51 protein-coding genes, 8 tRNA genes and 2 pseudogenes (1 of these 61 running past the window's edge) are annotated in these 57,671 nt (G+C 40.6%); 27 read left to right on the forward strand and 34 right to left on the reverse strand.

What is annotated here, in order from left to right:
- Positions 1-377 precede the first annotated feature (377 nt).
- Entirely contained in the window at positions 378-2,009 is a 1,632-nt protein-coding gene (locus P20439_RS14390) for a response regulator (RefSeq protein WP_008115221.1), read from the forward strand.
- Between the two features lie 124 nt (positions 2,010-2,133).
- Here P20439_RS14390 and msrB read toward each other — a convergent pair whose 3' ends face one another.
- The 8 genes and pseudogenes from msrB to P20439_RS14430 form a co-directional block, all read right to left on the reverse strand.
- The gene (msrB, locus tag P20439_RS14395; protein WP_008115220.1) at positions 2,134-2,574 is read right to left on the reverse strand and encodes a peptide-methionine (R)-S-oxide reductase MsrB; all 441 of its coding nucleotides are present in this window, start codon (positions 2,572-2,574) and stop codon (positions 2,134-2,136) included.
- A gap of 82 nt (positions 2,575-2,656) precedes the next feature.
- A pseudogene (locus P20439_RS14400) lies at positions 2,657-3,096 on the reverse strand (hypothetical protein).
- Between the two features lie 8 nt (positions 3,097-3,104).
- Complete coding sequence (locus P20439_RS14405; protein ID WP_008115216.1) at positions 3,105-3,605, reverse strand: DUF2919 domain-containing protein; 501 nt, start codon at positions 3,603-3,605, stop codon at positions 3,105-3,107.
- Positions 3,602-3,946, reverse strand: coding sequence for a DUF3392 family protein (locus tag P20439_RS14410; RefSeq protein WP_008115215.1), 345 nt, complete (start codon positions 3,944-3,946; stop codon positions 3,602-3,604). Before P20439_RS14410 ends, P20439_RS14405 begins: the two co-directional genes overlap by 4 nt.
- Complete coding sequence (gene ligA, locus P20439_RS14415) at positions 3,939-5,960, reverse strand: NAD-dependent DNA ligase LigA (RefSeq protein WP_036934284.1); 2,022 nt, start codon at positions 5,958-5,960, stop codon at positions 3,939-3,941. Before ligA ends, P20439_RS14410 begins: the two co-directional genes overlap by 8 nt.
- A 77-nt stretch (positions 5,961-6,037) precedes the next feature.
- A complete protein-coding gene (gene zipA, locus P20439_RS14420) occupies positions 6,038-6,802 on the reverse strand; it encodes a cell division protein ZipA (protein ID WP_008467949.1) in 765 nt (254 codons plus the stop codon).
- 73 nt (positions 6,803-6,875) lie between these two features.
- The gene (locus P20439_RS14425) at positions 6,876-10,277 is read right to left on the reverse strand and encodes a chromosome segregation SMC family protein (RefSeq protein WP_008115209.1); all 3,402 of its coding nucleotides are present in this window, start codon (positions 10,275-10,277) and stop codon (positions 6,876-6,878) included.
- 68 nt (positions 10,278-10,345) lie between these two features.
- Positions 10,346-11,077 carry an RNA methyltransferase gene (locus tag P20439_RS14430; protein WP_008115207.1) on the reverse strand — a complete coding sequence of 244 codons (732 nt, stop codon included), beginning with the start codon at positions 11,075-11,077 and terminating at the stop codon, positions 10,346-10,348.
- Positions 11,078-11,251: 174 nt separating this feature from the next.
- Between P20439_RS14430 and P20439_RS14435 the strand changes: the two genes are divergently transcribed.
- From P20439_RS14435 to P20439_RS14445, 3 genes are read left to right on the forward strand one after another with little or no spacing between them, the layout of a single operon-like run.
- Positions 11,252-12,340, forward strand: coding sequence for a YjgN family protein (locus P20439_RS14435; protein WP_008115205.1), 1,089 nt, complete (start codon positions 11,252-11,254; stop codon positions 12,338-12,340).
- Entirely contained in the window at positions 12,340-13,380 is a 1,041-nt protein-coding gene (locus P20439_RS14440) for a M48 family metallopeptidase (protein WP_008115204.1), read from the forward strand. The genes P20439_RS14435 and P20439_RS14440 overlap by 1 nt, the downstream gene beginning before the upstream one ends.
- Positions 13,377-13,667: a hypothetical protein gene (locus P20439_RS14445; protein WP_008115202.1), complete on the forward strand. Its 291-nt coding sequence runs from the start codon at positions 13,377-13,379 to the stop codon at positions 13,665-13,667. Before P20439_RS14440 ends, P20439_RS14445 begins: the two co-directional genes overlap by 4 nt.
- 64 nt (positions 13,668-13,731) lie before the next feature.
- Here P20439_RS14445 and speB read toward each other — a convergent pair whose 3' ends face one another.
- The 5 genes from speB to P20439_RS14470 all read right to left on the reverse strand — a co-directional run bounded on the left by speB (position 13,732) and on the right by P20439_RS14470 (position 21,571).
- Positions 13,732-14,655, reverse strand: coding sequence for an agmatinase (gene speB / locus P20439_RS14450; RefSeq protein ID WP_008115201.1), 924 nt, complete (start codon positions 14,653-14,655; stop codon positions 13,732-13,734).
- A 3-nt stretch (positions 14,656-14,658) separates the two neighbouring features.
- Complete coding sequence (gene speA / locus P20439_RS14455; RefSeq protein WP_008467952.1) at positions 14,659-16,572, reverse strand: biosynthetic arginine decarboxylase; 1,914 nt, start codon at positions 16,570-16,572, stop codon at positions 14,659-14,661.
- 144 nt (positions 16,573-16,716) lie between these two features.
- Positions 16,717-17,175 (reverse strand): GNAT family N-acetyltransferase, encoded by a 459-nt coding sequence (locus P20439_RS14460; protein WP_008467955.1) that lies wholly within the window; start codon positions 17,173-17,175, stop codon positions 16,717-16,719.
- Between the two features lie 185 nt (positions 17,176-17,360).
- Positions 17,361-18,920 (reverse strand): BCCT family transporter, encoded by a 1,560-nt coding sequence (locus P20439_RS14465; RefSeq protein WP_008115194.1) that lies wholly within the window; start codon positions 18,918-18,920, stop codon positions 17,361-17,363.
- Positions 18,921-19,324: 404 nt separating this feature from the next.
- Positions 19,325-21,571 carry a bifunctional diguanylate cyclase/phosphodiesterase gene (locus P20439_RS14470; RefSeq protein ID WP_008467957.1) on the reverse strand — a complete coding sequence of 749 codons (2,247 nt, stop codon included), beginning with the start codon at positions 21,569-21,571 and terminating at the stop codon, positions 19,325-19,327.
- Between the two features lie 317 nt (positions 21,572-21,888).
- Here P20439_RS14470 and cysZ point away from each other — a divergent pair, with 317 nt between their 5' ends.
- Positions 21,889-22,599, forward strand: a complete 711-nt coding sequence (gene cysZ / locus P20439_RS14475) for a sulfate transporter CysZ (protein WP_370587363.1) — start codon at positions 21,889-21,891, stop codon at positions 22,597-22,599.
- Between the two features lie 42 nt (positions 22,600-22,641).
- Here the strand turns inward: cysZ and rlmM are convergent, their stop codons facing one another.
- From rlmM to hemA, 12 genes are all read right to left on the reverse strand, one after another.
- Positions 22,642-23,727 carry a 23S rRNA (cytidine(2498)-2'-O)-methyltransferase RlmM gene (gene rlmM, locus P20439_RS14480; protein ID WP_008115188.1) on the reverse strand — a complete coding sequence of 362 codons (1,086 nt, stop codon included), beginning with the start codon at positions 23,725-23,727 and terminating at the stop codon, positions 22,642-22,644.
- A gap of 17 nt (positions 23,728-23,744) precedes the next feature.
- On the reverse strand, positions 23,745-24,113 hold the full coding sequence (locus tag P20439_RS14485) for a DUF423 domain-containing protein (protein ID WP_008115187.1): 369 nt from the start codon (positions 24,111-24,113) through the stop codon (positions 23,745-23,747).
- Positions 24,106-24,762 (reverse strand): alpha/beta family hydrolase, encoded by a 657-nt coding sequence (locus P20439_RS14490; RefSeq protein ID WP_008115186.1) that lies wholly within the window; start codon positions 24,760-24,762, stop codon positions 24,106-24,108. The genes P20439_RS14485 and P20439_RS14490 overlap by 8 nt, the downstream gene beginning before the upstream one ends.
- The gene (locus tag P20439_RS14495) at positions 24,762-25,658 is read right to left on the reverse strand and encodes a transcriptional regulator GcvA (protein WP_008115185.1); all 897 of its coding nucleotides are present in this window, start codon (positions 25,656-25,658) and stop codon (positions 24,762-24,764) included. Before P20439_RS14495 ends, P20439_RS14490 begins: the two co-directional genes overlap by 1 nt.
- A 119-nt stretch (positions 25,659-25,777) precedes the next feature.
- Complete coding sequence (gene kdsA, locus P20439_RS18750; protein WP_008115184.1) at positions 25,778-26,632, reverse strand: 3-deoxy-8-phosphooctulonate synthase; 855 nt, start codon at positions 26,630-26,632, stop codon at positions 25,778-25,780.
- Positions 26,633-26,641: 9 nt separating this feature from the next.
- On the reverse strand, positions 26,642-27,895 hold the full coding sequence (locus tag P20439_RS18755; protein ID WP_008115183.1) for a DUF819 domain-containing protein: 1,254 nt from the start codon (positions 27,893-27,895) through the stop codon (positions 26,642-26,644).
- Positions 27,896-27,915: 20 nt separating this feature from the next.
- Positions 27,916-28,743 (reverse strand): tetratricopeptide repeat protein, encoded by an 828-nt coding sequence (locus tag P20439_RS14510; RefSeq protein WP_008115182.1) that lies wholly within the window; start codon positions 28,741-28,743, stop codon positions 27,916-27,918.
- A gap of 129 nt (positions 28,744-28,872) precedes the next feature.
- Positions 28,873-29,247: a SirB2 family protein gene (locus P20439_RS14515; RefSeq protein WP_008115181.1), complete on the reverse strand. Its 375-nt coding sequence runs from the start codon at positions 29,245-29,247 to the stop codon at positions 28,873-28,875.
- Between the two features lie 18 nt (positions 29,248-29,265).
- The gene (locus tag P20439_RS14520) at positions 29,266-30,819 is read right to left on the reverse strand and encodes a DUF3369 domain-containing protein (RefSeq protein ID WP_008467960.1); all 1,554 of its coding nucleotides are present in this window, start codon (positions 30,817-30,819) and stop codon (positions 29,266-29,268) included.
- Between the two features lie 55 nt (positions 30,820-30,874).
- Complete coding sequence (gene prmC, locus P20439_RS14525; protein ID WP_008115178.1) at positions 30,875-31,714, reverse strand: peptide chain release factor N(5)-glutamine methyltransferase; 840 nt, start codon at positions 31,712-31,714, stop codon at positions 30,875-30,877.
- Between the two features lie 2 nt (positions 31,715-31,716).
- Positions 31,717-32,802 carry a peptide chain release factor 1 gene (gene prfA / locus P20439_RS14530; protein WP_008115176.1) on the reverse strand — a complete coding sequence of 362 codons (1,086 nt, stop codon included), beginning with the start codon at positions 32,800-32,802 and terminating at the stop codon, positions 31,717-31,719.
- 7 nt (positions 32,803-32,809) lie between these two features.
- A complete protein-coding gene (gene hemA, locus P20439_RS14535; RefSeq protein WP_175611419.1) occupies positions 32,810-34,066 on the reverse strand; it encodes a glutamyl-tRNA reductase in 1,257 nt (418 codons plus the stop codon).
- A gap of 83 nt (positions 34,067-34,149) precedes the next feature.
- Here hemA and lolB point away from each other — a divergent pair, with 83 nt between their 5' ends.
- From lolB to P20439_RS14605, 14 genes are all read left to right on the forward strand, one after another.
- Positions 34,150-34,737 carry a lipoprotein insertase outer membrane protein LolB gene (gene lolB, locus P20439_RS14540; protein WP_008467963.1) on the forward strand — a complete coding sequence of 196 codons (588 nt, stop codon included), beginning with the start codon at positions 34,150-34,152 and terminating at the stop codon, positions 34,735-34,737.
- A 2-nt stretch (positions 34,738-34,739) separates the two neighbouring features.
- Positions 34,740-35,597 carry a 4-(cytidine 5'-diphospho)-2-C-methyl-D-erythritol kinase gene (ispE, locus tag P20439_RS14545; RefSeq protein WP_008467964.1) on the forward strand — a complete coding sequence of 286 codons (858 nt, stop codon included), beginning with the start codon at positions 34,740-34,742 and terminating at the stop codon, positions 35,595-35,597.
- An 86-nt stretch (positions 35,598-35,683) separates the two neighbouring features.
- Complete coding sequence (locus tag P20439_RS14550; RefSeq protein WP_008115168.1) at positions 35,684-36,631, forward strand: ribose-phosphate pyrophosphokinase; 948 nt, start codon at positions 35,684-35,686, stop codon at positions 36,629-36,631.
- A 149-nt stretch (positions 36,632-36,780) separates the two neighbouring features.
- Positions 36,781-37,395, forward strand: coding sequence for a 50S ribosomal protein L25/general stress protein Ctc (locus P20439_RS14555; protein WP_008467966.1), 615 nt, complete (start codon positions 36,781-36,783; stop codon positions 37,393-37,395).
- Positions 37,396-37,413: 18 nt separating this feature from the next.
- On the forward strand, positions 37,414-37,998 hold the full coding sequence (gene pth / locus P20439_RS14560) for an aminoacyl-tRNA hydrolase (RefSeq protein ID WP_008467968.1): 585 nt from the start codon (positions 37,414-37,416) through the stop codon (positions 37,996-37,998).
- 53 nt (positions 37,999-38,051) lie between these two features.
- Positions 38,052-39,143: a redox-regulated ATPase YchF gene (gene ychF / locus P20439_RS14565; RefSeq protein ID WP_008467970.1), complete on the forward strand. Its 1,092-nt coding sequence runs from the start codon at positions 38,052-38,054 to the stop codon at positions 39,141-39,143.
- Positions 39,144-39,464: 321 nt separating this feature from the next.
- Positions 39,465-39,541 (forward strand) — tRNA-Met (locus P20439_RS14570).
- Positions 39,542-39,610: 69 nt separating this feature from the next.
- Positions 39,611-39,695 (forward strand) — tRNA-Leu (locus tag P20439_RS14575).
- 38 nt (positions 39,696-39,733) lie between these two features.
- Positions 39,734-39,808 (forward strand) — tRNA-Gln (locus tag P20439_RS14580).
- A 5-nt stretch (positions 39,809-39,813) separates the two neighbouring features.
- A tRNA-Met gene (locus P20439_RS14585) sits at positions 39,814-39,890 on the forward strand.
- Positions 39,891-40,065: 175 nt separating this feature from the next.
- Positions 40,066-40,150 (forward strand) — tRNA-Leu (locus P20439_RS14590).
- Positions 40,151-40,190: 40 nt separating this feature from the next.
- Positions 40,191-40,265: transfer RNA gene (locus P20439_RS14595), tRNA-Gln, on the forward strand.
- A gap of 39 nt (positions 40,266-40,304) precedes the next feature.
- A tRNA-Leu gene (locus P20439_RS14600) sits at positions 40,305-40,389 on the forward strand.
- Between the two features lie 39 nt (positions 40,390-40,428).
- Positions 40,429-40,503 (forward strand) — tRNA-Gln (locus P20439_RS14605).
- Between the two features lie 314 nt (positions 40,504-40,817).
- On the opposite strand, the gene P20439_RS14610 is transcribed toward P20439_RS14605, so the two are convergent.
- Positions 40,818-41,999, reverse strand: a complete 1,182-nt coding sequence (locus P20439_RS14610) for an FAD-dependent oxidoreductase (protein WP_008467973.1) — start codon at positions 41,997-41,999, stop codon at positions 40,818-40,820.
- Positions 42,000-42,256: 257 nt separating this feature from the next.
- Between P20439_RS14610 and miaB the strand changes: the two genes are divergently transcribed.
- The 5 genes from miaB to lnt are packed head-to-tail and all read left to right on the forward strand — an operon-like array spanning position 42,257 to position 47,716.
- Positions 42,257-43,702: a tRNA (N6-isopentenyl adenosine(37)-C2)-methylthiotransferase MiaB gene (gene miaB, locus P20439_RS14615; RefSeq protein ID WP_008467975.1), complete on the forward strand. Its 1,446-nt coding sequence runs from the start codon at positions 42,257-42,259 to the stop codon at positions 43,700-43,702.
- 54 nt (positions 43,703-43,756) lie between these two features.
- The gene (locus P20439_RS14620; protein WP_008467977.1) at positions 43,757-44,815 is read left to right on the forward strand and encodes a PhoH family protein; all 1,059 of its coding nucleotides are present in this window, start codon (positions 43,757-43,759) and stop codon (positions 44,813-44,815) included.
- Between the two features lie 4 nt (positions 44,816-44,819).
- Positions 44,820-45,278 (forward strand): rRNA maturation RNase YbeY, encoded by a 459-nt coding sequence (gene ybeY / locus P20439_RS14625; RefSeq protein WP_008467979.1) that lies wholly within the window; start codon positions 44,820-44,822, stop codon positions 45,276-45,278.
- 22 nt (positions 45,279-45,300) lie between these two features.
- Complete coding sequence (gene corC, locus P20439_RS14630; protein ID WP_036934272.1) at positions 45,301-46,185, forward strand: CNNM family magnesium/cobalt transport protein CorC; 885 nt, start codon at positions 45,301-45,303, stop codon at positions 46,183-46,185.
- Positions 46,166-47,716 carry an apolipoprotein N-acyltransferase gene (lnt, locus tag P20439_RS14635; protein WP_008467981.1) on the forward strand — a complete coding sequence of 517 codons (1,551 nt, stop codon included), beginning with the start codon at positions 46,166-46,168 and terminating at the stop codon, positions 47,714-47,716. Before corC ends, lnt begins: the two co-directional genes overlap by 20 nt.
- 77 nt (positions 47,717-47,793) lie before the next feature.
- Here lnt and P20439_RS14640 read toward each other — a convergent pair.
- The 4 genes and pseudogenes from P20439_RS14640 to P20439_RS14655 all read right to left on the reverse strand — a co-directional run bounded on the left by P20439_RS14640 (position 47,794) and on the right by P20439_RS14655 (position 49,799).
- A pseudogene (locus P20439_RS14640) lies at positions 47,794-48,137 on the reverse strand (2OG-Fe(II) oxygenase).
- Between the two features lie 34 nt (positions 48,138-48,171).
- Positions 48,172-48,624: a hypothetical protein gene (locus P20439_RS14645; protein ID WP_008467984.1), complete on the reverse strand. Its 453-nt coding sequence runs from the start codon at positions 48,622-48,624 to the stop codon at positions 48,172-48,174.
- Positions 48,625-48,641: 17 nt separating this feature from the next.
- Positions 48,642-49,220 carry a hypothetical protein gene (locus P20439_RS14650; RefSeq protein ID WP_008467987.1) on the reverse strand — a complete coding sequence of 193 codons (579 nt, stop codon included), beginning with the start codon at positions 49,218-49,220 and terminating at the stop codon, positions 48,642-48,644.
- A 3-nt stretch (positions 49,221-49,223) separates the two neighbouring features.
- Complete coding sequence (locus P20439_RS14655; protein ID WP_008467989.1) at positions 49,224-49,799, reverse strand: hypothetical protein; 576 nt, start codon at positions 49,797-49,799, stop codon at positions 49,224-49,226.
- Between the two features lie 147 nt (positions 49,800-49,946).
- Between P20439_RS14655 and P20439_RS14660 the strand changes: the two genes are divergently transcribed.
- Positions 49,947-50,471, forward strand: coding sequence for a CIA30 family protein (locus P20439_RS14660; protein ID WP_008467991.1), 525 nt, complete (start codon positions 49,947-49,949; stop codon positions 50,469-50,471).
- Between the two features lie 56 nt (positions 50,472-50,527).
- Here P20439_RS14660 and P20439_RS14665 read toward each other — a convergent pair whose 3' ends face one another.
- From P20439_RS14665 to P20439_RS14680, 4 genes are all read right to left on the reverse strand, one after another.
- Positions 50,528-51,040 (reverse strand): hypothetical protein, encoded by a 513-nt coding sequence (locus tag P20439_RS14665; protein ID WP_008467993.1) that lies wholly within the window; start codon positions 51,038-51,040, stop codon positions 50,528-50,530.
- 139 nt (positions 51,041-51,179) lie between these two features.
- The gene (locus P20439_RS14670) at positions 51,180-51,656 is read right to left on the reverse strand and encodes an FKBP-type peptidyl-prolyl cis-trans isomerase (protein WP_008467995.1); all 477 of its coding nucleotides are present in this window, start codon (positions 51,654-51,656) and stop codon (positions 51,180-51,182) included.
- A complete protein-coding gene (locus tag P20439_RS14675) occupies positions 51,653-54,079 on the reverse strand; it encodes a Lon protease family protein (RefSeq protein WP_008467997.1) in 2,427 nt (808 codons plus the stop codon). The genes P20439_RS14670 and P20439_RS14675 overlap by 4 nt, the downstream gene beginning before the upstream one ends.
- Before the next feature lie 79 nt (positions 54,080-54,158).
- A complete protein-coding gene (locus P20439_RS14680; protein WP_008467999.1) occupies positions 54,159-54,617 on the reverse strand; it encodes a hypothetical protein in 459 nt (152 codons plus the stop codon).
- A 185-nt stretch (positions 54,618-54,802) separates the two neighbouring features.
- On the opposite strand from P20439_RS14680, the gene leuS reads away from it, so the two are divergent.
- Both leuS and lptE read left to right on the forward strand, forming a co-directional pair.
- Positions 54,803-57,391, forward strand: coding sequence for a leucine--tRNA ligase (gene leuS / locus P20439_RS14685; protein WP_008468001.1), 2,589 nt, complete (start codon positions 54,803-54,805; stop codon positions 57,389-57,391).
- A 1-nt stretch (position 57,392) separates the two neighbouring features.
- A protein-coding gene (gene lptE, locus P20439_RS14690; RefSeq protein WP_008109462.1) for an LPS assembly lipoprotein LptE crosses the window boundary here: on the forward strand, positions 57,393-57,671 show its 5' portion. Its footprint extends 213 nt past the window's final position; the window shows 279 of its 492 coding nt (coding positions 1-279); the start codon lies at positions 57,393-57,395; the stop codon falls past the right edge of the window.

The following is a 57,671-nucleotide window of genomic DNA, read 5'->3' on the forward strand; positions in this document are numbered from 1 at the left end:
TCTAAATCCTCCAGTACCACCTTACATTTTAATATTCATTATCCTCCACTTTTTTAGTTCAAGTTCAGTATTAATTACCATTTAGAAATTCGTTACCAAGTAATTATTCGGTTTCAAAAAATCAGTATTCCAATCACATACCAAAAATTTATCTTTCGAGTTTTATTATCTCCAAAATCATTTTGTTTAAACTTACTTTATTACGCGTGCTATTCATTTACTTTAAATGGGTTTTTAGCTCTTTTAAGGTAAAAATATAAACCTTTAGAATTAATTTGCTTAATAAGCTCTCATCTTCGAGGCGAATCTTTAAATTACCTTGTAAGCGTCTAAACTGTTGATTATAGTCTGTGTTAAATTCAATTACGCTTAAGCCAATGTCTAAAAATATTTTCAATGAAGCAAAAATACTGATTGTAGAAGAGCAGCCACTTGCTCAAAGCTACATGAAACAGTCGCTCGAAAAAATTGGCTTTGGACATATGCGTTTTGCAGATCATGCTCTAGCGGCAAAAGAACAATGCTTACATGAAGAATTTGACTTGGTAATTTGCTCTTTTAATCTAAGCAAACGCCAAGATGGCTACCAGCTTTATGAAGAATTACGCGCTAAAGCATTAATAAAACACTCTACTGGGTTTATTTTTACATCTGCGGAAACTAGCGGAGAGTTAGTTCACAGTGTATTAGAACTTCAACCCGATGACTTTTTAGTAAAACCCTTCTCTGTACAAGAGTTAAGAGTGCGCATAGAGCGTATTCTCAAACGTAAAAGCGACTTAAAAGCTATATACACTTTAATTGATGACGACAACCAATCTAAAGCACTAAAACAAATTAATGCCCAACTTGAAAAAAGTAATAAATACAGCCCTATTCTACTTAGATTAAAAGGTAATATTTTACTGGCGTTAAAGCAAAACCAAGAAGCGAAAGACTTTTTTAAATCAGTTTTGAATATTCAAAAGTTTGCGTGGGCAAAAGTAGGATTAGTAGAAGCTTTAATCGCTAACAATGAGCATATTTTAGCTCAGCGTATGCTTAAAACAATGCTTGAACGTAATGAAACTCGACTTATAGCCTTAGACTTATTAGGCCGTTTAGAGATAAAACTAAACCAATTTGATTTAGCACAAGACTTTTTAAGTCAAGCGGCACATATTGCCCCGCGTAACATAGATCGTCAAAAATCATTGAACAGCGTATCGCTCATTAATAGAGATTATGAAACCAGCTACTTAACTCAAAAAGATATTGCCACTTACGCTAAGTACTCTATGCATGATAGCCCAGATATTTATTTAAATGCCGCTCGTGCTGGGATTGATTTTGCATTGACCACAGATCAAACTGACCAAATAAACAGGATATCTCGTCAAACAAATAAATATATCAATGAACTAAAAACACAGTTTCCAACCAGCAACGCACAAACCCAAATTGATGTACTTAATGCGCGCCTTTATTATTTAAAAGATGAACATAAAAAAGCGAAACAGCTCATTGAGCAGCTTGATGACAACGATACTCAGATACGTTCAGTAGATGGTGCCCTTGATAAAGCAAAAGCACTACATGAACTAGGATTTCACCAAAAGGCGCAAGCCCTGTTTAGCCATATTATTGATCATTGCGAGCGCCACCCAAGTAGAAGCGACGCTACCTACTTGCGTTATATACAACAACAGCAAAGTGAAAGACGTGATATTAAAATGGGGCCGAAAGAACTTAATAATCATGCTGTTAAACAGTTTGAGCGTGGCCAATTGAATGTTGCCTTAGAAGCATTTAGCCAAGCCTTTAGAGTCATGCCACACAATCCAAGTATTGCGCTTAACTTGTTACAATGTTTGGTCGATAAATCAAAAAAACATGGTGATTCTTTCAATAGTGTATTAGCTCAAAAGTGCTTTAAACTATTAAAAAAATCACCCTTAGCAGAAGAGCAATCAGAGCGGTTCGATAAACTACTTCAGATTGCTAAAGAAATGAAACTAGAGATTAGTTAGAGCCTGTTTGGCATTAATGCTACGTTATCGCCTATTTATGGGGAGTAACCACACCACATAGGCGCTGCCTTGCCTAAATCCCAAACAAACCGCTGCAAATTTAACCTTGAAAGGTCAACAGACCCTAGAGCTTTTTCATTGCCAGTGCGTTTACACAGTAGCGTAAACCAGTAGGAAGTGGCCCATCAGGGAAAATATGCCCTAAATGCGCATCACACACATTACAAACAACTTCAACTCGCTCCATGCCATGACTATTATCCATGACATAACCAATCGCTTCCTCAGTTGCCGGTTGGGTAAATGAAGGCCAGCCGGTGCCACTATCAAACTTTTCATCTGCATCAAATAGTAAGTTGTCACAACAAACACACACATACTTACCTGGCTCTAACAAGGTACAACTACTCGAACTATTTGGTCGTTCAGTTCCCTTTTTACGGGTCACATAATATTGCTCTTCGTTTAACAGTTCGCGCCATTGCTGATCTGTTTTAACCACTTTTCGAACCGGTGTTGGATTACCATGGTTGGCAAAATTAACAATATCGTTCCACTTCAACATAACAACCTCATTACGTTATTAATTTAACTAGCAATCATTTACTTGTAGTCTGGTACGCCTGTGGCTAATACCACGATCAACGCTATCTAAAGACTATAGTGTGCTTTTCTGTTGCTGTAAGTATACGGCTTACATAGGCATGCAATTGGGCTTGACTGCCAGGAATGCTCACGCTTAATTGTCTGTCATTATTACTGTGCACTATTAGTTCATCGTTTCTTATTTCTATCGACTCAATATTACTGATGACTAACCAATGCGGGCCATTTTTTTTATCAAACAGCCCTGTTAAACTAAAAACAAATAAGTGCTGCGCATCGCGTTGAATAAAATTACGCAGCGGATTGCGCATTTTAAACAACGGCGTTAATCGGTAACAACACGAACAAAACACCACAACCCACATTACTAACCCAGCTTTAAACCAAAGGAATTCGCCTAAAGAAAAAAATAGCCACACGCTATAATTACGAGCCCTATTAAAGCGACTACTTGTGCTATTTTTTTATTAATACTGTGCATAATCTCGCTTACTTTTTATCGGTTGCTTTTTCTGTCGGCTCAGGCCAATCACTAAAAAAAACACTTAAATAACGACTTTTTGCCAAATACCACAACACCCATAATACAATCACCATTTGCACAGCTAAAAATAGTGAGAAGCGATAATGGCTGTGGGCAGCTTGAATACTCAACCACGACAAATCAATTAACGCACATACAATGAGTGGCCAACGCATATACCGCCAAATACACGCCAAGCGTTGTGTTGCTTGATGCGAGTCTCTTGGTCTGCGTAAACAAAATAAAATAGTAGGTACAATCGCTACTGCACCGATCGCTATAGCAATAAAAAAATCATTTTTTGATCTAAAAAACAATGACATTAAATCAAGCTCAGGTCGACGACTCAACGCGGCTATCACCCAAATAAAATAGGCACGCAATAGTACTAAAATACTCAAGTGGAATGCTAATGGCGTACGATAGCTACCATATTTATCCCAGTATTCAGGCCCATATCGACTCACAACTGATTTTTCCTATCGGCAATAGTGCCCAAAATAAAAAATGCCACTAATAAGGTAAGCGCTAACCACTTAGTGCCAAAAAACAATAAAGCTTTAGTTAGCAGTGGGCTTAACCACACCACTAACAAGCCAAAGCCAAACGCAGTTATCAACACAAAACACGCCACCCTAATAATAAAGTGGCGCCTAGCTACCACCCCTTTGGTTAACTTTAAAATGTCATCAGCATAAAGCGACACTAAGCACACCATTAAAAGCAGTGATAAATGCGGCAAATAGCCCTGTAACCATTGGCCTAGGTCAATTAACAAGGTATTAAGTATATTTGTAAAACTAGCCATTATGAGTCTCTAACAAAGTAATTAAATCATCCTCTGTCAGTATTTCTATACCAAGCTCTTGCGCTTTGGTGAGCTTAGAGCCGGCTTTTTCGCCCGCCACTAAGGCATCTGTTTTTGCTGAAACACTGCCAGAAACCTTGGCGCCTAATTTTTGTAGGCGCGCTTTTGCATCATTACGATTAAGCGTATTAAGCGTCCCAGTTAGCACATAAGTTAAACCCGCTAGCGGCTGTTCTTGCTCTGATGGCGCTGTTAACTGTGGCCAGTTTACTCCTTGCGCTATTAATTCGTTTACCACTGTCAGGTTATGCTCTTCAGTAAAAAAGCCGCGAACATGCTTCGCCACTATTTCACCTACATCGCTTACTTCTATTAGTTGTTCAATGCTGGCATCAATCACGTTTTCAAGCGTTAAAAAGTGATTAGCCAAATTCTGAGCTGTGGCCTCACCGACCTCACGAATACCCAGTGAATATAAAAACTTTGCTAAGGTAGTGGTTTTAGCATCATCAAGCGCCGCAACTAAGTTTTTTGCTGATTTTGGTCCCATTCGTTCAAGTGATTCAAAATGTCCCTGCTTTAAAATAAATAAATCAGCAGGGGTTTTGATCAGCTCTCGGTCAACTAATTGATCAACAATTTTGTCGCCTAAGCCGTCAATATCTAAAGCCTTACGTGAGGCAAAATGTTTAATCGCTTGTTTGCGCTGTGCTTGACATACCAAGCCGCCTGTACAACGTGCAACAGCTTCACCTTCAACCCGCTCAACGTGCGAGTCACAAATTGGGCACATAGTTGGAAACACAATCTCTTTTGCATCGCTTGGGCGTTGTTCAAGCACTACTTGGGTAATTTGTGGGATCACATCCCCAGCGCGACGAATAATCACAGTGTCGCCCACTTTTACGCCTAAACGGGCAATTTCATCAGCATTATGCAGCGTTGCATTCGATACCGTAACACCACCAACAAATACCGGCTCTAGTCGCGCAACAGGGGTAATAGCCCCAGTACGCCCTACTTGAAACTCTACATCTAGCAAGTGTGTTATTTCTTCTTGCGCCGGAAACTTATAAGCAATAGCCCAGCGCGGCGCACGTGCAACAAAGCCCAGGCGCTCCTGTAGGGCTTTTTTATTTACTTTTATTACCACGCCATCTATTTCATACTTTAGCTCGCTACGGCGCGTTAAAATGTCGTTATAATAGGCAAGCGCGGCCTTTGGGCCTTCAACTAATTTTGTTTCTGGGCACAGTGGTAATCCCCAGTCGGTAAGCTTGGCAAGTTGCTGGTAATGATCTTCAGGTAATGTGCCATCGGCGACCAATCCGGTGCTGTAGGCATAAAACATTAGTGGCCGTTTTGCGGTAATTTTTGAGTCGAGCTGACGTAAACTGCCCGCTGCCGCATTACGTGGATTTACAAAAACTTTGTCACCGCGCTTTTCTGCTTCGGCATTAAGCTTGTCAAACCCAGCGCTATCCATAAACACTTCGCCGCGCACTTCAAGCTCACGCGGGTAATCATCACCGCGTAGCTTTAATGGCACATTACGAATGGTTTTTACATTTTGGGTAATATTTTCGCCAGTAAAACCATCGCCACGGGTAGCTGCTTGCACTAATACCCCATCACGATAAATAATCGATACCGCTAAACCATCCAGTTTAGGCTCACAGCAAAATGTAAGCTCATCTGTGCTCATTAAACGCTCTTTAATACGACGATTAAAACCGCTAAATTCGTCTTCACCAAAGGCGTTATCTAGCGATAACATAGGCACTTGGTGTGCTACTTGCTCAAACTTGGCAAGCGCCGCCCCACCTACTTTTTGCGTAGGTGAATCGGCTGTTAAAAACTCAGGGTGGTGGGTTTCTAATTCACTCAGTGTCCGTAACAAGCGATCATATTCGGCATCGGGTATGCTGGGCGTATCAAGCACATAGTAACTGTAATTGTGTTGCTCAAGCGTGGTACGAAGATGATTAATTTGTTCACTAATGCTGCTTGCCATGTAGACCTCAAAAAACATAAAAAAAGCCACTTTGACGTGAACGCCCAGTGGCTTACAAAATTTAACTTATGCGTATATTACGCAGAAAATGCGCGAACCTGCTCAACATATTGACGAATACGCTCTACCGTCATTTCGTTTCGCTCAGCATCCAAGATTTCAGCTCCAAATTCATCTGCTAGCTTCTTAGCGGCGCTGTGCAGCATATTAAACGCAGCAAGGCCATCGCCATCACATGGTAGAGTCATAAATAAACTAACGCCTGCGGTGCTGAACTGTTCCATATTATCAATATCGAACGTGCCAGGGTTATACATATTTACCAGTCTAAATAACACCGGCCCTTGGCCTGCAGGGTCTAGATGGCGATTAAAAAAGCCTTCTTCTGAATATTTAAAACCTAGCGTGTTAACTGCTGGCAGTAATTTACTGCCTTGCATGGTCAGTCCTTCTGGCATTTGAATATGTACAATTACAAAGTCAGCAATGTCTTTAGGGGCGTCTTGTTGTGTATCAACAGCCTCTTCGGTTACGACTTCAAGGTCATCTTCAATAGCTGTATCAGCTGGGCTAACATCTATTTGTGGCTCATCAGCGCTGAAGTTTAACTCACTCATTTGTGGCTCTTCGCGTTGCGCTAACGTTGGCTCTTGTGGCTCTTGTGGCTCTTGTGGCTCAGTATGCACAGATGAAGGCTGCTGTTCTTGAACAGGTTCAACTCGCTCGCTTGCAGGGAGTTCAGCATTCTCTTTTTTTCTTACTGACCACAAACCGTGTATTAATAAGCCACCAATGACAAACACACTGATCACAATTAAAACCCATCTTAATTCTTCGGCCATCCCCTCACCTTTTATTATTAATATGCCTAACTGCCATCATTTTACCCAAAACAACTAGCAAATGACTATAAAATTATGCATGTGCAAGTTGCACCGCTTGTTCAATATCTACAGCAACCATGCGCGACACGCCGGGCTCTGCCATGGTTACACCCGTTAATCTACCTGCCATTTCCATTGCAATTTTATTATGGCTTATATAAATAAACTGCACAGATTGTGACATTTCTTCAACCAATCGGCAAAAACGAACCACATTAGCATCATCTAATGGGGCATCTACCTCGTCCAGCATACAGAATGGAGCTGGATTGAGCCTGAATATAGAAAACACCAATGATAATGCGCTCAGCGCTTTTTCTCCACCACTTAACAAATGAATTGTCGAATTTTTTTTACCTGGCGGCCTTGCCATTATACTAACACCACTTTCGAGTAAATCGTCACTGGTTAATTCTAAGTAAGCACTGCCGCCGCCAAATACTTTTGGAAAAAGCTGGCCAAAATCGTGGTTTACCTGATCAAACGTGGATTTAAAGCGCGTTTTTGTTTCACGATCTATTTTATGAATAGCGCCTTCTAAAGCTGTTAATGCTTGGGTTAAATCATCCAGCTGATTATTTAAATAATCACTTCTTTGCTTAGCTTGTTCAAATTCATCAATGGCTGCAAGGTTAACGGCTCCTAATTGCTCTAGCTGATTACTTACTCCAGCAAGTTGATTTTGCGCCGCATTTAATGACAACTCTGCAGGAAGCTCTGCTAATACCTGTTTTAAATTTTGATTAAGCTCACTAAGTGGCTCTAGTACCGCTTGCGCTTTTATTAGTAAGCTTTGCTCTTCAATGCTCAGTTTTTGGTGTTGCTCTTGTAGTGCCACCAGCTCAGCTTGTGACGTTTTTAAACTCGCTTGTTTGTTTTGTAATTCTTGTTTTGCTTGAGCTAACTGCTGTTGAATATCCACAAGGGTTTGTTCGCCTTGTTGGTGCTGTACTAATAATTGTTCAATACTTAGTGCAAGCTCTTGCTCAGGAATAAGTAACGCCTCAATTTGCTCTATTAGCTCTTGCGTTCCTTCTACAGCCATTGTTAATGCTTGTTCGGCATGGTTCAACTTGGTTTGACTGAGCTGCCACTCACTACGCACTTTTTGCTCATTAAGGTCTGCCTGATGTGCTTGCGTTTTATATTGTTCAGCATTATTCAAAACTTGTTTGTAACGCTCATCACTATTTATTCGTGTGCTATCGGCTTGGTTAAGCTCTTCAGCTAATACCTGTAATTGCTGTGCAAGCTGTTCATTTTTATCGAGCTCTTCGCTCAATAATTCGCTTAACTGCTGTTGTTGCTCTAGCAGAGGCAGACGCTGTTGTTGTAATTTTGTTAGCTGCTGCAGATGTTGATTAGCTTGCGCTTTAAGCATATCGCCACGCGTTGTTGCTACAGCAAGTTGTTGTGCTAATTGATGAATAGTGTCTTTGCGCTCATTTTGCTGAACAGTTAACAATGCAGCCTGCGTTTTATGTTCTTCAAGCGTGGAGTGTGCGTTCGTCAATGCCTGTTGTTGTTGCTCAAGTAAGGTACCTTGCTGCTTAAGCTTTTTGTGCATTAATAATAAAGAATTTTCTGCATTTTTATCGCCACTCACATGCCAATTTCGACCATGTAACGCACCTTGCTTGTCTATCACTGCAATAAAACTGGCATCGTTAAGATGATGTGTTTCACCCTCGGCATCATAGGCAATGTGGTTTAATAACTCGGGGTAGATACCGGCGCTAATAAACGCAGCAATACTATGCCTAGCTACAGACTGCGAAGGCATTTGCCACGTGCTATTTTCTGCTTTACCCGGTGAAATATGAATGTGCTCAAGTGATGACAACGCCTGCTCGACTAAAAACTCATAACCAGGCTGAACAGTTAACTGCTTGAATAAAGTTAAATTTTTATCGCTGTTTTTTTCAAGTCTAAGGGTGGTTTTTAGCCCTGCTATACCGGCTTTTAGTTCATTAACTTGCTGAGATAAATGCTGCCATTGCTGCTGAGCCTCATTGAGGTGTTGCTGCTGTATTGACTGAGTACTTTGACCTTTACTATGAGCAGTTTGCGCGCTCGCTAATTGCTCTGTCAGCGTTTGCCTATGCTGCTGTTGCTCAGTTAATTGCTGCTCTATCTCACTGCGTTTTAACTCATCTATTTGCTCATCAAGCTGCGTTAGCTGTTGCTTAACATAACTGATTTTCTGTTCTGTATGTTTTACTGCATTTGCATGCGCTAGCTGCTGATTATTTAATTGTTGATAGTCTTCTGTTAACGATTGCCACTGTGATGTGTCGGCATTTTTAATCTCCAGCAGCTGATTAACCTCATCGGTAAGCTCTATAACTTGCTCGCTACACATTAAGTGATGCTCAATAGCCTGTTGCAAGCTGTCATCTAACTCTTGGCAGAGACTTTGTTGCTGTGTTTTGACTTCTTCACTTTGATTTTTTTGCTGCTCTAACTTGGCTAAGTTTTGTTTCAGTGACAGCGTTTGTTGCTTAATACTAATTGCCTGCTGTTCACTGCGAGTCAATTCGGTATGCGTATGGTGCTGCTGTTGCTGTGCATCATCGAGTTTATCTTGCTGAGCTTGTACTTGAGCATCAAGGCTTGCCAGAACATCATCATGGCCTGAATGCGCCGTTTTAAAGAAGCTGATTTGTTCATCCAGCTTTTTGATTTGCGCACTTTTATCAAGCTGTTGCTGATGCAGCTTTTGCCATTTTAATACCGCTATTTGCCCCTTTAAGGTGCGTTCTTGGGTTTTAAATTCACGGTATTTTTTAGCATCAACCGACTGAACTGCCAGTTTATCGAGTTGATTTTGTAACTCTTGGCGAACATCTAGCAGCCGTTCGAGGTTTTCTCGGGTGCTTTTTATGCGTGTTTGTGTTTCACGGCGGCGCTCTTTGTATTTAGAGACCCCAGCGGCTTCTTCTAAGAAAACACGCAGCTCTTGCGGTTTGCTCTCTATTAAACGTGAGATCATCCCTTGTTCAATAATAGCGTAGCTTCGCGGCCCAAGACCCGTGCCTAAAAATATGTCGGTAATATCACGTTTTCGGCATTTACTGCCATTTAAAAAGTACAATGACTGACCATCGCGAGTCACCAAACGCTTAATAGCCACTTGGTTACGATCAGCAAAAGTATTAGGTAACTTACCTTGGGTATTATCAAATATTAGTTCAACGGAGGCTTGCGAAATGGGCTTGCGGTTAGTAGAGCCATTAAAAATGACATCAGTCATGGCATCGCCACGTAAATTTTTAGCTGAACTTTCACCAAGCACCCATCGCACCGCATCAATGACATTTGATTTGCCACAGCCATTAGGGCCGACAACACACGTCATTTGATCTGGAAATGGAATTTTAGTGGGCTCTACAAAAGATTTAAAGCCCGCTAATTTTATAGTGCTTAAGCGCATTTTATTGTTATTACCGATTTATTATTGTTTTTTACTATAAGTAACTTAACGCATAAATAGCTAAAAAGTTAAGCTTGGCGTTTAAAATTATCTAAAATAATACCCGTGGCCATTGCTACATTAAGCGACTCTGCACCGCCAAAAGCCGGAATGGTTATTTTGTTGCTCACTAATTTTGCACACTGCTGGCGTATGCCATGTGACTCGCTGCCCATTAATAACACACCTTTCCCAGCAAACTGACAGTGATGAACATTCTCGCCCTCTAAAAATGCACCATAAATTGGTACATTTAAAGATGTTAAATAACTGGATAAATCAACTTGGCTTACCGATACACGTACGAACGAGCCCATTGTGGCGCTAATTGTTTTTGGGTTATACGGATCGGCACTGTCAGTGCTGGCAACAATGTGTTTTATACCGTACCAATCAGCCACGCGAATGATGGTACCTAAATTACCCGGATCAGACACACCATCTAAGGCTAATATTAAGCTGTTTTCATCCGGTAATGTGGTAGTTGGCATATCAACAATTGCAATAGCCGCATTATTACTTACCAAAGTACTTACCTTTGTTAACTGCTCTTCATCTGCTGTAATAAAATGCGTTTGAGGGTATGCGCTTTGGTTATCATCAATAAAACTTTGCGTTGCAAATACATCGGTTACTTTTAATGGGCTATTTAATAACTCCAGTACGTTTTTTTCGCCTTGTACTAAGTATTGATTAAATTGCTTGCGATACTTTTTTTGGCCAAGCTGGCGAATAAGTTTAAGTTGGTTTTTTGAAATCATGACAGCCCCATTAAATTATTTGCACAGTATACCAGAGGTGACTTAAAGTGCAGCCCTATAAACAGTAAAAGCAATAAAAGTAGCCTACTTACAATCAGCTAGCTAATTATAAAGATTGTTTTTATTTTCTAAAAAAGGTAAATTCACAAAAAAACAACATGGATATCTTTTTAAATGGAATCAGTAAACCCAACTTCACCTGAGTCAAATCAAACACCCTCCGCTATTTTTAGTGGTAAAGTACAATTTAGCGGCAAAGGCGGCGAATTTTTTGGTATATGGATTGTTAATATACTACTAAGTATTATTACTCTCGGAATTTATTCTGCCTGGGCAAAAGTACGCACCTACCGTTATTTTTACGGTCATACGCGTATCGACGGCCATAGCTTTGACTATCTAGCGACCCCAATACAAATTTTAAAAGGACGCATTTTAGCGGTCATTGTATTTTTAATTTACACCCTACTTAGCAGCCTAGCACCGACGATAGGTCTTTTGTTTGCTATTGGCTTTTTATTTTTATTGCCATGGATCATTAACCAAGGCATGCGTTTTAATATGCGTATGACCCGCCATCGTAATGTACGCTTTGCTTTTTCAGGTAATTACGGCGATGCATTTATTAACTTTGTTTTATTGCCTATAGCAAGTGTTTTCACATTATACCTATTACTACCGTATGCATTAAAACGAATTGATCAATATATGCATGAAAACATCAGCTATGGAAATAAACCACTTACGGTAAATCTTCAGGGCGAACGCTATTATATTGCTGCACTTATTACCCTAGGAGTCGCAATTGGTGGCTTAGTTATTTTTGGCATCTTTGCTGGCGCAAGTGCCTTAACTATCGATAACTTAAACACACAAAACGTTAGCCTTTCAACAATTGTAGTGCCGCTATTAATTGCTGCGTTATATATTGCATTTTTAACACTGGTAGGCGCTGTTTATCATTCGATTATTCGAAATCATATTTTTAATAACAGCGAATTTACAGAGGTTGCTACCTTTGAGTCGAATTTAAAAGCCATTGACTACGCTATTTTACTATTTACCAATGTACTGGCAATTATGTTTACCTTAGGGCTTGCCTACCCTTGGGCTAAAGTACGTAGAGCAAAGCTGTTAGCATCGGTTACAGAAGTCTCTATTTATAGCGGCGCACTTTCGTTAATTGATGTTGCACAAAATGAGCAATCATCATTTGCTGAAGAAGCTGCCAATGTATTTGATATTGATATTTCACTTACCTAATGAGTAATTATCCTATTTTTGGCTGTTATTATTACCCTAATAGCAGCCAACATATCAAAAGCTATGCACACCTTTCCCATGAGCAAATAACACTTGTTGACTCTGAGAATACGACGTTACTTTCATCAACAATAGACGATTGCCAGCTTGATAGTCCGTTATCTGGCATGGCGTCTGAGTTGAATTTTGCTAACGGTGGGCGATTTATTCCTCAAGATGTAGAATTTAGGTGGCCATTCGCGCTTAAAAAGCATGGACTGAGTGAACGACTCGAAAAAAATAAAATGCTTATTGTTGCATCTGTGCTGCTAATTCCCCTATTGCTTTGGTTAATTTTATCCCGCTTAATACCATCAGTAGCCGTTTATAGCGTTAACTTAGCACCTAGCTCGACAATTGAAACGATGGGGGAGCACACGCTCAGTGTGATAGAAAAAGTCGCATTAGAGCCATCTCAACTTGCTGCTAAAAAGCAAACAGAAATACAGCAGCAATGGCGTTTAATGCTTAACTCGCTCAATTTAGACAGTGCAAAATTTAGACTCTCTTTTTATCAGTCAGATTATTTTTCAGCTAATGCGTTTGCTCTTCCAAATGGTCGTGTTGTTGTAACTGACGAACTTGTTGCACTATTAAAAAATGATCCTGATGCCCTGCGTGCTGTTTTACTTCATGAAATTGGTCATGTTCAGCACCATCACAGCATTCGCCTTGCAGCACAAGCTGCAGCTAGCACCGTTGTATTTGCAGTTATCTTTGGTGACTTAGAAGGTATATTAGAAGTCGTGCTTGGCTCTGGTTCATCTTTTTTACAACAAGCGTTTTCGCGAGATATGGAACAAGAAGCCGATATATATGCGATTAAAAACCTTTTAAAATTAGGCTATTCTAACCACGACTTTGCTGATGCAATTGAAGCACTGGAAAAGAATTTAAAAGCGCGAGAAGGGACCTATGATGAAACTTGGTTAAAGTATTTATCAACGCACCCAAGTTCCCAAGAGCGAATAGAATATGCGAGGCAATATAAACCACAATGACCCCTGAACTGAATTTATTGTTATTAGTTATCATTATGATAACGCTTGGCTACGGATTTATTTATCCGCGCTTTGCAGGCAGCAGCTTTAAAAAAGTATCGGTGCAAGATTTATTTGCAACAGGCATTACGCTATTAATTGCATCTACCCTTTATTACAACTCAGGCGTGCAATTTAGCTGGTTAATATTTGAAGTTAATTGGTTTTGGTTTACTTTTTTAACTTACGTCATAATCGAAATTCCGGTGTTTTTTATTTATGCTAAAAAGCACAATATGCAGTTTTAATCGTCTTTTATTTGCATACAAAAAAAGCGCCAAATCGGCGCTTTTTAATCTACATTAACACATATTAATATTTATGCTTAAGTGCCCACAAATGCAGTAATTCACTGGCAATCGTTGCAGCGGCAATGGCGGTAAGCTCACTTTGGTCGTACGACGGGGATACTTCAACCACATCCATTCCCACCATATTAATGCCTTTAAGTGCGCGTAAGATTTTAAGCACTTTATCAGAGGTTAAACCACCACACACTGGTGTGCCCGTACCTGGTGCAAAGGCGGGGTCTAAACAATCTATATCAAAGGTTAAGTAAACCGGTAAGTCACCCACTCGCTCAATAATCTGAGCTGCAATATCATTCGCATGCAGATCATTGGCTTGCATGGCATCAATCACTGCAAACTCATGCTTGCTTTGATCAAAGTCGGTACGAATGCCTAGCTGAATACTGTGATTAACATCAATTAACCCTTCCATTGGCGCATGATAAAACATGGTGCCGTGATCAAAACGCGAACCGTTACTGTAAGTATCAGTATGCGCATCGAAATGCACTAAAGCCATTTTGCCATGAATTTTTGCATGTGCGCGCAATAGCGGTAAGGTTACGAAATGATCGCCGCCCAAGCCTAATAATGTTTTACCTTGGCGAAGTATTTGCTCTGCCGCCATTTCTAGTTGCGCGGTAAAATATTCAGGGTCGCCTACCGGATAGGTAAAATCGCCAGCATCCGCCACGGTTAAGCGCTCAAACAACGGAAATGTCCACGGGTATTTGGTATCTTCCCACGCTAAATGCACTGACGCTCTGCGAATAGCATCAGGCCCTAAGCGGGCACCAGGGCGCCCTGAAGTAGCCAAATCAAACGGTAAACCCAGTACCACTACATCGGCTTCAATCGAGTTAATGTTTTGTACCATAGGACGACGTAAAAACGTCATCCCATTTGAGTACAATGAGTGGTCAACACAACCAAACAAGCTAGACATTTCTTATAACTCTTCTAAATAAGTGTAGCCATCAAGGCCGCTTTGCAACTCGTCTAAAACGCTTTGCTGTTCATCAGGTGCAATTTTTGCGCTCACTAACTGCGCATATGACTGCTGAAAACCTTCAACATCTAAATGTACATAACGCATCATGTCAGCCACAGTATCACCATGATTAATTTCTGTAATACTAGCAACACCTTGTTCATCCATATTGATAATAGCACTGTGCGTATCACCAAATAAGTTATGCATATCACCTAAAATCTCTTGATAGGCACCTACTAAGAAAAACCCCATCAAATATGGTTTATCTGCTGTGAACTCAGGTACTGGCAATGTACTTTCAATACCTTGACCATCAACATAGTGCTCTAAAGCGCCATCAGAATCACAAGTAATATCCAATAACACAGCCCGTTTTTGTGGAGCTTGCGTTAAACCACTTAATGGCAATACCGGAAACACTTGGTCAATACCCCACGCGTCAGGCAATGACTGAAACAATGAGAAATTGACAAAAAACTTGTCCGCTAAACGCGCATTCAGATCATCTATAATCGGTCGATGAAAACGGTTTTTGTTATCCATTAATTTATTAAGTTCATAACACACGCGTAAGTTTATTTGCTCTGCCCATGCACGCTGAGTTAAATCTAATAATCCCATTGCAAACTGGCTATGCGCTTCAGCTAAATCACCTTGGCTGTCGTGAAAAATCTCAATTAATGCACGGTCATCAGTAAGCACATGCAATTGTTGCCATGAAATCCACATATTTTTAAGTAACTGCGGCGCATCATCAGCTGGCGCTTCTATTTCTTCCGGTGTATACGTTTCGGTGCCAATTACATTGGAAATTAGTACCGCGTGATGCGCTGTTAATGCTCTTCCCGACTCTGAAATAATGGTAGGAAAAGGCTGTTTATACTGCTTACAAATATCACCTATGGTGTACACAATATTATTTGCGTATTCGGCTAAACTATAGTTCATTGAGTTGTGTGATTGACTGCGTGTACCGTCGTAATCAACCGCTAAACCGCCCCCTACATCAAGGCACTCTATGTGTGCACCCAACTTACGTAATTCACAATAAAAACGCGCAGCTTCACTTACACCTAAGCGTACATCACGAATGTTGGCCATTTGCGACCCTAAGTGAAAATGCACAAGCTGTACTAAATCAAGCTGGTCTGTTTCTTTTAAGCGGTTTACTACATACAGCACTTGTGAAGCAGATAACCCAAACTTAGATTTTTCACCGCCACTGGCCTGCCATTTACCTTTGCCTTGCGAGGCTAAACGCACACGAATACCAATACGCGGTTTTACATTAAGTTCTTTGGCTTGGCTAAGCACCATGTCCAGCTCAGACAGTTTCTCAAGTACGATATACACTTTATGGCCCAGCTTTTCGCCAATCAGCGCTAAGCGCACATATTCTTTATCTTTGTAGCCATTACACACAATCACCGCACTGGTTTTTTCAGCCAATGCTAATACGGTTAATAACTCTGGCTTGCTGCCTGCTTCTAAACCTAGCTGTTTTTTTTCTACTTGTGCTTGACTGGCAACAATTTCTTCAACGACTTCGCGCTGTTGATTTACTTTAATCGGATAAACTAATAAATAGTCTTTTGGATACCCATAGCTTTCTATTGCGGTATTAAATGCGCCACATAAGCTATGCACACGATGGTGTAATATTTGTGGAAAACGAACGAGTGCTGGCAAACTTAAGCCTTTTTCTTCAAGCTGCTTAGCAATGTCTGTTAGTGCAATGGTTTGCTGTGGGGCATCAGCCTTTGGCGCAACATACACATCACCTTGATCATTAATACCAAAAAAACCTTGGCTCCAATGACGAACGTTGTAGCTCGTACGAGCTTGTTCTAGTGATGTTGTCTCTTTCATTTATCTTTCTCTTTTATTTATGAATGCCAAACCGGCTAGTTGCCGCGCATTAAAAGAAAAATAGTGATTCATGTCCAACAAGTATTTCTACTCGTAACGAGTTAGGATTGAAATTGATAAATAAAAGCTTCAAACAAAGCAATATTAGCTGAGCGCAAGCTCCATAAATAAGCTATTCGGGTTTTCTGTGTATTCACCAAAAGGGGCACATTGCACAAACCCTAAATTCTCATAAAGATGGATTGATTGTATTTGCTTTGGTCCTGTTTCTAGTTTTATGATTGGGATTTCTTCTTCGCCTGCATAGTGCAATAAAATTTGCATAATACGCCGCGATAAGCCTTTTCCGCGATAGCTAGGTTTTACGTAAAGCCGTCTAATTTCGCCATACCAGCTACCATCAAATTGCTTTACTATTGCGCCACAGGCAACTATTCCGTCTTGATTTTTTAACCCTACAGCGTAAACGCCCGGTAAACCAAGCTCATTAACTGTAAGCGCTTGTGAAGTTGCTACAGGATATAATGAGCTAATAAGTCGATCTATGTCAGCAAATACGTTGATCACATCCTGATCACAAGGGTCTAAGTCGACTAACTGCATGGTTTATCTCAAGGTTATGCTTAAATATATTTAAACTATACCGTATCGATAGGAATGAACAACCTACTTAGGCTAAGTTATTTTTAGTGGGTTAGTTTATTGCTAGGATAATAAATAGCTCAATAACAAGGTGAGAATATGATGTACCCAGAAAAAGAGCGCTTATTAGCGCTCTTTATCAATTATTAAAGTCCTTGTTCGTCTGCCATTTTCTTAACTATTTGTGGTGCCGTCCACAGTGACGGTAGTAACACAAACGAAACTGGCACCGCAGTGACCACAATAAACGACTGCAAGGCTGAAATTCCGCCCTCGCCTATAGAAATAAGCAACGCCGCCATCACCCCCATCATGATCCCCCAAAACACTCGAATAGACGTTTGTGGGTGATCGGTACCCGTCATTACCATAGATACCGAATAAGTCATTGAATCACCGGTTGTTGCCACAAAAATGGTGGTCAGTACTAAAAATAACACCGACACAACAAACCCCATGGGTAACTGCTCAGTAATGGCTAACAATGCCGCTGGTAAATTAAGCCCTGCGAAAGGTTCTGATATAACACCGGGGTTATTTAACTCAAAAAAGATGCCTGAGCCACCCACAATAGTAAACCAAAAGCAGGTGATTACAGGGGCAACCACAGAAATAAGTAAAATCATTTCACGGATAGTTCGGCCACGCGATATACGCGCAACGAACATAGCCATTAATGGGCCATAACCTAAAAACCAGCCCCAAAAGAATACGGTCCACCAGTCTAGCCATGGTTTATCAGCACGAAATGTAGCCATAGGAATAAAGTTATCTAAATACAAACCGAAGGAGTGAATGTAACTGTCGATAATAAACGCAGTAGGCCCCATCAGTAAAATAAACAACATCAGTACTACAGCTAATACAACATTAAAACGGCTTAGTAGCTGAATACCTTTAGTAACGCCACTTACCGCTGAAAGTGTATAAATGCCAATTAAACTAAATAAAATAACTACTTGTGTGGTGTAGGTGTCAGGAATACCAAACAATTTATCTAGGCCAAAACTCACCTGTAAGCCTAAAAAACCAATTGGACCCACAGTGCCAGCAACCACAGCGAGTACACAACATGCATCAACAATAGTACCAAGCGCCCCTTTCATGGCACGATCGCCAAACACGGGGTAGAGCAAAGTACGTGGTTTAAGTGGTAAGCCTTTTTCGTAATGAAGATGCATATAAACAATGCCGGTCAAACTGCCTAAAATAGCCCAGGCTAAAAACCCCCAGTGCATAAAGCTTTGTGCAAGGGCGTTATAGGCGGCATCATTAGTGCCAGTTTCACCGCCAAATAATGGGGGCGGAGAAATAAAGTGTGCCATTGGCTCTGCTGCGGCCCAGAATACACCGCCACCAGCAAGCAAAGTACACATAATAATACTTATCCATTTGAAGGTAGATATTTCAGGGGTTTTTAAACCACCCAGCACCACTGAGCCGGTGCGGCCTACGGCCAAAAATATACCAATTACAAAGGTTAATAACAGCAAGACTTGCCAAAAGGCGCCAAATATTTTGGTGGAGAAGGCAAAGGCAGAGTTTATCCAATCCGACATCAGTTTTATGTCGTACAGTGCCAGCGCGGCAAATAAAACTAATATACCGCCACTGATTAAAAAAACGGGTATATCAACCCCTTCCAGAAACTTTACCCGGGAAGAATGTGTTTCACCCGACTTTAAAGCTGCTTTCGTGGTATTCATTTATCGCTCCTAATGGTTCTTTAAAGTTACCGACATAGCGACATACCATGACACCACTCTAAACCCTAGTTTCAACAAACGACAAAGCAACTCAAAAGCGAGTTTCAAGTACTTGTCGTGTTCACGTTTAGATAATGTCACAACAAGTAGACTTATTGCCAATTGCTAACTAGTTTAACGCGTTAAAAACGCTAAACCAATGCCGCAGCAATGATTTGTGCAATAGTTACACAATAATAAACAATAAATTACATCTAAGTAGCAAATAAACAAAAAATATACATTTCTGCTTTAGCTAAAGCGCAGTAAGTGACTAAACGTTACTGCCTAATGAGAGCGTAAACAAAGCGACTTATCGATTAGGATAACTAAATTTGCCGCCTCAGTAAGTGAGTAACACGAGATTATTGATGCTGTTTATGCCATGTTAAATAGTTACTGTGTGTTAATGGCCTCGCAAATAAATAACCTTGCACCGCGTTTACACCCATCGACTTTAATATATGTAGTTGCTCAGTACTTTCGACCCCTTCGGCTACAATGTTAATATCTAAACTATGACCTAAACCAATAATAGACTGCACAATGCTTTGCCCTGATGCGTTATCTAGCACTTTATCGATAAAGCTTTTATCTATTTTTAGTTCATCTATCGGAAAAACACTCAAGTGTTTTAAACACGAATAACCAGTACCAAAGTCATCAATCGAAAACACAAACCCCTGCGATTTTAGTTCTTCCATTTGCTTTACCGTACTCATTAAATCACCCGCTAACATTGACTCAGTGATCTCTAATTTAATTTGTGAGGGTGATACATCATATGTCTCAATCGCTTTGAACAACTCTCCTTTTAAAGTAGAAGAATTAAACTGACATTGGCTAATGTTAATAGACACATTAAATTGGTTTTTCAGTACTTTATGAGCACGAAGCGTTTCCAGTAAAATACAAATATCGCGCAATACAATGTTTTGTAACTTTTGAATTAAGCCAAATTGCTCAGCAATCGGAATAAACGCATTAGGAGAAATTAGCCCTTTGGTTGGGTGGTTCCATCTTATAAGTGCTTCTGCACCAATAATACTGCCGTCAATTGATAATTGAGGCTGAAAGTAAGCACAAAATTCATCACATGCAATCGCTCTTACTATATCTGTTTCAAGCTCAGTTTGATTTTCCAGTAAGGTTTGCAATGCAGGATCGTAAAAACTACTACTATTACCGCCCTTCATTTTAGAGCGATACATAGCGGTATCTGCAAATTTTAAAATATTTTCGCTAATGGCATTGGCGTTATTAATTAAACATATACCTATACTGCAGCTTACCTGAAACGCTAAATCCCCTACCTCAAACTTGTCGTAAAAAACGCTTTGTACCACTTTAGCCATTAATTCTGACTCAAGACTCGCTTGCTTATGGCTATCTCCTACATTCTCAATGAGTATAATAAATTCATCACCGCCAACGCGGGCAAGGGTATCTGTTGGGCCTAAAACGCCAGTTAGTCGCTGTGAAAGCTCAACCAGTATTTCATCACCGGCATTGTGCCCTAATGAGTCGTTTATACGTTTAAAGTTATCTAAATCTAAGAATAAGAGTGCACCGGTATGGTCAGACTGCTTAATTCGCTCCACATACATGCTTAGTCTATCATTCAGCAACCTTCTATTTGGGAGGTTTGTAAGCGGGTCAAAAAATGCTAACCGTTGTACTTCTTCTTCTACAGCTTTACGAGTAGAGATATCTCTGGCCATCCATACCACATGTCGCTGCGAAGGATTATTAGGTTGATAACTTTCAAGCGGGGCTGTTCGCCCCTCAAATGTAAGCTGCTTACCTTTTATATTTAGCTGATACTCAAACACTTGGACTTCATTGGTCTGTAGAGTCTTGTCAATTACCGCCATAATAGGGCTGGCATCCTCGGGCGGCATAATGTCTCTAACATTTTGGTTAATAACGTACTCTTGGCTTAAATATAAGCTTTCATTAGCAGTGCCGTAGACGTTGGTATACTCGCCCTCTTCACTCAAAATAAGAGTTAGATCGGGAAGTACTTTTGTAAAGGCTTTAAACTTTTCATTACTTTGCTGTAACTCTGCAAGCAATGCTTCTGATTTCAGTGATTCGGTGTGCTTTTCTAAAGCAATACTGGTGAAATCAACAAAAAAGTCTATTAATTCTAAGTCTTGTGGTGTTGGTGACTTGGCACTGTCATGATAAATTGCAAAGGTGCCTAATATATCTGATTGGGTTGAAATAATAGGGGTTGACCAGCACGACCTTAAATCAAAATTCAATGCCAACGCTTTATAATTTTCCCATAAGGGTGATGTTGCAATATCTGAGGCAATAATTCGCTTTTTTTCATACGCTGCAGTACCGCATGAGCCAACGCTGGGGCCTATATGTACGCCATTAATGGCGTCACAGTAACCCTTTGCAATATTAGGGGCTGCACTATGAAATAGCTGCTCACCTTTGAGCGTTAATATAGAGCACTTTGCAGAAGCGTCTTCAATCAGCTCCTCAATAGATAAGCAAATATTTTCAAGCACCTCATCAAGTGGTGCACCCAAGGCTATTTTAGATAATATACTTTGTTGCTGAGAAAGCAGCTTTCTGACTCTCATTATTTCAATCAAATTATATTCCTCAACAATCACTTACGCTAAATGCGCCGCTATATTCTTATAAAGTGCTGTTTATAATAAATTATTATAGTAGCTCGACTATACATAATATTGAAATTAGCATCCATTGTAATTTAGTCTGTTGCGCGAGCCTAGGCACTTATGAAGGATTTAAATACCTCCTAAATGAATAATTTATTATTGCGACGTATGCAAGTGCCCTTTATTAAATACTTTGTTACTTAAAAGTACTGTTTAAAATCATCAGGCTATTTATAATAGCTAAAATATAAATAATTGGTGAGGTTAGTGTGCAAATAACACAAGGTATGGAATATTTTTTTTCCGGGTTTAAGTTAATTAGTCAAAAAGGGCTAAAACGCTTTGTGCTTATACCCTTACTTATTAATATTTTATTATTTGGTAGCTCCTTATTCTTTTTATTTGGCTGGCTTAGTGATGGCTTTAACGCTGTAAATTCAATGCTTCCAGAATGGCTTAGTTGGCTCGAATGGCTAATGTGGCCGATTGCTGTGCTGGTGGTGCTGTTTAGTTACAGTATGTTATTTACCGTTATTACTAACTTTATTGCTGCCCCTTTCAATGGCTTACTTAGTGAAAAAGTAGAGCTATACTTAACTGGTCAAAAAATTAACGATGACGGATTAGCTGATTTAGTAAAAGATGTGCCACGAATGCTGGGCCGAGAATGGACTAAGCTTTGCTACTACCTCCCACGCGCTATTGGCTTTTTTATTTTATTATGGGTGTTACCGGTAATAGGCCAAGTACTCTGGGTACTCTTTACCTGCTGGATGTATGCGGTGCAATATAAAGATTATGCTTTTGATAACCATAAAGTCAGCTTCACTCAAATGAAAAGTGACTTAAAAGGCAAACAAGGGTTATCTTATGGGTTTGGCTTTGCAGTAATGCTGTTAACCGCTATCCCTTTCATAAATTTAATTGTGATGCCTGTGGCAGTATGTGGCGCTACGCGGTTATGGGTTGAGCATTACCGACCACAATATCGTAGTTAAAAAAATGGGCCAGTTGGCCCATTTTTTATACTCGCTAATCGATTAACTATATAAGCTTTGTGGTACTTTAATTACATTTAAGTGTACCGTTATTTCTTCACGATCATGGTACAAATGCTTAGCTTGTAATTCGTAGCTGATACCGAACTTCGCCATTTCTTCTCTAATCATTTTTAGACATTCATACACACTGTCAAAGCGTTTTTTCATCGGTAATTTTAGATTGAAAATAAGCTCTTTTGCATAGGCATTTACTGCCCAGTCAATCATCAAGTTAGTTACTTTCGTTGGTTTTTCTACCATATCGCAAACTAACCAGGTTATGTTTCTTTTTTCTGGGCGGTATTTAAAACCATCTTCTCTAAAATGTTTTACTTGCCCTGTTTCCATTAAACTTTCATTCATTGGGCCATTATCTATCGCGCTAACAAACATACCACGGCGAACCAACTGATAAGTCCAACCACCTGGGCAAGCACCTAAATCAACGCTGCGCATGCCAGCTTGCACTCTTGACTCACGCTGCTGCTCAGAAATAAACACATTAAATGCCTCATCTAACTTAAGGGTTGAACGGCTTGGGCCATCGCTTGGCATACGTAAACGTAAAATACCCATAAAGAAAGGTGAGTTGTTATAACTGTAAGAGTAACCCACATACGCAGTATTATTAGCTAAAAACAGCACATGCATCACTGGACGATTTGCTTTTGGTTCACGTAATACGGTGTTTTGTTTCTCGAGTGCTTTTTTAAGTGGAGTTGATATTTTTTTACAAAAAGTCAGTAACTCTTTACCCTCGTTGGTATCGGGTGTTTCTACTCGCAGCTCAGAGCATAAAGTAAAGTCTTTTGCGGCATCAACAATAGCGCCCACTCTATCCTCTACAGGCATATTTTCTATCAAGTTACCGGCAAACCATTGGCGTGCGAACACCATATTCTTAAAATCAACTTTTTTGATTATTTCGTCGCTGTGCTGCGCTTCAAAACATTCATAAATAACATAACCGGTATTTGGTTTAGCTTTTACATACCCAGCAAACCCTTGCTCGGCGGCATGAAACGTTATTTCAGCAGCGGCATCGTTCTCAAAACCACTACGACAGTAAATCACAACACTAGACATATTAACCCTTAAACTCTTTAAAACTTAAATCGTGCAACTTGCACTAAAATAACTATCCAACCAATAATAAAGCACAGCCCACCCAAGGGGGTAATTGGGCCCAGCCACTTCAACCCTGTTAAGGCCAGTAAGTATAAGCTGCCACTAAATAACAGTGTACCTGCTATAAAAAAACCACCCGCTAGGCTTAAATTAATACCCCACTTTATTAAGATTGCCACTGCAATCAGTGCCAGCCCATGTACCATTTGATACTCAGCGGCGGTTTTAAAAATACCAATAGCATAATCTGATAAGCGGCTTTTTAAACCATGGGCAGCAAATGCGCCCAATATCACTGAAAATAGACAAAAGAAGCTGCCTGCGAGTAAAAATAGTTTAATCATGTTTTTTCTCTTTTATATTCTCAACAGTGTTTTTTATAAATTTAGCGGCCTGCATTGCTGCAACATTCAGGTTTTGCTGCTCTGTGATACCACTTTTTTTACGTGGTTTTAGTGAGTGGTCACCATCAGTTAACCATACATACTGCGGCTGTTTTGGCATCGCCATTGTGGCAAGCTCTTCGCGAGTACCAAAGGTGTCTCGTTCACCTTGCAGTACTAAAAAAGGACACGGTATATCTGCAAAGTGCTCTGTGCGAAGCTTTTCTGGCTTTCCCGGTGGATGAAACGGGTAACCAAACGCAAGTACGCCTAAAACAGCATGCGAGGTCGAACAAGCAAGCATAGACGCCATACGCCCGCCCATTGATTTACCCCCTATAAATAGCGGTAAATTTGCATCAGCTTGGCTAAGTATATGCTCAAAATAACTGAGTAGTTTGGGTGCTCGCTCTGGTGGGCGACGTTTATTGGTTTGTTTAGCAATGTGCATGTATTCAAAATCAAACAGCCCAACGTCAATACCACACTCACTTAGCTGTTTTGCCATGATTTGCATAAAGTCAGAGTCACTGCCAGCCCCTGCACCATGCGCAAATATAAACTGTGCGATTGCAGGTTGCTGACTGCTTTTAACCCATTCAATGCTCATTAATATTCTTGCTCCTGCTCAACGAGGCTTAACATCCAATCTTTAAATGACACAATTTTACCTAATTCATTTTGCGACTCACGGATCACTAAATAATAGGCGTTTTTACTTTCTAAACTGTGGTTAAACGGGATCACTAATCGCCCTGCATCAATATCTGGTTTTGCTAAAACACTATTACCAATTGCAACCCCTTGACCATGAACCGCAGCTTGCAGCACCATTGAGGAGTGACTAAAAATAGGCCCTTGGTTAACTTGTACATTGCGTACACCCGCGGTTTTCATCCAGGTTTTCCAGTTTTTACGCGTGGTGTCATGCAACAAGGTATGGTTTGCTAAATCACTTGGTTGATTAAGCGCTCTGGGTCCACTTAACAGTAATGGGCTACACAGCGGCACTAAGTATTCAGTGTGCAATTTATAAGCTTGTACGCCACTCCAATGACCACGACCATAGTAAATTGAAATATCAACATCGTCAGTTAACGAGTTTTCGTCTTGATCTTGGGCTTTAATTCGCACATCAATTTCTGGGTGTAATTCATTAAATAAGCTCAATCGAGGAATAAGCCATTGAATAGCAAAACTCGGAGTTAAACTCACTGTTAGCGAGCCTTTAGCACCTCGGGCTAATAGCTTTTCGGTTGCGTCAATTAACTGCGTAAAAATCTCTTTAATATCTAAAAAGTAGCCTTGACCTTCTTCGGTCAAAAGTAACGAGCGATTTTTACGTAAAAACAATTTTAACCCTAAGTGCTCTTCGAGGGTTTTAATTTGATGACTTACCGCAGCCTGCGTCACATACAACTCTTCTGCGGCTTTAGTAAAGCTTAAATGACGGGCTGCAGCTTCAAAAGCTTTTAGCGCGTTTAATGGAGGAACTCGTCTTGACATGGCAACCAAGCTTAGAATTAGTTTTTCTTATGCGGTGAATTATATACCTATGCTGGGAAAGAGTATATTCAAGCCACAAAAAAAGCGACCTAAGTCGCTTTTTAATGAGTTAATAAGCCTTATAAATCGCTAGCACTGGTATCAAGCGGAGCAAAGCTTTTGATTAAATCATCAACCGCTTTCATTTGCGATAAGTACCCTTCTAATTTACTCAGTGCTAATGCACAAGGCCCATCACATTTTGCTTCATTTGGATTTGGGTGTGCCTCAATAAATAAGCCTGCAATACCCAGTGCCATGCCACTACGAGCCAGTTCTGCTGCTTGAGCACGACGACCATCGGCTGAATCAGCTCGACCGCCAGGACGTTGTAGCGCATGAGTGGCGTCAAATATAACGGGCGCCATGGTTTTCATGTCATCCATGCCCAGCATATCAACCACTAAGTTGTTATAACCAAAGCTCGAGCCACGTTCACACAAGGCCACATTATTGTTGCCGGCTTCATTAAATTTAGTAATGATATGACGCATTTCATGCGGGGCTAAAAACTGAGGCTTTTTAACATTAATAATGGCGCCGGTTTTAGCCATTGCGACAACTAAGTCTGTTTGACGTGCCAAAAACGCAGGTAACTGAATAACATCAACAACTTCTGCAACTGGTGCTGCTTGGTGAGGTTCATGCACGTCAGTGATCAAAGGAATATTAAAGGTGTTTTTAATCTCTTCAAATATTTTTAAACCTTCTTCCATGCCCGGACCGCGGTAAGAATTAATGGACGAGCGATTTGCTTTATCAAATGACGCCTTAAATACATAAGGAATATTGAGCTTAGTGGTTACTTCAACATAATGCTCAGCTATGCGCATCGCTAAATCACGAGATTCCAGCACGTTCATGCCACCAAATAAAACAAAGGGTTTATTATTTGCCAGTTCTATTTGATTAATATTTATAACTTGGTTGTTCATTTTAATTCCTTATGGTGCAACTGCTTGCATCATTAATCCACAAATATACGCCATATATGTACCTACACCATAGCCAAGTACTGCTAATAATACACCTACCGGTGCCAGTGATGGGTGAAACGCAGCGGCAACAACAGGTGCTGAAGCAGCGCCCCCTACATTGGCCTGAGAGCCAACAGCCATATAAAATAACGGCGCTTTAATTAGTTTAGCAACAATCAGCATTAAGCCAGCGTGAGTTAGCATCCAAATCGCACCAATCACAAAATACATTGGTGAATCAAAAATCGCCATCACATTCATATGCAGGCCAATCGATGCCACTAAAATATATAAAAAGGCAGATGCCACTTTAGACGAGCCAAAGGCTTCGATATGACGCACTTTAGTGAACGATAGACTAATACCGATAGTGGTAGATATAACAATAAGCCAGAAGAACTTACTATTTAGGCTGTATTCTTTTGCCCATGCATAATTGTTGGCAAAGAAGGGCCCTAAAATATCAGCACAAAAATGTGCTAGACCTGTAATACCAAAGGCAATAGCAATAATCATCATGTAATCATTCAGCGTTGGCATACGGGCATGCTCTGCATGGTACTTTTCAACACGTTGCTTCAAATCTTCAATCGCAGTGGTATCGGCTCCCGCTTTGGCATCAATCGCTTTATGGTTAGCCGCCATTAATAATAATACTGCCATCCATAAATTAGCCACAATCACATCAACAGTGACCATCGCAGAAAAAATATCACCGCCAACTTCGAACATCTCTTTCATAGATGCTTGGTTTGCGCCACCGCCAATCCAGCTGCCCGCAATAGTTGTCATCCCGCGCCAAACAGCATCAGGGCCATGACCCCCCACTGCTTCAGGGTATACGGCACTCATGATTAAAATAGCTAATGGGCCACCAATCACAATGCCTGCGGTTCCTGTTAAGAACATGATTAATGCTTTAGGGCCCAGATTAATAATCGCTCTTAAATCAATGCTAATGGTTAATAAGATTAAACACGCAGGTAATAAATACCGCGAAGCAACGTAATAAACACTCGACTGCGAGCCATCAACAATACCAAAGGTATTTAATAACGATGGTAAAAAATAGCATAGCAATAGTGCAGGCACATATTTGTAAAATGCTACAAGCCCTGGACGCTGACTAGACGAGGTTTTAAAAATAAAGCCTAAAATAATCGCCAGTAAACCAAGCACTACAGCATCATTGGTAATCAACGCAGTTTGGGGATCAGCCATAACGTTTCCTATTTTTATTTTTAATGGTGGGTTTTATGATTATCTTCAAGTTCTTCGATTTGGTGTTGGATGACTTCTATCGCAGGGTCGTCGGGACACTCATCAACAAAAAATTGTAAATCATCTCGTGCCATTTTAGGGCAGCCAAGCTGATTTAGTAAATAGCCTCTGTCGCGTCGCTCATAGGGATCATCCCCTAGCATTTCCATTAACAAATCAACGCAAGTTAACGCATGACCAAATTTGTTCTCACTGATGAAAGACCATTTTTGTTGCGCTAAAAATAATTTATATACTTCGTCTTCAAAAATAAGTTCGAGAGGCTCTTGCTCTTGTGCATTATCTTCGTTGCTGTTTTCAGGAATGATGTACCAGCTTTGTTGACCACTGCTAGGCTCAACAATATACCCTTCATCATCGCTCATTGCGACGTGAATGCCCACTTCGCCTTGAGTTATACTTACACTGGCATCAAGTTTTGCGTGCTGTAAAAAATGGCATAACAAAATAGCTAAGGTGGTGGGGGTACCACTGCGCATAGACAAGGTGTAACTAATGCTATTTAGCTTGTACTCAGGTACTTTCAAGCTTGACGCACTAAATAACCACTGACTGTAAAAACAATCAAGTAATTGTTCTAAACGATCATGCGGATCGCGTGTTTGCGAACAAATAGCCTCTATTTGTTGCTCAAACGCAGTCAGTATTTTAAGACTTGGTGTTAAGTCTATTTGAGGGTCCCATTTAGCTTCTGCTTTAATACAACGATATATAGCCGGTGGCAAAAAATCATCGTAGGCATCTTCTATATAAGATTCATCGTGTTCATCAAACCCGAGGGTGGTCATTCATACTACAACATTCTAGAAAACGAACACGTAGTTTACCTAATTTTAAGGCTAGATACCAATAATCAGAAATGAATTAAAGAGGTAAGCTTTGCACCTTGGGTGCAAAGCTTAAACAAATATTGTTAATTATAACAATAGCGGGGCTTTAGCAGTTGCTAAAAAGCCGATAGCTAAGATAACCGCAGTGTTAAACACTAAAAAGATGACCTTAGGTAATGTCGTGGTTTGCTTAGCACTAATAATCCCAACAGCGATATAAACAACCACCAGCACAATTTTTTCTAATAACCAAAGTTGCTCTAATGGATTTATTTTAGCCATGGCCATTAAAGTAATAGCCGAGATGATTAGTAAAGTGTCTATACTGTGGCTACCAATAAAAACCACTTTATTTTTAGCAAGGCTACCACTGCCCATGCGAGAAAAAGAACGTACGTAAAATAAAATAATACTCACTAGCGCAATTACCATGTGCGTATGTTTTAATGCTAAATAATCCATGTGTATTGTTACTTCTGTTTAGTTATGTGTTTTATCAGGAAAGCGTAAAAGTACCGCCTCAAGTTCTTCAAGTTTATCATTGAATACATCAACAAGTTTAGGATCAAAATGCGTGCCTTTATTTGCATTGATCTCCGCAACCGCTTCTTCAAGCGTCCACGCACCTTTATAACAACGTTTATGGCGCAGTGCATCATAAACATCTGCCAATGCCACTATGCGAGCAAAAATATCGATACGCTCGCCTTTTAAGCCGCAAGGGTAACCAGAACCATCCCACTTTTCGTGATGTTGCTGTGCAATTAACGCCCCTGCACTGACTATTTTACGCGGTGAATCTTTTAAAATGGCGTAGCCTTTGCCTGCGTGGGTTTTCATAATTTCCCATTCATCGCTATTTAACTTACCAGGCTTATTTAAAATAGCATCTGGAATACCTATTTTTCCCACATCATGTAAAGGCGATGCAAAACGAATTAAATTCGCTTGCTCTTCAGATAATCCATACCCTAATGCCAACTCATAACAAATATAAGCAACCCGCTTTACGTGATTACCCGTTTCACATGAGCGCTGTTCAACCGCTTCACTTAAACGATAAACAAGTTCTTGTTGGGTGGCTTCAACTTCAGTATGTAATTGTACATTTTCAAATGCCAACTGCACATTTTGAGAAAAAATTTCAATTAAATTTCGTTGCGTATCCGTCAGTTTAGATGGCACACCGGATACAAATAACATCGAATTATGATTAAACTTACTACTGCAGTAGGCAAACAAATAGTCATCTCTGTAAACAATTGCTTTGTTGGCTAGGGCTTCTTGGCACGCTTGCAATTGATCTTCTGCCAGTACTGTTTCGAGCTCTTCCCCTTCGCGCTTCGCAAAATCACCAGTGCCAGAGCAAACAATCAGTTTTTTATTTAATTCCTCTGACGGATTTTGCGCAACTAAGGTGGTGGCGTACATAGCTTCGTCGGCCACGTTAAGTAAGGACGTTAGCTGCTGCATCACCCCCTCAATAAAGTTATCCATTGAATGAGTGGCAAAAATATTGCGAGAGGCGGTAATTATTTTTTCTAGCCCCTCACGTGACTGCTCAATAGAAATAATATCTCGATACGAGCAAAGACTAGCCATCATCACGGTGAATAGTTTTTGTGCGGTGAGTTCTGTTTTTGATTTGTAGTCATTTATGTCGTAATTCACAATAACTTGGCGTTCAGGCGCTTGCCCCGGTTGCCCAGTACGTAAAATGATACGAATGTAATTATTTTTAACGGTATCGCGTATGTACTTCGCGACTTGCAAACCGGCGTCATCTGTTTCCATTACAACATCAAGTAGGATGATGGCTGCATCAGGATGATCATCAATTAACTTTTTTGCCTCTGCACCTGAGTAAGCGCTAATAAATTCCAAACGTTTATCTTGGAATTTAAAGTCACTTAACGCTAAGCGGGTTACAGCATGAACCTCTGGCTCATCATCAACTATTAAAACTTTCCATGTCCCTTGCTCTTCACTTGCTACTTCAGGTGGTTGTTCATTTGAAAATAAAAAATCTTCCATCACATAGAATTCCTTAAACCATATGCAAACAAACAACGGAGCTATTTTAAATTATTTAGGGCCATTGTCCGAACGTTACGCGGTCGTTATTACCAAGATCTTTCACTGTGCTTACATTTATAAACGCCATTTGATTGAAAATATGACGAACAGCTGCACTTTGCTCAAATCCGTGTTCAATTAAAAGATAGCCACTTGCGTGTAAATAGTCACGTGATTGTGTAATTATTTGTTTAATATCAGCCATTCCTGCATCATCTGCAACTAATGCAGACAAAGGTTCAAAGCGTACGTCGCCTTGATATAAGTGTACATCGTCATGTTCTATATAGGGTGGATTGGTTACAATTAGATCAAATTTTTTGTTTTTTAACGCACTGAACCAGTTACTTTGCTCAACAGTGACATTATTTATCGCTAAACGTTGTTGGTTGCGCTTGGCCAACGCCACCGCGTCATCAATACGATCAACAGCCGTAATATCCCAAGTAGGCATTTCACTCCCTAGCGCCAGTGCTATTGCCCCGGTACCCGTACCTAAATCAAGTACTTTCGCGTTTTTAGGCACTTCGCATTCAAGCGCAAGCTCAACTAAGGTTTCTGTATCAGGTCGAGGGATGAGTGTTGTTGGGTTCACTTCAAGTTGCAAACTCCAAAATTCACGGCACCCGGTAATGTGCGAAACGGGTTCGCCTTGTAAGCGACGTTCACAAGCATGTTGAAATGCCTGATACTGCTCATCTGTGAGCTGTTTTTCAGGCCAAGTAAATAAATAACTTCGTGGTTTTTGTAAAATATTGAGCAGTAATACTTGTGCATCTAACTTTGCGCTATCACTACTTGATGCTAATAAATTAGCACCTGTAGCAATAGCGTTTTCAACAGTGGGGTTCACGATTAATCGTCGCCCATTGCTGCAAGTAAGTCGGCTTGATGCTCTTGCATTAGTGGCTCAACAACGGCACCTAAGTCACCCGCTACCACTTCATTAAGACGATATAGTGTTAGGTTAATACGGTGATCGGTAATACGACCTTGTGGATAATTGTAGGTACGAATACGCTCAGAACGATCACCGCTGCCCACTAAGTTACGACGCTCTGATGCTTCAGCAGCATGACGCTTTTCATCTTCAGCTTGCTGAAGGCGTGCAGCCAATACCGACATCGCTTTAGCACGGTTTTTATGCTGAGAGCGCTCATCTTGACACTCAACCACTACACCCGTAGGTAAATGGGTAATGCGAATGGCAGAGTCGGTTTTATTAACGTGCTGACCACCCGCGCCCGATGCTCTAAAGGTATCAACTTTAATATCAGCAGTATTGATTTCGATGGCTTCTGCTTCTGGTACTTCAGCCATAACAGCTACAGTACATGCTGAGGTATGTACACGGCCCTGAGACTCAGTTTCAGGGACACGTTGTACACGATGCACGCCTGATTCAAACTTTAATTGCCCGTAAACACCTTCACCGCTGATGTTAGCAATTACTTCTTTATAACCACCGTGTTCACCTTCGTTGGTGGTGACAACTTCTACTTTCCATTTTTTTGTTTCTGCGTAACGGCTGTACATTCTGAATAAGTCACCAGCAAAAATAGCCGCTTCATCGCCACCCGTTCCAGCGCGAACCTCTAAAAACACGTTGTTATTGTCTTTCGGATCTTTAGGCAGCATCAGAACTTGAATATCGTCTTCTAAAGTCGAAATCTGTGCTTTTGCTTCTTTATATTCTTCTTGTGCCATTTCACGCATTTCAGGGTCTGAATCTTTAAGCATTTCTTCAGCACTGCTCAAATCTTCTTGCGCTTGCTGGTACGCTAAAAATGTTTTTACCACTTCTTCAAGCTCAGAGTATTCTTTTGAAAGAGTACGAAAGCGGTTTTGATCACTAATGACCGATGGGTCACTTAGCAGCGCTTGTACTTCTTCATAGCGCTCAACTAAGGTTTCTAATTTACGATAAACGGACTCTTTCATTTAACTGTTATTCCTGATCTATACCTAACATTTTTTTCAATTGATTTAACTGAGCCACTTCACCTTTTTTCGCTGCATCTTGGATGGCACGGGTAGGCGCGTGCATTAAGCGATTGGTTAATTTATTGGCTAGCTCTAATATTACTTTTTCTGCATTTTTACCTGTATTTAGCTGGCTAATCGCCCTATCTACAAGCTCTGCTTTTGTTGTTTGTACATCATTACGGTAGTGGCGAATTAAATCCACTGAATCTAGTGAACGCAGCCACATAAAAAACTCTTTGGTGCGCTCACTAATAATAATTTGTGCTTGCTCTGCCGCTTGCTCACGCGCTGCCATGTTTTCGCTAACAATCGTTTGTAAGTCATCAACCGAATATAAGTAAGCGTCGTCAAGCTCACCTACTTGACTCTCAATGTCGCGCGGCACAGCAATATCTATAAATAACATTGGCTTATAACGGCGTTGTTTTAGTGCTTGTTCTACTACCCCTTTACCAATAATAGGCAAAGTACTGGCAGTGGAGCTAATAACAATATCGGCTTGGTGTAATCGTTCAGGTAATTGTGCCAAAGCAATAACATCTGCTGATACTTCATCAGCTAAGCCGCGAGCGCGTTCAATTGTTCTATTAGCTACGGTTATTTTTTGCGGTTCATTTTGGTATAGATGTTTTGCTACCAGCTCAATGGTTTCACCGGCACCAATTAATAGCACCTTGGTTTTGTCTAACTTGCCGTAAATGTGCTTTGCAAGATTAACCGCAGCAAATGCGACCGATACCGCACTCGCGCCAATATTGGTTTCGGTGCGTACTTCTTTTGCCACTGAAAAGGTTTTTTGAAACAAACGATCAAAAGTAACGCCCACCGCATCGTGGGTTTTTGCACTATTATACGCTTGCTTTATTTGCCCTAAAATCTGTGGCTCGCCTAATACTAATGAGTCAAGCCCACAAGCTACACGCATTAAATGATTTATTGCTGCGCCGTCTTCATAACAATAAATGTTTTTACTCAGTTCATGTTCATCTAAACCATGGAAACTGGCTAACCATTGCAACAATGTTTGGGAATTTTGCTGCGCAAGGCTACAATACACCTCAGTGCGATTACAGGTAGAGACAATAACCGCCTCATTAAAGTCGGCATGGCCACTTAATTGTTGTAGCGCCTCTGAAATTTGCTCAGGCGAAAAGGCCACTTTTTCTCGTAAATCTACGGATGCGGTTTTGTGATTAATACCAAGTGCTATTATGGTCATATCTGCCAAATATTGCTGAGCCCTACTACATAGGCGGCAATTTTATCAAAAATCTCAGGAATATGGAAAGTAAGGAACAACATTTGACTCGACAATATTTGATTTTAACACTGCTATTTGTATTTTTAACCGGCTGCGCAAGTAAAAACAATTACAAAACAGAGCCTTACAAAGACTGGAAGTTGCGCCTTGGCGAGCAAAAAACTTGGCAAGTAGACGGTAAACTTGCGTTTATTAGCCCAGATGAGCGCCAATCTGCCAACTTAAATTGGCAACAAACACAAAATAGTAATTATTTAGTGTTAACCACGTTTATTGGCACACGGATTTTATCGCTTAAACAAACCGCAGTCGGCGCCGAATTAATCTTTGATGACCAACCGTATTTTGATAGTAACGCCAGTGCACTTTTACAACGTTTAACAGGGTTTACTTTACCGGTTAATAACGCAGGCCCATGGTTAAAAGCTACCATTGACGATCACACCCTAGAAATTGATCAGTTAGGGCGTGCTAAAAGCGTGTTATGGTTTGATGATAATGGCAAAAAGTGGCAAATAAGTTACACAAGTTACGTCCAAAAATACGGTTTTTGGTTACCGAATGCTTTAACCTTAACCCATGAAAAGATTAAAATTAAAATCAAACTCTATGACTGGCAGTTTAACTAACTATGCATACTCACACTGAATTTTCGCTGATTGCCCCAGCTAAGCTTAATTTATTTTTACACATTAATGGCCGCCGTGATGATGGCTACCATGAATTAGAAACTCTGTTTACGTTTTTAAATTATGGTGACGAGCTCCATTTTAAACTAAGCACGGATACTCATATTAGCATTAGCGGCGACACCAATGGCATTGCGCTAACCGACAATTTGATTTACAAAGCGGCGTTATTATTACAAACCCACTGTAAAGTGGATATGGGTGCAAAAATAAATTTAACTAAACGCTTACCCATGGGTGGAGGTGTTGGAGGCGGTTCATCCGATGCCGCATCAACACTTTTAGCCCTTAATACGCTTTGGAATACAGCCCTATCTTTAGATGAACTGGCTGATTTAGGCCTGAAACTCGGTGCTGATGTGCCTGTATTCATTAAAGGTAAAAGTGCCATAGCACATGGCATTGGCGAGCAATTAGAGTACCTAGAACTGCCGCCAAAGTGGTATTGTGTTGTCTTCCCAAATCAACATGTCAGCACAGCACAAATATTTACTCACCCTGATTTAAAACGTGATACGCCAAAACTTTCTGGCGACTGGCAACAGCAAATTTTAACCAACGATTGTGAGCCTTTAGTGAAAAAGCTGTGCCCCGAGGTTGAAAAAACCCTGCAGTGGTTGCTAAAATACGCCCCATCAAAGATGACCGGAACAGGTTCATGTTGTTTTGTTGAATTTGCTAGCCAAGTTCAAGCACAAGATGTACTTGCTAACCTCCCCCATACTTGGCAGGGTTTTATCGCATCCAGCGTTAGTACCTCTCCTGCTCATACGGAGTTAGCCGCCATCATTGATAAATGAAGTAACGTACAAGTAATCATAAGTTAACCTACTTTGTTCACTCAATGTAAGTTAGTCCAAAAATTCAGTGCCTGAGGAACCCTACCGTGCCTGACATGAAGCTCTTCGCTGGTAACGCAACACCTGACCTAGCTCAAAAAGTTGCAAAACGTTTATATATTGAATTAGGCGATGCTGTTGTTGGCCGTTTTAGTGACGGTGAGATCAGTGTTCAAATTAATGAAAATGTTCGTGGCTCGGATGTTTTTATCTTGCAATCAACCTGTGCCCCTACTAACGATAACCTGATGGAACTTATCGTTATGGTTGATGCGTTACGCCGTGCATCTGCCGGTCGTATCACTGCTGTTATCCCTTATTTTGGTTATGCTCGTCAAGATCGTCGCGTACGTTCTGCCCGTGTACCAATTACAGCTAAAGTGGTTGCGGATTTCTTATCAAGTGTAGGTGTTGACCGCGTTCTTACGGTTGATTTACACGCTGAGCAAATCCAAGGCTTCTTTGATGTACCAGTGGATAACGTATTTGGTAGCCCTGTACTATTAGAAGATATGAAAAACCGCGACTTTGATGACGTGGTTGTTGTATCACCTGATATTGGTGGCGTGGTGCGTGCCCGTGCAATTGCAAAACTATTAAACGATACCGACTTAGCAATTATCGATAAACGTCGCCCTCAAGCTAACGTTTCTCAAGTAATGCACATTATTGGTGACGTTGAAGGCCGCGATTGTATTATTGTTGATGACATGATTGATACCGGTGGTACATTGTGTAAAGCAGCTGAAGCCCTTAAAGAGCATGGTGCTAAACGTGTATTTGCTTACGCTACTCACCCTATTCTTTCTGGTACAGCTGCAGAAAACTTACGTAACTCTGTGATTGACGAAGTGATTGTAACTGACTCAATTCCACTGTCTGACGAACTAAAAGCGCTTGATATTGTTAAAGTATTAACGCTTGCAGATATGTTAGCAGAGACTATTCGTCGCATTAGCAACGAAGAATCTATCTCGGCAATGTTTGAACACTAAAGTTAAACATTAATGAGTATAAAAGCGCCTTTTGGCGCTTTTTTTGTAAGCGATGTTTATTTTATAAACCCGCAGTGGTATGATAGCGCGCCTTTTGGCTAGGGACCTTGGTCGCAAAGGCCCTAACACTTTTAATTATTGGAGACATCATGTCTAACACAACTTATACTTATGACGCTGAACTTCGCGTAGAAACTGGTACTGGTGCGAGCCGCCGCCTACGTCGCGAAGACAAAGTGCCGGCAATCCTTTATGGAGCTGATAAAGAAGCGGTATCGCTTACTTTTGCTCATAAAGATATGATCAAAGCACAAGAAGACGAAGGCTTTTACACTCACATCCTTACATTAAATGTAGGTGGCGAGAAAGTTGAAGCAATCTTAAAAGATATCCAACGTCACCCTTTCAAGCCTAAGCTTACTCACCTTGATTTCCAACGTGTAGACGCAGCTCATAAACTAGTAACTAAGGTTCCTTTACACTTCATCGGTGAAGAGAAAGTAACTAAGTTAGGTGCAACTGTTGTTCACCAGTTAACTGAAGTTGAGATTTCTTGTCTTCCTAAGTCACTTCCAGAATTCATCGAAGTAGACGTATCTGATCTTGTTGCTGGTGATTCAATCCACCTTACAGATCTTGCGTTCCCTAAAGGTGTTCAATCTGTTGAGCTTGGTAAAGGCGAAGGCCACGATCAGTCTATCGTTACTATCAAAGCTAACAAAGCAGCTCCAACTGAAGACGACGCTTCAGACGCTGCAGAATAATATTTAAGGTCTCGCACCTTGAATTCTATTCAAATGCTTGTGGGCCTGGCTAATCCAGGCCCCGAATACGCAAATACACGCCACAACGCAGGTGCTTGGTTCATTCAAGAACTCGCTGCACGCTACAACTGCACGCTAAAACACGACCCTAAATATCACGGCCTTACTGGCAAAGTGATTATTCAAGGCAAAGAATTCAAATTACTGATCCCCACCACTTACATGAACTTAAGTGGCAAAGCGGTGAGTAGTTTAGCCAATTTTTTTAAAATCCCCGTGGAAGACATACTTGTTGCCCATGATGAATTGGATTTAGACCCGGGCGTTGCTAAATTAAAAAAAGGCGGCGGACATGGCGGTCATAATGGCTTAAAAGACATTATTGCAAAAATGGCAAATCAAAAAGACTTTATGCGCTTACGCATAGGTGTAGGTCATCCAGGACATCGCGAAATGGTCACCGGTTGGGTGCTTGGTAAAGCAGCCAAGGACGATCAAGAAAAAATGGATGCCGCAGTTGATGAAGCAGTTCGTTGTATGGAAATACTTGCTAAAGACGGTGTGTTAAAAGCACAAAACAGACTACATTCGTTTAAACCCTAATTTTTGGGTATACGGTCGCACGTATTAAACGAATCTAAACAAGGTATCTTACTATGGGTTTTAAATGTGGCATCGTTGGCTTGCCTAATGTTGGTAAATCAACACTTTTCAATGCATTGACTAAAGCGGGTATTGAAGCCGCTAACTTTCCTTTTTGTACCATTGAACCTAATACAGGTGTGGTACCGGTGCCAGATCCTCGCCTAGACGAACTTGCTAAAATTGTTAACCCACAACGTATTCTTACAACCAGTATGGAATTTGTGGATATTGCAGGTTTAGTTAAAGGTGCATCGAAAGGTGAAGGCCTAGGCAATCAGTTTTTAGCAAATATCCGTGAAACAGATGCGATTGGCCATGTAGTTCGTTGTTTTGAAGATGAAAACGTTATTCACGTTGCTGGTACTATCGACCCTGCTGACGATATTGACGTGATCAACACCGAGCTAGTTCTTGCTGATATGGACAGTGCTGATAAAGCAATGTTCCGTAATGCAAAAAAAGCAAAAGGTGGCGATAAAGACGCTAAAGAGCAAAATGCGGTACTTGAAAAAGTAAAAGTGCATCTTGATGAAGGCTTAACTTTACGTTCTTTAGCGCTAACAAAAGAAGAAAAAGCAGCCATTGCGCCTATTAACTTCTTAACTATTAAGCCAACTATGTATATTGCTAACGTGGCTGAAGACGGATTTGAAAATAACCCACTACTTGATCGTGTCCGTGAAATAGCCGCCGCTGAAGATGCGGTTGTTGTGCCTGTGTGTGCAGCTATCGAATCTGAGCTATCTGAGCTTGACGAAGAAGACAAATTAGAGTTTATGGCTGACCTAGGTCTTGAAGAGCCAGGACTTAACCTTGTTATTCGTGGTGGCTATGAGCTACTACATTTGCAAACTTACTTTACTGCGGGTGTAAAAGAAGTACGTGCATGGACTATCCCAGTGGGTGCAACTGCACCACAAGCAGCAGGGAAAATTCATACCGACTTTGAACGTGGCTTTATCCGCGCACAAACAATTGCTTTTGATGACTTTATTGCATTTAAAGGTGAAAGCGGTGCAAAAGAAGCAGGTAAAATGCGCCAAGAAGGTAAAGAATACATTGTTAAAGATGGCGATGTAATGAACTTCTTGTTCAACGTATAATTAAACATTGCACCACGTTAAGTGGCTCATTGTTTTTAAAGGCTCGTTTTTACGAGCCTTTTTATTTTTCAGCCGAATAAAAGTAATAATTAGTCTACCCTTACTATAGGCTTAGAATTGTAAGGCAAAGCCAAAATTACAATACAAAGCTCACAAAGAGTGTTAAAAAAGCAACGTTTTAATTAAAAAGTAGCCTGTTAGCCTATTTTTCCTGCAAACAAACCAACTTAAGTGTTTTTTTGCAAAAAAGGTGTTGACGAATTTGGGGCATATCAGCATAATACGCCCCGCACTCAGCGATGAAGTGTTAACAAAAAAGATGGCTAAGTAGCTCAGCTGGTTAGAGCACATCACTCATAATGATGGGGTCACAGGTTCAAATCCCGTCTTAGCCACCATTTATTTTTTGTTGCTCAATGAAGAGTTTAAAATAACTACCATTTCTTTGATTAATTCAAAGTGATAATGCGGGAGTGGCGGAATTGGTAGACGCGCTGGATTTAGGTTCCAGTATCTTAGGATGTGAGAGTTCAAGTCTCTCCTTCCGCACCATATTCTTGATAAGAATTAAAACTATCAATTGTTATTGTTGGGATATCGCCAAGCGGTAAGGCACCAGGTTTTGATCCTGGCATTCCCAGGTTCAAATCCTGGTATCCCAGCCAACAATGGCTAAGTAGCTCAGCTGGTTAGAGCACATCACTCATAATGATGGGGTCACAGGTTCAAATCCCGTCTTAGCCACCATTTCTTTTATAGAAGTGGCTCTGCAAGAGTTAAATTGCAACTCAATGAAGAGTTTAAAATAACTACCATTTCTTTGATTAATTCAAAGTGATAATGCGGGAGTGGCGGAATTGGCAGTTGTCTTGAATTAGACGCTGGATTTAGGTTCCAAAACAGTATTACCTGCATACTCGATGCGGGAGTGGCGGAATTGGTAGACGCGCTGGATTTAGGTTCCAGTATCTTAGGATGTGAGAGTTCAAGTCTCTCCTTCCGCACCATATTCTTTGATAAGAATTAAAATATCAGCAATTTCTTAGTTGGGATATCGCCAAGCGGTAAGGCACCAGGTTTTGATCCTGGCATTCCCAGGTTCAAATCCTGGTATCCCAGCCAACTTCTTCTACCAAAGAATGTTGTATAAGAATAAGAACTGCGGGAGTGGCGGAATTGGTAGACGCGCTGGATTTAGGTTCCAGTATCTTAGGATGTGAGAGTTCAAGTCTCTCCTTCCGCACCATGTTCTTAACTAGAACTAAAACTCATCCAAATTTAGAGTTGGGATATCGCCAAGCGGTAAGGCACCAGGTTTTGATCCTGGCATTCCCAGGTTCAAATCCTGGTATCCCAGCCAATTTGCACACTTCCTTGATTACTCTGTTCTACGACTTGCTAAATCCATTAATTTATATCTTTTCCTCTAGCTTTATAAATCAACATAATTTTTTTACCGGCATAAAAAAAGACCCAAATTTGAGCCTTTTATACCAATTCGCTTAATTAAGTGAGCTATTTTGAGGGTGGAAAAACGTGTTGATAGCTAGGCAAAAAATTCGCTATTTAGTTGTTCTAAATGAGTATTTTTTAACACAGGTAGCGACACGTTTAGCCCCTCAAAATGATTAAGTATTATTGCGGATTGGTATTATTAACTATTATTAACTATTATTAACTAAGCTCACCGCTTATTGCGTATTTTAATACCCAATTTTTTACCGGCCCTGCATTATTGGCTAACTTTAAAAACGTGCTACGCGCCCATTTTAACGGGGCTATTTGGTTTGAGAAACCAAAGTAGCAAGCATCCATCATACTCATCATTAATAAATTGGCGTTACGACGACTACGCTCGTACTCTTGAAGCATTAGCGGGCAACCTACATCATCTGCTGTACGCAACACTTCAGCTAATGCAGCCACATCTTGAAAACCTAAATTAACGCCCTGTCCTGCCAAGGGGTTAATGGTGTGCGCCGCATCGCCTACTAAAACAAGTCTGCCTTGTGAATAATTATTGGCATGCTGCCTTGCTAAAGGAAATATAGCATGGCTTTGTACTTCAAAATCACCAGCAAGCTTTGGAAACTTTTCAATAATATGAGCTTTTAATGCGCTAGGTTGTAGGGCTTTAAATGCTTTGAGGGTATTTGCATCGTCATACCAAATTAAATTTGCGTAAGGTGCTTGCATAGGTAAAAACGCAACAGGCCCCGAAGGTGTAAACTGCTGCCATGTTTTTACTTGTTGTGGGGCGTCTAGTTTTATTAATACGCCCATACAATGCTGCTGATATTGCCAGCCTGTTATGCCAATATTGGCTTTACTGCGTAATTGTGATTGTCCACCATCTGCTGCAATGACTAAATCGGCCGTATAGTTTTGCTCGTTATAGTGCAAGGTAATGCTATCAGGGTTCTGCTCTATTGCTGTTAAAGCCGATGAAGGATTAATCATTTCAATATTATGTTGCTCAAATTGCTGCCATAAACTGGCTTGAATTAGCTTATTTTCAATTAAATGACCTAAATGGGTGGTATTAATAGCATGACAATCAAATAATAAATGATCGTTACCACGCTCAAAGGTCTCTAATTGTTCATAGGGAGCCAATCTATTTGCTCGTAGTAATGGCATTGCACCGAGCTGATCAAGCAGTTTTTCAGAAAAGCGGTTAATAGCCGAAACACGTATATCAACATCACCACTACTAAGTACCTGTGATGTGTCTATTGGGTGTTTTTCAATAACACGTACGGCTTTGCCTTGTTGCGCTAATTTAATAGCCATGGCGGCACCAACCATGCCACCCCCTACTATAATTACATTATTTTTAGCCATGTTTTTCATCATTTTAATTCTGACTTAACTCTGCTTCGATTGTATCGTAATTAGTTTGCTCAGTGTGAGCGCTTCGCTTAATTCTCTTATTAAACCCATACTATATTGATTTCAGATCACAAACATGAAATCTATACTTGGTTTTGAGCGTGTATCCAGCTAAAATACGCGTCCTTTAAGTCGAGCGAAATTTTAATAGTTACGCCACTTATACCTGTTTCTAGCACATGTTTGTGCCACTATCGAATTGAACACGAGGCTATATTTCAATGAGCAAAAAGCTGCATATTAAAACCTGGGGTTGTCAGATGAACGAATACGACTCTCAGAAAATGGCTGATCTTCTAGATGCTACCAACGGCTATCAGCTAACTGAAGAAGCTGCTGATGCTGATGTTATCTTACTTAACACCTGTTCAATTCGTGAAAAAGCCCAAGAAAAAGTATTCCACCAACTAGGCCGTTGGAAGTTATTAAAAGATGACAAACCAGACCTTATTATTGGTGTAGGCGGCTGTGTTGCATCGCAAGAAGGTGATTCAATTCGCCAACGTGCGCCGTTTGTAGATGTTATTTTTGGTCCACAAACTTTGCACCGTTTACCTGAAATGATTAAACAAGTGCAAGGTAACAAAGGGTCATCAGTTGTTGATATTTCATTCCCTGAGATTGAAAAATTTGACCGCTTACCAGAGCCAAAAGCGGAAGGCCCTTCTGCGTTTGTATCAATTATGGAAGGTTGTTCTAAATACTGTACTTTCTGTGTTGTGCCTTACACTCGTGGTGAAGAAGTAAGCCGCCCTGTTGATGACGTACTATTAGAAGTTGCACAGTTAGCCGAGCAAGGCGTACGTGAAGTAAACCTATTAGGTCAAAACGTAAATGCGTACCGTGGTGATACACACGATGGTGAAATTTGCTATTTCTCAGACCTGATTCGTTTAGTAGCCGCAATTGACGGAATCGACCGTATTCGTTACACCACTTCACACCCCGTTGAGTTTACGCCTGACATTATTGATGCGTATGCCGATGTACCTGAGCTAGTTGATCACTTACATTTACCAGTACAAAGTGGCTCAGACCGTGTTTTAAATTTAATGAAACGCGGCCATACTGCACTTGAGTACAAATCAACTATTCGTAAGCTACGTAAAATTCGCCCTAACCTAAGCATGTCGTCAGATTTCATCATAGGTTTCCCAGGTGAGAGCAAGGCCGATTTTGAAGCCACCATGAACCTTATCAACGATATTGGTTTTGATATGAGCTTTAGCTTTATTTACAGTGCACGCCCAGGTACGCCAGCGGCCGATTTACCAGATGACGTGACCGAGCAAGAGAAAAAAGAGCGCCTGTACTTATTACAAAACCGTATTACACAAATGGCGCAGCAAATTAGCCGCCAAATGTTTGATACCGAGCAACGTATTTTAGTTGAAGGTCCTTCTAAGAAGAACCCAATGGAACTACGTGGACGTACTGAAAACAACCGTGTAGTTAACTTTGTTGGCCCACACACAGTGATCGGTCAGTTTGTTGATGTACGTATTACCGAGGCGCTACCAAACTCTTTACGTGGCGATTTAATTCGTACAGAATCAGAAATGAACTTACGCCGCGAAATTGCGCCTTCTGCTATTTTAACTAAAGCAGCGAGTGAGCAAAAAACCGAGACAGCTAACGAAATTGGCGTTGCTACTTTCGTACCTTAGTTGCAAAAATTCATTGCGCCAGTTAACGCTGGCGCACTGTAATAGGAAGTAATTTTGAGTAATCAGTTAAAAACATTAGAGATTTATTTAGAACCTGCCGACAACAAACGCCTTTCTTCATTATGTGGCCCGTTTGACGAAAACATCAAACAAATTGAACGCCGTCTAGGTGTTGAAATTATTCATCGTGACAACTTTTTCAAAGTAACCGGTAAACTACACAGTAGCGCCGGCGCGGTAGAGATCTTAAAAAACCTTTATATTGATACTCAGCCTGTGCGTGGAGAAATTGGCGAAATAGAGCCTGATAACGTGCATTTAGCCATCACAGAGTCTAAAACACTAGAGCAAGATGTTGCACACAGTGCTTATGGCAAAGAAATGATGATTAAAACTCGTCGTGGCGTTATTAAACCTCGCAACGATAACCAAGGCTTATATGTTGCTAATATTTTGCACCACGACATTACCTTTGGTATTGGCCCAGCGGGTACAGGTAAAACCTACCTTGCCGTTGCAGCGGCAGTTGATGCACTAGAGCGCCAAGAAATTCGCCGTATATTACTCACTCGCCCTGCAGTTGAAGCGGGTGAAAAACTCGGCTTTTTACCCGGTGATTTAAGCCAAAAAATAGACCCTTATTTACGCCCACTTTACGATGCGTTATTTGAGATGCTTGGTTTTGAGCGTGTTGAAAAGCTGATTGAAAAAAACATCATTGAAATTGCGCCACTGGCTTATATGCGCGGCCGTACTCTTAATGATGCGTTTATTATTTTAGATGAAAGCCAAAATACCACCACAGAACAAATGAAAATGTTCTTAACCCGTATTGGTTTTAATTCTAAAGCGGTGATCACCGGCGACATAACCCAAGTTGATTTACCTCGTGGTGCGCGCTCTGGTCTTCGCCATGCTATTGAAGTGTTAGATGGCGTTGATGAAATTAGCTTTAATTTTTTCAAATCGCACGATGTAGTACGCCACCCTGTGGTAGCACGTATTGTTGAAGCCTATGAGCGCAACGATGAACGTGAGCGTCTTAAGCGATTAGAGAAACAACAAGCCAAAGAAGCGCTCGCCGCTCAAGAGCAACCTGCGACTAAAGAGTAACACCGTGAAAACAGAACTTGATTTACAAATAGCGTGTGAGTTTGACAACTTACCTAGCCTTGAGCAGTTTGCCATCTGGGCCGATAAAGTGCTTAGCCAATATCGTGATGAGTCTGAGCTGACCATTGTTATTAGCGATGAAGCACAGTCGCAACAGCTCAATAATGACTACCGCGGTAAAAATAAGCCTACCAACGTATTATCGTTTGAATTTGAAGCGCCACCGGGTATTGATATCCCACTTGTGGGTGACTTAATTATTTGCCCTGCCATTGTTTTGGCTGAGGCGCAAGAGCAAGAAAAGTCATTTCATGACCACTTTGCTCATATGGTTATTCATGGATGCTTGCATTTACTTGGATTTGACCATATAAAGAGTGAAGATGCGTTAGAGATGGAAAGTATAGAAAAGCAATTACTTGCTGAACTAAACATAGCAGACCCATACCGGGACGATATTTAAATAAACGGAGCAATTAGACGTAATGAGCGACGATAACTCGCAATCTAGCCAGGGTTCTTCTGGCAGGACTTGGCTGGGCCGTATAACCCACATGTTGCAAGGGGAACCCCAGAATAGAGAAGAGCTGGTTGAGGTAATTGCCGATGCCCAAGAGCGGGATGTAATCGATCCTGAAACCAAAGAAATGATTGAAGGTGTGCTTGGTGTGTCTGAGCTTAAAGTGCGAGATATTATGATCCCGCGCTCACAAATGGTCACTTTGGAAATTGATAGCCCGCTTGAAGAGCATATACCTATGATGGTTGACTCTACCCACTCTCGCTTTCCGGTGGTGTGTGAAGATAAAGACCATGTAGAAGGGATTTTACTCGCAAAAGACTTATTACCCCTCATTTTAAATAAAGATGAGCATTTACCATCGCTACGTGATTATTTACGCCCTGCTATGGTAGTGCCTGAAAGTAAACGGGTTGATACCCTGCTTAATGAATTTCGTCAGCAACGCTACCATATGGCGATTGTAATTGATGAGTACGGCGGTGTATCGGGTTTAGTAACCATTGAAGATATTCTTGAGATCATTGTTGGCGAAATCGAAGATGAGCACGATGAAGAAGAAGAACAACAAGATATTCGTCAACTGGCTAAGCATGTTTACGTTGTGCAGGCATTAACCCCTGTAGATGACTTTAACGAGCATTTTAAATCAGGTTACAGCTCACAAGACGCCGACACTATTGGTGGTACTGTATTGCATGCCTTTGGCCATATGCCGAGTCGTGGCGAAACCATCGATATAGAAGGATTTCAGTTTAAAGTAACTAACTCTGATAATCGTCGTATATTGCAACTGCAAGTCACCATTCCTAAGGCTGATGATAACGACAGTGAAGAAACTGCTAACTAGCCCCACCCTACTAGCAAAAGATAAAAAAGCATGGCTCGCACTAGTTGCGGGCCTTGTTTTAACTTTTAGCTACGAGCCTTTTGGTATTTGGCCGATTGTATTTTTTAGTTTGGCCGCATTATTTTTTTGTATCCCTGCAAACCTCACAGGAAAAAAACACGCTAAAACCGCCGCTAAATATGGCTTTATATTTGGCCTAGGTTGGTTTGGTGCCGGTATAAGTTGGGTGCATGTTTCTATCGCCACCTTTGGCGGTATGCCACTGTTCGCTTCCATTTCGTTAATGGTATTACTGTGCAGCTACCTTGCGTTATTTCCTGCGTTGGCGCTGTGGGCAACCACTCGCTTTTCGAGCGGCTCTATAAGCTTTGCCGCCCTACTACTCCCTTGTTTTGCTATTAGTGAATATTTGCGTGCCAAGCTGTTAACTGGTTTTCCTTGGTTAAGCTTTGGTTATACACAAACTGATAGCCCACTTAATGCCCTCGCTCCTTTTATTGGTGAATTTGGGCTCACGCTATTATGTATTGCCATTGGGTTTGCATTGTACAGCTTAACCCAAAAACAATTTAAAATGCCTGTTGTTACCGCTACTGTGGTTTTGCTTGCCTTCGCAGGCGCACACTTAACAAAGACAACCAATTACTCCGATAGAAACCTGTCTGTGCTGCTTGTACAAGGTAATATAAAACAACACTTGCGCTTTGATCCTAGTGAGTTTTGGACCACCATGAGTAAGTATCAGGATATGACGCGCAGTCACTGGGATGCCGATTTAATTGTGTGGCCTGAAGCCGCAGTGCCTGAGATAGAAGCGCTTGCTGATTCATACTTAGCAGGCTTAGACAGTGCCGCCTCATTTAATAAAACCGCGCTAGTAACGGGTATTGTTGATTACCAACGCGACACTAAAACCATTTTTAATACCCTGATTGTGGTCGGTAACAAAGAGCAAAATGATGAACACGGCCACTATCGTTACTTAGATAGTAACCGCTATCAAAAGCACCAATTACTGCCGATTGGAGAGTTTGTTCCCTTTGAAGACATACTCCGCCCCATAGCGCCGTTATTTGATTTACCTATGTCATCGTTCTCGCGCGGTGATAAAGTGCAAGATAACTTACGTGCGAATGGCTTTAGCCTGCTGCCCGCTATTTGCTATGAAATAGTCTTTGCCGATTTAGTGCGGGGTAACTACAAAAGCGACTCTGATTTACTATTTACCGTAAGCAACGATGCTTGGTTTGGTGATTCTATTGGCCCCCACCAGCATATGCAAATTGCACGCATGCGCGCCCTAGAACTACAACGTCCACTAGTACGTGTTACCAACAACGGTATAAGCGGTGTATATGACCCCATAAGCCAAACACGCCAAACTATGCCACAGTTTGAAGCAACAACACTTAAAGCCAATATAAAGCTCATACAAGGAGACAGCGTATACAGCCAATACGGCAATAAGTTTGTATGGGGATTTGTGTTGCTGCTGGGTGTTGCTGGGTTTGGGATTAGGTTTAGGAAGTAAATTATAGCTGATAGCTATTAGTGGTCAGCTATCAGTAAGAGAAAGGTTGCTCTGGTATCTAACCAACCTACGCAAATCTATTTTTTAATCCAGCCTATGCTTAAAATATAACGAGTCCCTTTTTTATTTTTAATACTTGGTGCTGTTCTACATCAGGCCTAAAAAGTTTAATACGGCTGTAATTTATTATCAGATTTTCACAAATAAATTCACCGCCTTCTACCGCATGTTTTAGTACAATGTTAAGTCTAAAGTGCTTACCAGTTCTCACTTTATCGGTATGCGGTTTTATTTCACTCCCTTGTGGGAATTTAATTAAGTAGGCATCAAGCTTAAACGGAGCGAAAATACGGCAGAGTAGCATTTTGTCGTAGCCTGACTTTTGTCGCCCACGTTCCCAACTAAATAACTTATTTGGCATCTATAATTACTCTAAAAAAACTCGAATACATGCTCTAAAACCACTTAATTTTAAGCTTTGTCGAGTGAACTTTGCTTGCTTGTGATCTAAATAAATTGCATTTAATGTCAACATAGCTAACTGCGCTAGGTTCTAAAAAGCTGTCTGTGCTTTTGCCTACACAGTTACCAATAAACTTACCACTTTCGTCAAATGTAGAAGCAATAACGGTTCCCGTATAAATGCTCTCGTTAGTAATATTTTTTAATTCAGCCGCTATTCTTACTTGACCCTTTTCTTTGTATATTTCAGAAAGAGTAAGTTTATAGTCATTATTAAATTCATCACTTGTTTCTAATGCTTTATTTGAAACCATTGTTTTGAATCCACTGTCAACATCAGCGGCGATTGTTAGGGCGAACACACTAATACCACCAAGCATTGCTATTACAAACCCAACTCCCCAAAAAAAGCCCTTTATGCTCTCATTAAAATTATTAGTGTCCATTTAATTCCCTTTAGTTTTTACCATTGTATTTCGTTAACAAGATAGCCAAAGTAACTTTTTTCACCGACTAAATTTATTTTCTTGTTTTTAAGTGTTTGTAGCTCTTTAGTATCTAAGTACCAACGTATGGAATAGTTTTTCTTGGTTGATAAGTCTAATAAATTTAGCTTAATACATTGATTGCCGTAATCACTACGACATACTCCTATGCTTGTTAATAAATATTCTTTTGACCAAATTTCTCCCAACCTATGCACTGCCATATATTTTATAGGTACTATGCTTAAAGACCATAACGACATATAAATTAAACATGGGTACATTAGAAAAAGAAACCCTTTAACGAGTTTACTTCCTGTAAAAAATTGGCTTTTAACGTCGTTATTGTTTCTGTATTTTTTCAACAGTATATAGATAATTAACACTGTTAAAATTGGTAGTAACTTAAATTCTATAAAAGCGAAGCGCGCATTCGGTATAAATGCAGGATCATAAAATTCATCCCAATCCAAAGAGAGTCCAATTAGCATAGTAAAAACAAACACGAATAGAAGAAATAAAAAACCCCGTCGTACCTCTTTTTTATAAAACTGCATAAATCACCACTGTATTTCAGTAACAACATAGCCAAAGTAACTTTTTTCACCAACTAAGTTCACTTTTGTATTTTTAAGTTTTAAAAGCTTATGCTTATCTAAATACCACCTGATGGTGTGCTGTTTGTTTGTAGATATATCTTCAAAGAGTAAACGAACGCAATTCGGCTCATAATCGCTATAACAAGCTTCAGACTCAACTAAGGTATATTCTTCAGACCAATAATCGCCTAAATCATAATGCGCCCATAGTTGAATCGGCGCACAAATGACAGCCCAAAGATACGCATAAAGCAAAATGGGTATCATAATGATGCTTAAATTCTTAAGTATAATCCCCTCTTGATCAAAGTAAGTATTAAACTCTTCTCTCGCATGTGGCGTTTTTATTAAATGAAATAGAAAGGCACACACTAAAGAAATAGTAATAAAGCCTAAAATCCAATGACTTAAAAAGTCATAAAAACGGTTAGGAATAAAGGAGGGGTCGACTGAAGAATACCACTCATATAGGCCAACAGGCGCGATCATCATAACAATAAATGCTATGATAACGAGAATCACAGGCTTTTTTGTCATATAAATTAATATCCTTATATTTTATGACGTCTTTAATTTGGTCAGTATTTTAATCAAGGATTGCCTTATCCCAGTATTAAAATAATTATGTGAACAATTATTACATCAAAACGTATTATTGTTAATAATGGTTTTAAGGAATTACTCATGACCGCCAAACAACTCTCATCACTTTTTGTTTTTAACTTACTGTTTGCCACTACCGAGGCAAATGCCAATGCTCGCTGGTATGTGGTTAATGATTCGGTGATGGGTGGCATTTCTAATAGTCAGGTTTTGTATGAAAACGACAATTTAGTGTTTACAGGCAATGTATCGCTTGCAAACAATGGAGGGTTTGCTTCTATTCGAACGCTATTGGATTTACAAAGCCAAGACATCACTAAAATTATGCTACGTGTTAAGGGCGATGGTCAAACCTATCAATTACGTTTAAGAACTAATGAATACATGGATGGTGCGGCTTATACCCGCTCGTTTAGTACCACAAAGAGCGAGTGGCTTAATATTGAGTTTTTACCTGAGGATTTTCAGCTTACTTATCGCGGCCGCTTACTTGAACAACAACCTACAATTAACTTTAAAGATGTAAGGCAGCTTGGGTTTATGATTGCAGGTAAACAGGCGGGAGAATTTAGGCTTGAGGTTGAAAAAATTGAGTTTAAAAACTAACTTTTCTGCGTACATTACAAGGTTAAATAACCTGAACTAATACAGTTAGACTTTGGTTAAATAGTAAAGCCGTCGCCTCGCCTTTTCATTTCGTTGATTACTAGCTCAATAATTTGTTGTTTTATTGCTGCCTGCTGAGACTTTACCTCACTAAGTTGCAGCTCCAATCTATTTATCTCTTCTTGTTGTTGCTCGGTTTTATACTTTTTAGCTCCCATATGCTCAGCATCCATAGTTAAGCGACTATCGTCTTCAGCTGGCCCATATTGGCTATTATCAATGGTTAAACTGCGTTGTACCGTACTCTGCTTAAGCTTATTTACTTGTTCTTGCAATGCAACCACTTGCTGGGTGAAATATTTATATGCCTTTTCTAAATTTTGATATTGCTCAGCAAATGTTGCGTTATCTTCGCTGTATTTTTGAACCTTAGCATCTAAAAACTCTGATAAAACATAGTCAGGCTCTTCCTCTGATTTATCATCAATGTGTTGCTGTTCTGATTCTATTAAAGGCTGATTGTTATAATTAGATGCTTGATATTGAATTGAGGCGGTTGAAATCTTCATTATTTTATCCCTAAAATGAATTTGTCACTATTTTAGGTATCGACTGACGATTTAAATTCTTGAGTAGGATTGACTGATAAGAGCAAATAAAAAAGCCCTACTTGATTAAGTAAGGCTTAAGAGACTTTTTACGTTAAAATTACGACTCAATAGCCAGTAATTCCACTTCAAAAATAAGCAATGATGCAGGAGGAATACTCCCTACTCGCTTTTCACCATAGGCGAGCTGATGCGGTATATAAAACTGAAATTTATCGCCCGGGCTCATCAATTGTAGGCCTTCTGTCCAGCCTTTTATAACTTGGTGCAAGCCAAAGCTAATCGGAGTTTTGCGCTCCACTGAGCTGTCAAATACAGTGCCGTCGATTAAAGTGCCGTGATAATGCACTTTCACCATACTCGTTGGGCTAGGTGTATTTTCGCTATCCCCTTTATGGATTATTTTATATTGCAAGCCAGACGCGGTTTCTTGAACGCCTTCTACCTTTGCATTGGCAATTAAGTAATCACTTTCAATTTGCGCATTAGCGATTGCTTGCTGCTTGGCTTTTTTACTGTTTTTAAAAATCAAAACGCAAAAAATAGCGATAACAATCAGTAAAATAATATTGATCATAACTCTCCTTTTTCATCTTCTGAGTCGTCTTTATCGTCGCTGTTATCGCCGTTAACAATATCAGCAATGTCTTTTAATCGTGCTAATGCAATGCCATTCACTGAATCTTCTGGGTACTGCTCATCAATCATGTCACCCGCGTCAATGTCCATTAGTAAGTTTAGCGCTTGGTCAACTGTTTCAACGGCGAAAATATTAAATTTACCCAGTTCAACCGCATTGAGTATTTCATCATCAAGTACTAAGTTAACTTGGTTTGATTTTGGAATAATAACGCCTTGCTCACCCGTTAAGCCACGCATTTTACATAGTTTAAAGAAGCCTTCTATTTTTTCATTTACGCCACCGATTGCTTGCACATCACCATGCTGATTAATAGAGCCAGTTAGTGCAATAGATTGGCTTATTGGTAAACTGGTGATCGCCGATATTAGCGCACAAAGTTCAGCTAATGAGGCGCTATCACCATCTATGTAGCCATAACTTTGTTCAATAGCGATATTCGCACTGAGTGTTAAGCTAAAGTGTTGCGCGTATTTGTTACCTAAATAACCGGTAAGCAGCATTACCCCTTTTGAGTGAATTGCTTTACCCAGCTCAGCTTCGCGTTCCACATCAATAACGCCATCAGCACCCGCATAAACAGTGGCGGTAATGCGTGCAGGTGTACCAAATGAGGTGTCACCAATGTGCAGTACCGTTAAACCGTTTACTTTACCTACGGCTTGCCCGTCTGTCGCAATTAAGGTGTGCCCTTCTTTTATATCGCTGAGCATATTTTCACTAATTTGCCCCGTACGGTATTGTTTGCCTTCAATCGCTTCGTCAATATGGCGAGCATCAATCACCGTCAGTTTGTCTTGCTTAGCGTAAAAACTGGCCTCAGCCACAAGCTCTAGTACATCAGCAAAACGGGCTGAGAGTTTATTATGGTGCTCAGCTTGGCGATAACTAAACTTAAGCAATCGCACCATTGCTGATTCGTTTAACGTGCACTTTAATGTTTGCTCACAGTAATCACTGACTTTAGTAATAAACTGATACTGCAGCTTATCGCTGCTTGGTAAGTAATAATCAAAATCGGCAAGTACTCTAAATAACTCAGCAAATTCCTCGTCGTATTCACCGATGGTGTAATAAAGTTCACGTGAGCCGAGTAAAATAATTTTCACATCAAGCGGTATTAACTGCGGTCGAAGCGTAAAGCTACTACCAACGACACTGTCTTGATAAGGTAAGTCATTTTTAATTTGATGGGTTTTTAGCGACAGCTTTAGCCCATCCCACACTTGGGGTTGAGCCATTACTTTTTCAGCATCCATAATTAAATAGCCGCCATTCGCGCGGTGCAATGCACCAGGTTGAATTGATCGATAGCTGGTAATTAACGACCCTTGCGATGTGGCATATTCAATTTTGCCAAAAATATTACCAAAGGTTGGGTTTGGCTCGTAAACAACCGGTGCCGCATCGCCTTCTTTATATTCAACCAAAATATTAGGCGCAAAAAAGTCGGTAAGCATGCCTTTACGATCAAAGTCTTCTTTGTTTTCTTCGCTTTCACCTTCATCATCAAGCCATTCAAGGACGGCATCAATAATTTCTACACGTATATCTTTTAAATAACGCAGTACACCAATATGGCTGGCATATTTATGTTCTAAATCTTTTAATAACGGTTTAGTGGCTTGCTCAGCAGTAGACTTTTTAAGGTTGCGGAGCTTTTCTTTCGACTCGCGTTTCCAGCGCGGTAACTCAATAAGCGCCTCAATGAGGGCATCTTCTAATTTTTCTATACGCTCAAAAAACATCTCGCGTAAGTCATCTTCAAGATCAGAAAACTCATTATCGGTAAGTTGTTTACCATCAATCAGCGGTGCAAAGCCGACTACGCCTTTTTCTTCAATTAGTGCCACACTTTGTTCAAGTGCTGCTATTTCTACTGCGGTAATTGCGCCGTCGTAAGCATCGTTAAATTCACGGTCTATCGATTTTTTCTTGCGCTGATAGGCTGGGTTATCAAATGCAGCAGGAAAAGTGTCGAGTACTTCATCAATAAATGAGTCAATATCATCGGCTAATTGTTTGCTTTGCCCTGCATGCATAAATAACGCAATAGGCTCACGGTGATCGTCGTAGTTATTAACATATAACCATTCATGCGGTGTTGTGCGCTCTTTAGCGTGTTGTTTTAATTTGTCTTTTACTAAAGTAAAACGCCCGTGTGCCGCCTCTCCCATTACATAAACATTATAACCGGGTAGGTCCATTCCTAAAGAAAAGTCCAATGCACTTTGCGCACGTTGTTGGCCTATAAAGGTAAGTTGCTCAGGGTATGGATTACTCATGCAAGTGTTTACATGGCTCGATGAAATACTCGGTGCAAGATTTGATACGGGTAGTGGCAGCAATTTTTTCGTCATTCTAACTTCTTTTTTTACCAGCATATTCGCTAGGTTTTGGACGTATTGAGTGGCTATATAAGCCACTCAATATTCATATTTAAGGTTGTAAAGCCTGGCGGCTAAAATAGATGCCATCACACTGTGTACACGGAATAATTTGCGTTGCATGATAAACATCGTAACTATGGTTGCAATTCTTACATACTAATGTGCCCATGGCTATCCATTCACCTGCGTGATAAACACCATTATGCTTAAAATCTTCACTTAATGACTGCCATTCAAGTTGTGTTTTGTCTTCAATATGAGAAAGCTCAAACCACAATGACTCTTTAAGCTCCTGCCATGCAAGCGAATTATAGTAGTTGTTATTTTCTTGTAGATGAGAAATGTCACGCATTAAGTAATTACGATAAAGCTGGTATTTTTCTTCACCTAAATCTTTAAGTGCCTGCTCAGATTCAATAAATCGCTTTACTGCGGCTTTAACTTCATGCTCTTTGACATCTTTTAACCAATCGGATAAATCACTAAGCCATGTTCTGTAATCTGCCATTTTATACTCCTTCAAAACGTCTACTGATTTACTCTATATCATAGATAAGTATAGGTTAACCTGCACTGAAAACTAATTTAGCGGCAAATTTATAAAAAGCGCCGCTTTGGCGCTGTGAATAACGCTTTATTTGGGGTATCCTATCGACAATTTTTTATTAGTATGCAAGAAGTTTGGAAACGTAAATGCAAGAGCAATATAACCCACAAGACATAGAGTCAAAAGTCCAACGCTACTGGGAAGAAAACCAAGTATTTAAAGTCACAGAAGACGAGAGCAAAGAAAAGTACTACTGCCTCTCAATGTTTCCTTACCCAAGTGGTCGACTGCATATGGGTCATGTGCGTAACTACACCATTGGTGACGTGGTTTCTCGCTTTCAGCGCTTGCAAGGCAAAAACGTAATGCAACCTATGGGTTGGGATGCGTTTGGTTTACCTGCAGAAAACGCGGCTATTAAAAATAAAACAGCCCCTGCAAAGTGGACTTACGAAAATATTGACTACATGCGTAACCAGCTTAAGCAATTAGGGTTTGGCTACGACTGGGATCGCGAAATTGCGACATGCCACCCAGAATATTATAAATGGGAACAATGGTTCTTCACTAAGCTTTACGAAAAAGGCCTAGTGTACAAAAAAATGTCAACGGTTAACTGGGATCCTGTGGATCAAACAGTATTAGCTAACGAACAAGTAATTGATGGTCGTGGTTGGCGTTCAGGCGCAGTAGTGGAACAAAAAGAAATTCCACAGTGGTTTATAAAAATTACCGACTATGCTCAAGAGCTATTAGACGACTTAGACAAACTAGAAGATTGGCCTGAGCAAGTTAAAACCATGCAGCGCAACTGGATTGGTCGCTCTGAAGGGTTAGATATCGAGTTTACGCGTACCGACAATAACGAAAAGTTTAGTGTATACACCACTCGTCCAGATACGTTTATGGGCGTGACATACCTAGCCGTTGCCGGTGGCCACCCAATCGCGCAAGAAGCGGCTAAAAACAACGACGCGATTGCGATGTTTGTTGAAGAGTGTAAAAACACTAAAGTTGCCGAAGCGGATATGGCAACCATGGAGAAAAAAGGCATTGCAACGGGCTTTTACGCCACTCATCCATTAACGGGCGAGCAAGTGCCTATTTGGGTTGCAAACTTTGTATTGATGCATTACGGCTCAGGCGCAGTAATGGCTGTACCTGCGCACGACCAACGTGACTTTGAATTTGCAACAGCTTACGGCCTAGATATTAAACAAGTTATTGCGCCAGTTGAAGGCTCTGAGCTTGAAGTAAACCTAGCCCAAGAAGCATTCACCGAAAAAGGGGTATTAGTAAACTCAGGTGAATTTGATGGCCTTGATTTTGAAAACGCCTTTAACACTGTTGCCGACAAGCTAGAAGCATTAGGTGTGGGAGAGCGTAAAGTAAACTTCCGTCTACGCGATTGGGGTGTAAGCCGTCAGCGTTACTGGGGTTCGCCAATTCCAATGCTGAGTGATGAGAATGGTAATGAGCTTGCTGCCACTGAAGATATGCTACCAGTGCGTTTACCAGAAGATGTGGTAATGAATGGCGTTACCTCACCAATTAAAGCTGACCCAGAATGGGCTAAAACAACTGTAAATGGTGTACCTGCCACTCATGAAACTGATACTTTTGACACCTTTATGGAGTCATCATGGTATTACGCTCGCTACTGTAGCCCGCGCCATGACGAGGGTATGTTAGATCCAGCGGCAGCTAACTATTGGTTACCAGTAAACCAATACATTGGTGGTATTGAGCACGCAATTTTACATTTATTGTATTCGCGCTTTTTCCACAAATTATTACGTGACTTTGGTTTAGTTAATTCAGACGAGCCATTCGACCGCTTACTTTGTCAAGGTATGGTATTAGCTGAAACGTTTTATCGTAAAGATGAAAAAGGCGGCGATATATGGATTTCGCCAAGCGATGTTAATACCGAAACCGACGAAAAAGGCCGCGTAACCAAGGCATGGCATAAAAAAGACGGTGATCCTGTGTTCTCATCTGGCATGAGCAAAATGTCTAAGTCGAAAAACAACGGCATAGACCCGCAAGAAGTCATTGCCCAATACGGCGCAGATACCGTGCGTTTGTTTATGATGTTTACTGCACCACCAGAGCAAACGCTTGAATGGTCAGATTCAGGGGTTGAAGGCGCGCACCGTTTCTTAAAACGTGTATGGAAATACGCGGTAGATGTTAAAACGGTTGGCTTCCAAGCACTTGATAAATCGGCGCTTACAAATCCGCAAAAAGTACTTCGCCGTGAGCTACATAAAGCGATTGCAAAAGTGAGCGATGATGTTGAACGTCGTCAAACATTCAATACGGCAATTGCCGCAATTATGGAGCTATCTAATAAGTTATTAAAAGCGCCATTAAACGATACTCAAGATGTCGCCATTGCTAACGAGGCATTAGAAGCATTGCTTATTATGCTAGCACCAATAACACCGCATTTATCGCATCAGTTATGGCAAGATCTAGGTAAAGAAGGTGATATTTTAGATGCAGCATGGCCAAAAGTTGACGAATCTGCCCTAGTTGAAGATGAAAAATTAATCATCGTACAAGTAAACGGTAAATTACGTGCAAAACTAACGGTTGCAGCTGATGCAACGCAAGAGCAAGTAGAAGCACTTGCGTTTGCAGAATCTAACGTCACTAAATTTACTGATGGTGCAACAATCCGCAAAGTTATTTATGTACCCGGTAAATTACTTAACGTGGTAGCTAACTAATATGGCTGCTTTAAATGCCATTAAAAACGGACTAGCCTTAGTGCTAGTCTGTTTTTTGTTATCGAGCTGTGGCTTTCACCTTAAAAAAGCATCAAGCCTACCCGATGATTTAAAACAGCTAACCTTGGTGGGTGATGATCAAAAATCAGCGTTGTTTAGCTATTTGCAAACAGAGTTGACTATGAGCGATGTTACTTTAGTCCCTGCGAGTAAACAATCAGCGCAACTTTACTTATTTAAAGAGCAGCTAGAGCGTCAAACCTTATCGTTATTTCAAAAC

This window comes from Pseudoalteromonas sp. BSi20439 (genome assembly GCF_000241165.1).
Taxonomy (GTDB): Bacteria; Pseudomonadota; Gammaproteobacteria; order Enterobacterales; family Alteromonadaceae; genus Pseudoalteromonas.

Bases quoted from the DNA above. Each gene is read 5' to 3' on its own strand.
- P20439_RS14390 (WP_008115221.1), top strand. From the start codon at position 378: ATGTCTAAAAATATTTTCAATGAAGCAAAAATACTGATTGTAGAAGAG.
- P20439_RS14440 (WP_008115204.1), top strand. From the start codon at position 12,340: ATGAGTAATTATCCTATTTTTGGCTGTTATTATTACCCTAATAGCAGC.
- P20439_RS14555 (WP_008467966.1), top strand. From the start codon at position 36,781: ATGTCTAACACAACTTATACTTATGACGCTGAACTTCGCGTAGAAACT.
- P20439_RS14460 (WP_008467955.1), bottom strand. From the start codon at position 17,175: ATGCAGTTAGTCGACTTAGACCCTTGTGATCAGGATGTGATCAACGTA.
- leuS (WP_008468001.1), top strand. From the start codon at position 54,803: ATGCAAGAGCAATATAACCCACAAGACATAGAGTCAAAAGTCCAACGC.
- rlmM (WP_008115188.1), bottom strand. From the start codon at position 23,727: ATGTCTAGTGTTGTGATTTACTGTCGTAGTGGTTTTGAGAACGATGCC.
- P20439_RS14410 (WP_008115215.1), bottom strand. From the start codon at position 3,946: ATGGCTAGTTTTACAAATATACTTAATACCTTGTTAATTGACCTAGGC.
- P20439_RS14425 (WP_008115209.1), bottom strand. From the start codon at position 10,277: ATGCGCTTAAGCACTATAAAATTAGCGGGCTTTAAATCTTTTGTAGAG.
- P20439_RS14485 (WP_008115187.1), bottom strand. From the start codon at position 24,113: ATGATTAAACTATTTTTACTCGCAGGCAGCTTCTTTTGTCTATTTTCA.
- P20439_RS14650 (WP_008467987.1), bottom strand. From the start codon at position 49,220: ATGCAGTTTTATAAAAAAGAGGTACGACGGGGTTTTTTATTTCTTCTA.
- P20439_RS14665 (WP_008467993.1), bottom strand. From the start codon at position 51,040: ATGAAGATTTCAACCGCCTCAATTCAATATCAAGCATCTAATTATAAC.
- P20439_RS14660 (WP_008467991.1), top strand. From the start codon at position 49,947: ATGACCGCCAAACAACTCTCATCACTTTTTGTTTTTAACTTACTGTTT.
- P20439_RS14465 (WP_008115194.1), bottom strand. From the start codon at position 18,920: ATGAATACCACGAAAGCAGCTTTAAAGTCGGGTGAAACACATTCTTCC.
- ligA (WP_036934284.1), bottom strand. From the start codon at position 5,960: ATGGCAAGCAGCATTAGTGAACAAATTAATCATCTTCGTACCACGCTT.
- ychF (WP_008467970.1), top strand. From the start codon at position 38,052: ATGGGTTTTAAATGTGGCATCGTTGGCTTGCCTAATGTTGGTAAATCA.
- zipA (WP_008467949.1), bottom strand. From the start codon at position 6,802: ATGGCCGAAGAATTAAGATGGGTTTTAATTGTGATCAGTGTGTTTGTC.
- P20439_RS14520 (WP_008467960.1), bottom strand. From the start codon at position 30,819: ATGGAAGATTTTTTATTTTCAAATGAACAACCACCTGAAGTAGCAAGT.
- P20439_RS14675 (WP_008467997.1), bottom strand. From the start codon at position 54,079: ATGACGAAAAAATTGCTGCCACTACCCGTATCAAATCTTGCACCGAGT.
- speA (WP_008467952.1), bottom strand. From the start codon at position 16,572: ATGAAAGAGACAACATCACTAGAACAAGCTCGTACGAGCTACAACGTT.
- P20439_RS14610 (WP_008467973.1), bottom strand. From the start codon at position 41,999: ATGATGAAAAACATGGCTAAAAATAATGTAATTATAGTAGGGGGTGGC.
- P20439_RS14495 (WP_008115185.1), bottom strand. From the start codon at position 25,658: ATGTCAAGACGAGTTCCTCCATTAAACGCGCTAAAAGCTTTTGAAGCT.
- P20439_RS14670 (WP_008467995.1), bottom strand. From the start codon at position 51,656: ATGATCAATATTATTTTACTGATTGTTATCGCTATTTTTTGCGTTTTG.
- P20439_RS14515 (WP_008115181.1), bottom strand. From the start codon at position 29,247: ATGGATTATTTAGCATTAAAACATACGCACATGGTAATTGCGCTAGTG.
- ispE (WP_008467964.1), top strand. From the start codon at position 34,740: ATGCATACTCACACTGAATTTTCGCTGATTGCCCCAGCTAAGCTTAAT.
- P20439_RS14435 (WP_008115205.1), top strand. From the start codon at position 11,252: ATGGAATCAGTAAACCCAACTTCACCTGAGTCAAATCAAACACCCTCC.
- P20439_RS14445 (WP_008115202.1), top strand. From the start codon at position 13,377: ATGACCCCTGAACTGAATTTATTGTTATTAGTTATCATTATGATAACG.
- P20439_RS18755 (WP_008115183.1), bottom strand. From the start codon at position 27,895: ATGGCTGATCCCCAAACTGCGTTGATTACCAATGATGCTGTAGTGCTT.
- P20439_RS14490 (WP_008115186.1), bottom strand. From the start codon at position 24,762: ATGAGCATTGAATGGGTTAAAAGCAGTCAGCAACCTGCAATCGCACAG.
- P20439_RS14645 (WP_008467984.1), bottom strand. From the start codon at position 48,624: ATGGACACTAATAATTTTAATGAGAGCATAAAGGGCTTTTTTTGGGGA.
- cysZ (WP_370587363.1), top strand. From the start codon at position 21,889: ATGGAATATTTTTTTTCCGGGTTTAAGTTAATTAGTCAAAAAGGGCTA.
- P20439_RS14655 (WP_008467989.1), bottom strand. From the start codon at position 49,799: ATGACAAAAAAGCCTGTGATTCTCGTTATCATAGCATTTATTGTTATG.
- speB (WP_008115201.1), bottom strand. From the start codon at position 14,655: ATGTCTAGCTTGTTTGGTTGTGTTGACCACTCATTGTACTCAAATGGG.
- msrB (WP_008115220.1), bottom strand. From the start codon at position 2,574: ATGTTGAAGTGGAACGATATTGTTAATTTTGCCAACCATGGTAATCCA.
- hemA (WP_175611419.1), bottom strand. From the start codon at position 34,066: ATGACCATAATAGCACTTGGTATTAATCACAAAACCGCATCCGTAGAT.
- miaB (WP_008467975.1), top strand. From the start codon at position 42,257: ATGAGCAAAAAGCTGCATATTAAAACCTGGGGTTGTCAGATGAACGAA.
- kdsA (WP_008115184.1), bottom strand. From the start codon at position 26,632: ATGAACAACCAAGTTATAAATATTAATCAAATAGAACTGGCAAATAAT.
- P20439_RS14510 (WP_008115182.1), bottom strand. From the start codon at position 28,743: ATGACCACCCTCGGGTTTGATGAACACGATGAATCTTATATAGAAGAT.
- prfA (WP_008115176.1), bottom strand. From the start codon at position 32,802: ATGAAAGAGTCCGTTTATCGTAAATTAGAAACCTTAGTTGAGCGCTAT.
- P20439_RS14680 (WP_008467999.1), bottom strand. From the start codon at position 54,617: ATGGCAGATTACAGAACATGGCTTAGTGATTTATCCGATTGGTTAAAA.
- corC (WP_036934272.1), top strand. From the start codon at position 45,301: ATGAGCGACGATAACTCGCAATCTAGCCAGGGTTCTTCTGGCAGGACT.
- P20439_RS14430 (WP_008115207.1), bottom strand. From the start codon at position 11,077: ATGATTTCAAAAAACCAACTTAAACTTATTCGCCAGCTTGGCCAAAAA.